Source organism: Variovorax sp. OAS795, assembly GCF_040546685.1.
Lineage (GTDB): Bacteria > Pseudomonadota > Gammaproteobacteria > Burkholderiales > Burkholderiaceae_C > Variovorax.
In genome coordinates this window covers 1,622,153-1,676,729 of the sequence record NZ_JBEPOH010000001.1, presented here as the reverse complement: position 1 = coordinate 1,676,729, position 54,577 = coordinate 1,622,153, and the positions used below count along the sequence as shown (strand labels likewise).

Here is a 54,577-nt window from a genome sequence, read left to right as displayed (position 1 = left end):
GGCGCCAGCAGGTGCTGGCAGCGCTGGTGCGCCTGCTCGACACCACGCTGCTGCGCGTGGGCAACGAGGAGTACGCGAGCAGCAATGGCTCCTTCGGACTCACCACGCTGCGCAACCGGCACGCGGCGGTGCGGGGCGCGGCGCTCCGCCTGCGGTTCCGGGGCAAGAGCGGCGTGATGCACGAAGCGCTGCTGGACGATCCCCGCGTGGCGAAGGTGGTGCGCCAGTGCCAGCAGCTGCCTGGCCAGTCGCTGTTCCAGTACTCCGACGAGGAGGGCCAGCTCCGCAGCGTGTCGTCCACCGACGTGAACGACTACATCGCCGAAGCCTCGCCCGGCGAGCGCTTCACCGCCAAGGACTTCCGCACCTGGCACGGCACGGTGCAGGCGCTGGAACTCACGCGGCTCGCGTGCGACCCGGGGCGCTCCGCCGCGGACGGCAGCCGCTACAGCCCCAAGGAGATCCTGGCGGCGGTGGCAAAGCAACTGGGCAACACGCCCGCGGTCTGCAAGAAGGCCTACGTGCACCCGGCCGTGCTGGCGCTGGGGAGCGCGCTCGCAGGCGATGGCGAAGACGCCTCGTCGGAGCTGCTGAGGAAGATGACCGCGCGCACCGCCGCAAGCAGGACGCGCGGACTGCACGCCGCGGAGCGACGGCTCCTGGCCTTCCTGCGGATGCACCGGCAGGCCCAGGCGCGCGAACTTCGCGAAGCCCGGAAGACGCGCAAGGGCGGTGCCGGGCGCAGCGCCAAGGCCGCGCCTGCGGAGAAGCGCAAGGAAACCGCGAAGCCTCAGCCCGCGGCGAGCGAGAAGCGCACGCTGTCGCGTTCGAGCGCCACGTTGTAGCCAAGGTCTTCGGCCAGGCTCTGGAGCGCGACGGCATCGATGGCCAGCGCGCGCGGCGCGCGGTGCGCGTCGAGCACGGGGCTCACGCCGCTGGACTCGCGCGGCAAGGCGCTCAGCCGCAGCGCATCGTCGCCATCGGCTTCGATGCGAATCGCGCCGGCGTCGGACCCGCCATCGTGCAGGTAGCCCAGCGCGCCCAGGAACAGATAGCGCAGTGCGGCCCCCTGCGGCCGGCGGGCTTCGTGCGCCTGCGCCTCGAGCGCGGGATCGACGTCGAGCGACACGCCGTGCATGTCGAAGGCGGCCCGCATCAGGCTCACGCATTGCGCCACCAGTGCGCTGCGCGTGATGCCGTCGTCCACGGTGGCCAGTTCCCAGTCGCGCAGCGACCGGATGCCTTCCACCAGTTCGGACACCTGGTTGTCGATGAGCGCGACCCGCTCCTCGCAGGCGGCGGCCTCGATGGCCGGCGCGCCGATCTGGCGCTTGAGCATGAGCAGCGCCATGCGGATCACCGACACCGGCGCCGCCATGTCGTGGCGCAAGGCCGGCAAGGCACGGGTGAGCAGTTCGTGGCGCACGCCGGCGGCAATCCAGCTGCGGGCTCCGGGCGAGGCCTTCATCGGGCGGCGGGAGCCGAAGGCTTCGCCTCGTGCTGCGAGCAGGCGTGCAGGCTGCCGGGGCCTGCGGAACGGAAGTCGGCAATGGGCACGTTCACTTTGCGTCCTGAAGCGAAGGAGAGGAAAGAAGTATCGACGCCCCCTCCGCGGGCGGGTGTAGGAGCGTACCTACGAACCGGATTCCGCGCGCGGATCACGGTTTTCCGAGATAGACCCGCACTTCCTTCACTTCGACCCCCGCGGCCGCAACCGCCGAGCGCAGCTGCGCCTCGGTCACACCCAGCGTCTGGGTCCAGTAGCGCACCTCGTGCGGCTCGTTGACATTGATGCGGGTCCGGTCCTGTGGGCCGCGCTTGCTCGGGTCGTCTGCCATGGCGTGCGTCCTGTGTTCACTGTTGAATGCATGAACGATGCGCGCCCTTCCCCGGCGGCACTGGCGGACGGCGGCGCGGCTCCTTGCAGGAAATGTCCGAAAGCCGCTCACGTCCTGCGAGCCGCTAGCGGCAGCGCGCCTGCAGCTCGCGCTTGAGCACCTTGCCGTTGGCCGTGGTGGGCATCGCGTCGATGGTCTCGATGCGGGCGGGCCGCTTGTAGGGCGACAGGTGCGCCGCCAGGTAGGTGCGCAGTGCCGCCTCGTCCAGCACGGCACCGGGCTTCATCTCGACGAAGGCGACGATCTGCTCGTTGCCGTCGGCCTCGGGGACGCCCACCACTGCGCAGAGATGCACGCCGGCGAAGCGGCCGATCACCGTTTCTATTTCAGCGGGGTACACGTTGAAGCCTGAGCGGATGATCATCTCCTTGAGCCGGCCGACGACGAACAGCGCGCCGTCCGCGTCGAAGCGCCCGAGGTCGCCGCTCGCGTACCAGCCGCCCGGCCGCATGACCTGCGCGGTGGCCGCAGGATCGCGAAAGTAGCCCAGCATCAGGCCGGGGCCGCGCAGCCAGATCTCGCCGGTTTCGCCGGTCGCCAGATCCGATCCGTCCGAACCCACGATGCGCGCCTCTCCGCCTTCGACCGCATAGCCCGCCGCCGTGTCGGCGCGCGGCGCCTCGACCCGCGTGAGGAACACCGAGCCCGCGTACTCCGAAAGCCCGTAGCCGTAGTGCAGCGGCTGGCCGAACAGCGCCTCGACACGTTGCTTGAGCCCCAGGTCGAGCGGCGCGGACCCGGTATACACATAGCGGAGCGCCGGAAAGCACGGCGCGATGCGCCCGGCCTCGGCGTGGGCCAGGAGGCGCGCATACATCGTCGGCGGCCCGAGCAGGTTCGACACCTCTTCGTGTTGCAGCGCGTGCAGCACGTCGGCGGGCGAGAAGCTCGCGCGCAGCACCAGCGCCGCGCCGCCGGTGAGCGCGGCAACGAGCACCGTGCCGATGCCGAAGATGTGCGTCATCGGCAGGAAGGCGTACACGCGGTCCCGTTCGCCCAGCGAGCGGGCACTGGCCGACACGCGCCCGAAATGCAGCAGGCCGCGGTGCGACACCATCACGCCCTTCGGCGTGCCCGAGGTGCCCGACGTGAAGATGATGGCGGCCGTGTCCGCGAGCGCCGGATCGGCTTCGGGCCGGGCCTCGGCGCGCACGGCAGAGCGCAGCACGCCGGGCAGTGCCGAGGGCACCGCACCGGCACTGCCCGCATGCTGGCGCGCGGCCTCCGAGGCCCCGGCCGTGAAGTAGCACAGCCGCGCGTCGGCGCGCTCGGCAATCGCCGAGATTTCTCCGGGCGACATGCGCGCGTTGACGCCGCACGACCATGCCCCCGCGCGGCTGCACGCCATGAGCAGCGCGATGTGCGCGGCGCAGTTCTCTGCCACCAGCAGCACGCGGTCGGTCGGCCGCACGCCCGCGGCCAGCAGGTCTTGCATGGCCGCCTCGGCCATCGCCTGCAACGCCGCATACGTCACGGCGCCCGTGGGTTCGGACAGAAAAACCGCCTCGGGCGTGCGCGCGGCCCGCGCCTCGAGCAATTCGTGGATTCGCGTGGGTGCCATCGGCTATTCCGCCTCGATGCCCTTGGACGCCGTGGCCCAGAGCTTGCGATCGGACTGGCCCTTGGCCGCGAGCAGGTCCGCACCGCCGCTCCAGACCTCGTAGCCCTGCTCGCGCAGCCGGCTGGCAATGTCCTCGCGCGCCAGCGCCTTGTGCGCGGCGGCGTTGATGCGGGCCACCATCGCCGGGTCCATGCGCGCGGGGCCGTAGAGTCCGAACCAGCCGCCCACGTCGTAGCCGGGCACGCCCGATTCGATCATCGTCGGCACCTCGGGCAGCATGCGGTTGCGCTGGCGCGAGGTCACGGCCAGCGCGCGCAGCTTGCCTGACTGGATGAAGGGCCGCGAGGTCGCGATGATGTCGAACATCATCGTCACGGTGCCGCCCATCACGTCGGCCAGCGCGGGCGCACTGCCCTTGTACGGCACATGCGTGAGCTGCACGCCGGTCATCTTCTCCAGCAGCGCGCCGCTCAGGTGGTTGGATGCGCCAATGCCGGCCGAGCCATAGAACACCTTGCCCGGCCGCGCCTTCGCATAGGCCAGCAGTTCGGCCACGCTCTGCACGGGCAGGTCCTTGTTGACCACGAGCACGTTGGTGTAGTCGACCAGCGGCGCAATCGGCACCAGGTCCTTCATCGGATCGAACGGCATCTTGCGCTGGATGTTCGGATTGATGGTGATCGTCGGGCTCGCGCCGAAGAAGAGCAACGCGCCGTCGGGCGCGGCCTTGGCCACCGCGTCGCCGCCCACCGAGCCGCTGGCACCGGGGCGGTTGTCCACGATGACCTGCGTGCCGAGCTCCTGGGCGATAGCGGGCGCGAGCAGGCGCGCGGCGCCGTCGACCGGACCGCCTGCGGAGTAGCCGACCACCAGCTTGATGAGCGGCGGCAGCTGCTGCGATGGCTGCTGTGCCAGGGCGCGCGAAGGCAGCGCCGCACCGAGTGCGCTGGCGGCCAGCGCGGCCATGGCATGGCGCCGTGTGAAGTCGATGGATCGCATGGGTTGTCTCCTGTTGTGTGTTTCTTGCGCCGCTCGCGTCGTTCAAGTCATTCACGTCGGCAGGTCGAGCACCTGCCGCGCGAGGATGTTGCGCTGGATTTCGTTGGTGCCGCCGTAGATCATTGCGGCCGTCGAGCCGATCAACGGGGCCAGCAGGTTGAAGCTCTGGCCGTCGAGCACCTGGTCGCCCGCCACCGCGCCCTGCTCTTCGCCCGCCTCGACCAGCAAGGCGCCGATGCGGTGGTAGGTCTCGCTGGCCCAGATCTTCAGCAGCGACACCGACGCCGGCAGCGGCTTGCCCGCGCGGACGATGTTTGCGAAGCCCGTGTAGGCCGCCGACAGGTCGAGCACATCGAGCCTCAAGGCCGCGAAGCGCTGCGCGAACACCGGGTCGGCAAAAAGGCGCCGCGCCTCGGCCAGCCGCGCCAACTGGCCCAGCGCGTACTGCGACTGCTTGGGGCTGCCGAGAAAGATGCGTTCGAAGCCCAGCAAGGCCTTGGCAATCGTCCAGCCGCCGTGCAGCCGGCCCACCAGGTTTTCGGCGGGCACGCGCACGTTGTCGAAGAACACCTCGCAGAACTCGGGCTCGCCCGCGAGCGTGTGGATCGGCCGCACGGTAACGCCCGGTGTGCGCAGGTCGCACAGCAGGAAGCTGATGCCCTCCTGCTTGCGCGCGGCCTTGTCGGTGCGCACCAGCATGAAGATGTGGTTGGCATCCTGCGCCAGCGTGGTCCAGATCTTCTGGCCGTTGACGATGAAGTGATCGCCCTCGGCATCGCGCCCCGCCACGGCTTCTGTGCGGAGGCCGGCCAGGTCGGAACCCGCGTTGGGTTCCGAATAGCCCTGGCACCACACGTGCTCGCCGCTGAGGATGCGCGGCAGGAAGCGCTGCTGCTGTTCGGGCGTGCCATGCTGGATCAGCAGCGGGCCGATCATCACGATGCCCTGGTCCGGCGCGCGCGCGACGCCATGCTGCTCGAGCTCCTCGATCCATGCAATGAGCTTGTCGGCCGGCAGCCCCATGCCGCCATGCGCCTGGGGCCAGGCCGCCGCGATCCAGCCTTGCCCCGACAGCGTGAGGTACCAATCGCGGATTTCGCTCCAGCGCGCGCGGTGCGAGAGGTAGCGCAGTTGCTGCGGATAGCGCTGCTGCAGGAACGCCCGCACCATGCGCCGGAACTCGGCCTCCGGCATCGCAGCCCAGTCGGCGCTGCGGGGGAACTCGCCTTGCCATTCGGCGGTGCTGCTGCGCACATCAACGACATCCGCGAGCGCGGCATGGCGGCGCTGGTGCGCGGCGGCATTGCCGAGCCACGCCGCAAGGCACAGCGTGCGCTTGTAGTAGAGGCTCAGGTCGCACTCCTGCGTGTAGCCGATGGCGCCGTGCAGTTGCACCGCCGCGCGCGAGGCCTGCAGCGCCGCGGCGGTGCAGCGGGCATTGACGCGGCTGGCCTCGGCCTCGAGCCGCTCGGCGGACAACGCCTGGCCTGCCAGCGCCAGCACCTCGTCGAGCGCGGCCTGCGCCACTTCGAGGTGAATGAACATGTCGACCGCGCGGTGCTGCAGTGCCTGGAAGCTGCCGATGGCTTTGCCGAACTGCGTGCGGGTGCGCAGGTAGGCCAGCGTCTGCGCGAGCATGGACTGGCCCACGCCCAGCAGTTCGGCCGCCTGCAGGACCTGGCCGGCCGCGAGCGCATGGCGCAAGGCTTCCTGCGCAGCCGGGCCTTCGCCCAGCACGGAGTCCGCCGGCAGCGCCACCTGCTCGAAGCGCAGGTTCGCGGCCTGCCCGCCGTCCACCAGCGGCACCAGGGTTTCGCTCACGCCCTCGGAGCCGCGCGGCACCCACAGCAGCACCGCATCGTCGCTGCCGCGCGCCGACACCAGCCATCCACTGGCCGCCGCGCCGGGCAGCACCATGAGCTTTTCTCCCTGCAGCAGCACGCCGCCGGCAGGCCCCGTGCGCGGCTCGCAGCCGCACGACAAGGGCACGGCACTCAGGTCGCCCGCGCTCTCCTGCCAGGCCAGCGCCGGCAGGCTGCGGCCCGCCACCAGGTCCGCCAGCAGCGCCTCCGCACGCGGCGTGCCGAGCCGTGCGAGCAGCAGCGCGCTGAGGCCGGCCACCGCCAGCAAGGGCTCGGGCGCGACATGCTCGCCCGCGGCCCGCAGGATTTGCGCGGCACCCGCGAGGTCCAGGCCCAGGCCGCCTGCGGATTCCGGCGCCAGCATGCCGGTCCAGCCCAGTTCGGCCATGGCGCTCCAGCCCTGCGCCTCGTCGGCGTCGGGCCGCTCCATGCGCTCCCGACGGCGCTGGACTGAACGGCTGCGAACGAAGTAGTCGAGCGCGGCGTCGCGCATGGCGGAAAGTGATTCGATGTCCATCGCCGCAGCGTGACAGAACCCTCTGGCGCGCGGCATTTGCATTTGCCGAAGGGAGGGTTTCGCAAACACAGAACCGCCCCGCGCGAAGCGGCATAGATTCGGCGCATGCCTACCAAGATCAAGAAATCCCTGCACACCGAACTCGGCCACAGCACGCCCGACAAGATCACGGTGCGCGGGCGCGACCTGCCCTCCGAGATCCTCGGCCACCTCAACCTCGGCGACATGGCGTTCCTGGAGCTGACCGGCCGCATCCTCACGCCGCAGGAATCGGTCACCTTCAACGCCATCGTCGTCACGCTGGTCGAGCACGGCGTGACGCCGAGCGCGCTGGCCGCGCGCCTCACCTATGCGGGCGCGCCCGAAGCCTTGCAGGCCGCCGTGGCCGCGGGCCTGTGCGGGCTGGGCAGCGTGTTCGTGGGCAGCACCGAGGGCGCGGCGAAGATGCTCTACGAGGCGATTCCCTTCGGCGAGAAGCCGGCGCGGCCGCTTGCCGAAATGGCGCAGGAGATCGTCGCCGACCACCGTGCGCGCAAGCAGATCGTGCCGGGCCTCGGGCATCCGCTGCACAAGCCCATCGATCCGCGCACGCCGCGGCTGTTCCAGATTGCCGAGGAGAACGGGCTTTCGGGCCACTACGTGGCACTGATGCAGGCGGTGCAGCAGGAGGCCGAGCGGGTCTCGGGCAAGTCGCTGCCCGTCAACGCGACGGGCGCCATCGGCGCGATTGCCGCCGAGTTCGGCTTTCCATGGAAGATCATCCGCGGCCTGGGTGTGATGGCCCGCGCCATCGGCCTGGTGGGCCACCTGCTCGAGGAGATCGACGACCCGATGGCGATCGAGATCTGGCAGCGCGTGGAAAAGGAAGCCGGCGGACCGCGCCAGGATTGAGCCCGATGAACAACAGCAACGACACCCGCTTTGCAGACATCCGCGACGCCGTGCGCGACCTGTGCGCGCAGTTCCCGAACGAATACTTCCGCAAGGTCGACGAGGCGCGCGGCTACCCGGCCGAGTTCGTCGACGCCCTCACCAAGGCCGGCTGGATGGCCGCGCTCATCCCTCAGGAATACGGCGGCTCCGGCCTCGGGCTCACCGAAGCTTCGGTGATCATGGAAGAGATCAACCGCTGCGGTGGCAACTCGGGCGCCTGCCACGGCCAGATGTACAACATGGGCACGCTGCTGCGCCACGGCAGCGAGGCGCAGAAGCGCAACTACCTGCCGCGCATCGCCACCGGCGAACTGCGCCTGCAGTCGATGGGCGTGACCGAGCCCAGCACCGGCACCGACACCACCAAGATCAAGACCACCGCCGTGAAGAAGGGCGACCGCTACGTCGTCAACGGCCAGAAGGTGTGGATCTCGCGCATCCAGCACTCCGACCTGATGATCCTGCTGGCGCGCACCACGCCGCTCGCGGACGTGAAGAAGAAGTCGGAGGGCATGTCGATCTTCATCGTCGACCTGCGCGAAGCCATCGGCCACGGCATGACAGTGCGGCCGATCCTCAACATGGTGAACCACGAGACCAACGAGCTGTTCTTCGAGAACCTCGAGATTCCGGCCGAGAACCTGATCGGCGAGGAAGGCCAGGGCTTCAAGTACATCCTCGACGGACTCAACGCCGAGCGCACGCTGATCGCAGCCGAATGCATCGGCGATGGCCATTGGTTCATCGACAGGGTGACGGCCTACACCAAGGAGCGCGTGGTGTTCGGCCGGCCCATCGGGCAGAACCAGGGCGTGCAGTTTCCGATTGCCGAAGCCTTCATCGAGATCGAGGCCGCGAACCTCATGCGCTACGAAGCCTGCCGCCTGTTCGATGCGCGCGAGCCCTGTGGCGCGCAGGCCAACATGGCGAAGTACCTCGCGGCCAAGGCCAGCTGGGAAGCCGCCAATGCCTGCCTGCAGTTCCATGGCGGCTTCGGCTTTGCGTGCGAATACGACATCGAGCGCAAGTTCCGCGAGACGCGGCTCTACCAGGTGGCACCGATCTCGACCAATCTGATCCTGAGCTACGTGGCGGAGCACATGCTCGGCCTGCCGCGCTCGTTCTGAAGGCCTCTCATGACTTCATCGAATCATCCGAGCCAGACCCTGGCCACCTTTGCAGCCGGGCTGGAGTTCACGGACATTCCCGCCCCCGTGCTGCGCCGCACCGAGGACCTGATGCTCGACTGGCTCGGCTCCGTGCTCGCGGCCCGCACGGCACGGCCGGTGCGCAGCATCGAGCGCTTCGCGCGGACGATGGGGCCCGCCGAGGGGCCGAGCGAAATACTCACCTCGCGCCGCACCAGCTCGCCGGTGTTCGCCGCGCTCGTCAACGCGGCGGCGTCGCACTACGTGGAGCAGGACGACGTGCACAACGGCTCCGTGTTCCATCCCGCCGCCGTGGTCATCGCACCCGCGCTGGCCGTGGCGCAAAGCCTGGGGGCAAGCGGTGCGCAGTTGCTGGCCGCGGTGGTGGCGGGCTACGAAGTCGGCATCCGCGTCGGCGAGTTTCTCGGCCGCTCGCACTACAGGACCTTCCACACCACCGCGACGGCTGGCACGCTGGCGGCTGCGGCCGCGGTGGGCAGCCTCTTGAAGCTCACGCCGCAGCAGATGCTGCACGCCTTCGGCTCGGCCGGCACGCAGTCGGCGGGTGTGTGGGAGTTCCTGCGCGACGCGGCAGATTCGAAGCAGCTGCACTGCGCGCACGCGGCTGCCAGCGGGCTCATGTCCGCCTACCTGGCACAGGACGGGTTCACCGGCGCGGCCAAGGTGCTCGAAGGTGCGCAAGGGCTTGGCGTGGGCATGTCGAGCGATGCCGATCCCGCGAAGCTCACCGACCGCCTCGGCACGCGCTGGGCGCTGGCCGAGACCTCGTTCAAGTACCACGCCTCCTGCCGCCACACGCATCCCGCGGCCGACGCGCTGCTGCAGGTGATGGCGCAGCACGGCCTGAAGCACGGCGACGTGGCGCGCGTGACCACGCATGTGCACCAGGGTGCGATCGACGTGCTCGGCCGCGTCACCGTTCCTGCGACGGTGCACCAGGGCAAGTTTTCCATGGGCACGGTGCTCGGTCTCATCGCGGTGCATGGCCGCGCGGGCCTGGGCGAATTCGACCGCGACTTTCTCGCGCCCGAGGTGGCCGCGTTCCGCGACAAGGTGACGATGGCGCTCGATGCCGAGGTCGACACCGCCTACCCCGCGCGCTGGATCGGCAAGGTCAGCGTGCAGACCCGGGACGGCCGCACGCTGGAAGGCCGCGTCGACGAGCCCAAGGGCGACCCGGGCAACACCCTGAGCCGCGCGGAGATCGAAGACAAGATGCAGCGCCTCGCGCACTACGGCGAAGGCGCCACGGCCGAAGAAGCCCAGGCGCTGTGCCAGCGCATCTGGCAGCTGGCCGACGCACCGCGCGTGGAACGCTGGCTGCCCTGAAGGCAGTTCGACGCAGGCGCCTGCTAGGGCGCGACCAGATGGTCGAACAACTCGCGCGCCGAAGCGGGCAGCTGTTCGCGGTCGCGCGCGATGAGCTTGAGTTCGCGCTCCGCCCACGCATCGCTGAGGGCGACCGTCGAGATCCGCATCGCCATCGACAGCCGCTGCGCCGATGAAGCCGGCAGTACGCCGACACCCACGCCCGCCTCGATCATCAGGCAGATCGCCTCGAAGCTGCTGACCTGGATGCGCGGGTTGAAGCCCCGGCCGGCGAGCTCCGCGCGGCGCTGCAGGAAGCGGTGGATCGCGCTGCCGTGGTGCAGGCCCACGTGCTGCTCGTCGAGCGTGTCGGCAAAGGCCACCGAGGGCGCGCCTGCAAGGTGATGGGCGAGAGGCACCACCAGCACCAGCTGGTTGCGGCCGAAGGGGCGTGCATCGAACTCGCCGGTGTGCACGTCGCCCGCCAGGATGCCGATGTCGGCCTCGCCGTCGGCCACCGCACGCACGATTTCCTCGCTGAGGTATTCGCGCAGGTCCACCTGCACGGCCGGATGCCGGGTGAGAAAACCCGCCAGCTTCTGCGGCAGGTATTCGGTGATGGACGTGGTGTTGGCGAACACGCGCACATGGCCCTTGATGCCTTTGCCGAAGTCCTGCATGTCGCAGCGCAGGTGCTCCATCTGCTGCATCACGCGCTTGGCGTGGTAGAGCACGGCCTGGCCCGCGGCCGTGAGGCTCACGCCTTGCGCGCTGCGGTGCAGCAGCTTGCCCCCCACGGCCTCCTCCATCTGCTTGATGCGCGTGGAGGCGGCCGCGAGCGAGATGCAGGCTTTCTCGGCACCGCGCGTGAGGCTGCGCGCCTCGGCCACGTAGACGAACAGTTTCAGGTCGAACAGGTCGAAATGCAGGTTCACCGGACAAGCGCGCCAGAAAGGAATGAAGCGTGCATTGTCCGGCGAATGGGGCCGGTTGCGCCTGGCGCGGGGTATGGGCTCAGCGGCGCGGCCTCACACCGGGTCCCAGCTGAACACGTCCGCCGAGCGGTCCAGCGGAAAGAAGCTCGCGCGCATGGCGGGCATCGCGTGCTCGGCAATGCTCTCGGGCGTCCAGCCTTCGGAGCGGTGGATGGAGCGCACCGGCCGCGGCTGGCTGATGAGGGAGATCTCGTTGTTGCGCACCGAGAAGATCTGGCCGTTGACCGCGCTGGCCGCCTCGCTCGCCAGGTACACCGCGAGCGGCGCCACCTTGGCGGGCGTCATCTGCTTGATCTTGTCGACGCGGGCGCGCTGCTCGTCGGTGTCGGTGGGAATGGCACCGATCATGCGGCTCCAGGCGAAGGGTGCGATGCAGTTCGAGCGCACGTTGAACTTGAGCATGTCGAGCGCGATCGACTTGGACAGCGCCACGATGCCGAGCTTGGCCGCCGCATAGTTGGCCTGGCCGTAGTTGCCGATGAGGCCCGAGGTCGAGGTCATGTGCACCAGGGCGCCCGAGTTCTGCTCCTTGAAGTGCGTGGCCGCCGCGCGGCTCACGTAGTAGGCGCCGTAGAGGTGCACCTTGATCACGGCGTCCCATTCGTCGACCGACATCTTGTGGAAGAAGCGGTCGCGCAGGATGCCGGCGTTGTTGATCACGGCGTCGATGCGGCCGAAGCTCTGGACCGCGCAGTCGATGATGCGCGCGGCGCTGGCGGCATCGGCCACGCTGTCGGTGTTGGGCACGGCCTGGCCGCCGGCGGCGCGGATCTCGTCGACCACCTGCTGCGCCGGGCCGGCACTGCCGCCCTCGCCGTCGAGCGCGGCGCCGATGTCGTTCACCACCACCTTGGCGCCATGGCTGGCCATGGCCAGCGCGATGTCGCGCCCGATGCCGCCGCCCGCGCCGGTGACGACGACTGTTTTTCCTTCAACCATGTGTGTCTGCTCCGGAAATCCGCCCGCGGTTCACGGGCAGATCCAGAATGCCACAGCAGCGCGGCTGCGAGTTTCTGAATTCCGAAGAGGGGCTTCGGCGGCGCGCGCTCGGCCAGCCGCTATTGCCGCGCGGTGCGGATGTTGGGCGGCAGCGCCTGCGGCCAGCTGGTGCGGAAGGGGTTGATGTCGAGCCCGCCACGCCGCGTGTAGCGCGCATACACCGCAAGCTTGTTGGGCTGGCACTGGCGCCAGATGTCGGTGAACATGCGCTCGACGCAGGGCTCGTGGAACTCGTTGTGATTGCGAAAGCTCACGATGTACGCCAGGAGGCCGGCCTGCTCGATCGCCGGGCCGCTGTAGCGGATCTGCACGCTGCCCCAGTCGGGCTGGCCGGTGACCAGGCAATTGCTCTTGAGCAGGCGGCTGGTGAGCGTCTCGTTCACCGGCGGCTGGGTGGTGTCGCTGGACAACAGTTCGGGCGCGGGCTGGTAGTGGGTGCATTCGATGTCGAGCCGATCGAGGTCGAGGCCGTCGAGTTCGTGCACCGGCTCGCGGTCGAACAGGTCGGGCGCCATCAGCTTCACGCCGATGCCGGCAGACTGGTCGCTGCCGCGCCAGAGCGCCTCGGACAGGTCGGCGCGCAGGCGGTCGCGCACGGCTTCCAGGCTCGCGAAAGCGGTGCTGTTGAAGCTGTTGAGGTACAGCTTGAACGACTTGCTCTCGATGATGTTGGGCGTTTCGCAGGGAATGGTGAAGTGCGCGATGGCCAGCTGCGGCTTGCCGCGCAGGTTGAGCCAGCTCACTTCGAAGGCGGTCCACAGGTCGGCACCGAAGAAGGGCAGCGCATTGCCGGCGATGCCCATGGCCTCGCGCTGGGTGGCGCGCGAAATCGGGAAGAGCAGCGAGGGGTCGTACTTGTCGGCGTAGGCCGAGGCACGGCCCAGTTGCGACTGCTCGGGGGTGTTGGGGTTCTGGGGGTCGTTGTCCAGGCTCATGGCTTGTGGTGTTCCTGCGCCGCGTGCAGGAACGGGGCGATGTGATTGACGAGGATGGCGCACACCTCGGGCGGCAGGTCGTGGCCCATGCCCGGAATGCCGATGAACTTCGCGCCCGGAATGCGCTTGGCGGTGTCCTGCCCGCACGCTGTCGGCACCAGCGCATCGGCTTCGCCGTGCAGCACCAGCGTCGGGCACTTGATGCGCGGCAGCACCTCGGGGCGGCGCGAATCGGCGCCGATGGCGAGCATCTGGCGGAACATGCCGGCCGGGCGGTAGGCGCGGCGCATGCTGAAGGTGAGGCGCTCGGTGAGCTCCTCGGTGCTTTGCGGATAGGCCGGGCTCTGGATGAGCCGCAGCAGCCTGACGCTGTGCGCCACCAGTTCGGCCTCGCCCGCGCCCAAGGGCCGGCGAAGCAGCATGGCGGCGACTTCGCTCCTGGGCCCGGGCAGTCCGCGTGCGCCGCTGGAGCTCATGATGCTCACGAGGCTGGTCACGCGATCGGGCGCATCGGCGGCCAGGTGCTGCGCGATCATGCCGCCCATCGAGGCGCCGACGACATGCGCGTGCTTGATGCCGAGCGCATCGAGCACGCCCAGCGAGTCGCGCGCCATGTCCTGCAGCGTGTAGGCCGAGCGCACCTGCAGGCCAAGCTTCTGGCGGATGCTCTCCCACACGATGTTGCCGGTGCCGGCATGGTCGAAGCCCTGGCTCAGGCCGATGTCGCGGTTGTCATGGCGCACCACGCGAAAGCCCGCATCGACCAGCCGCTGCACGAAGGCTTGCGGCCAGCCGACCAGCTGCATGCCCAGGCCCATGATGAGCAGGACGACGGGACGTCCCTCGCCGCCGGTGTCGTCGACTTCGATCTGCAATCCGTTGGCCGTGACTTTCATCGGTTCCTCGGGGCTATTTGAATTCGCGCTCGCGCAGCCACTTGGTGGCGACCCACTTCTCTCCCGCGAGCACGGGCGCGCCGCCGTGCAGCGTACGGGTGGCGGGGTCGGGCTCGTCGTAGCTGAAGAACACGCCGGTGCCGCGCACGGGTGCCACTTCCAGCCCGACGTCGGGGAAGGTGGTGGCGCCGCCCTGCCCGGGCTCCTGCAGGTACATCACGAGCGTGGCGACGCGCTGGCCGCCGCGCTTGAGGATGGTGGGCGTGCCGGGCTCGCCGGGGTCGAAGTAGTCGTAGTGCGGCCGGTACTGCGCACCGGGCGCATAGCGCAGGATCTGCAGGCCTTCGCCGAACTCCACCGGCCAGCGCAGCAGCACGCCGATGCGCTGCTCCAGGCGCGCGACGATCTCGTTCTCGCCGCGCTCGAAGAACATGCCTTCGCTGGTGCGGTCGACGTTGAGCACCTCTCCGCCGGTGCGCGTCTCGACGGTGAGCGAGCGCGCGAGCCGCACCCGCGCGGCGGCAATCAGGCCTTCGCATTCCTCGGGCGAGAGCAGGTTGCCGAACACCACGACGCGCGGATGCCGCAGGGTGTGCAGCACCTGCACCCGGCGGTCTCCGGCATCGATGTACAGCGGCGCGCCTTCCAGGTCGGGCCCGGGCATGTCGGTGCGCGGCGGCCTGGCAGCCACTTCCACCGGGGGAAAGCCGGCCTCGAGCTGCGCCAGCGCAAGATCGGTGGCCGCGTCCTTCCAGCCGGCGGCGCGCATCGAGGCGCGCAGCGCGGGCACCGAATGCCCCGCCGCGAGCTGCGACACCAGCCATTCCCTCAGTTCGGGACTGATCGCCTGTGACATCTCAAGTCTTCCTCCTGAACACCAGCCGCTCGGCCGTCGACGCCGTGGAATCGAAACCATAACCCTCGAGGTCGAATTTTTCCAGCGCCTTGGGCGTGGCGGCCTTGTGCAGCACCGCCCAGCGCGCGAGCAGGCCGCGGGCGCGCTTGGCGTAGAAGCTCACGATCTTGTACCTGTCGCCCTTCCACTCCTCGAACACGCATTCGACCACGCGGGCCTTGAGCGCCTTGCGATCCACCGACCTGAAGTATTCCTGCGACGCGACATTGACCACCACGGGCGTGCGGTCCGCCGCGAGCCGCTCGTTCAGGTGCGCCGCGATGCGCGAGCCCCAGAAGGCGTACAGGTCCTTGCCGTGGCGGTTGGCAAGCGGCGTGCCCATCTCCAGGCGATAGGGCTGCAGCAGGTCCAGCGGACGCAAGAGGCCATAGAGGCCGCTCAGGATGCATACATGCTCCTGCGCCCAGGCCAGCTGCGCGGGCGTGAGCGAGCGGGCATCGAGGCCGCCGTACACATCGCCGTCGAACGCGAAAGCCGCCTGGCGCGCGTTCTTCGGCGTGCTCTTGCCGGCCCAGGCGTGGTAGCGCGCCACGTTGAGAGCGGAGAGCTTGTCCGACAGGTGCATGAGCTCCGAAATCTGCTGCGGCGACTTCTCGCGCAGCAGCTTGATCAGTTCGACCGAAGGTCCGCGGGGGGATTCGAAATGGGGTTGGGTGGCGGGGATCTCGGCGGGAACGGGGGTGTCGTAGTCGAGCGACTTCGCAGGGGAAAGCAAGAAGAGCATGCCGGAATTATGTGGGGTGGGCCCGCCCCGGGCCGCCCCGGTAAAATCGCTGGCTGTCCCACCCTTGTCTCCACGGCTCCCGCGAAGGAGCCGTCCTGCCTGCATTTCCCATGAGCGAATCCACCACCCCTTCCGCCCAGCCTGGTCTGGACAGCCTGTCCAAATCGTTCGAACCCGCCGCCATCGAGGCGCACTGGGGCCCGGAATGGGAAAAGCGCGGCTATGCCAAGGCCGGCTTCCGCGGCACCCAGCAGCCCAGGGAAGGCGCCGATTCGTTCGCGATCCAGCTGCCGCCGCCCAACGTGACGGGCACGCTGCACATGGGCCACGCGTTCAACCAGACCATCATGGACAGCCTCGCGCGCTACCACCGCATGAAGGGCGACAACACGCTGTGGGTGCCGGGCACCGACCATGCGGGCATCGCCACGCAGATCGTGGTGGAGCGGCAGTTGCAGGAACAGAAGATCAGCCGCCACGACATGGGCCCCACGCCCGCCGAGGCCCGCAAGAACTTTGTCGCCAAGGTGTGGGAGTGGAAGGAAAAGAGCGGCAACACCATCACCGGCCAGATGCGCCGAATGGGCGACACGGTCGACTGGAGCCGCGAATACTTCACCATGGACGACGACCTGTCGAAGGTGGTCACGCAGACCTTCGTCTCACTCTATGAAGAAGGCCTGATCTACCGCGGCAAGCGCCTGGGCAACTGGGACCCCGTGCTCAAGACCTCGGTGAGCGACCTGGAGGTCGAGAGCGAAGAAGAAGACGGCTCGCTCTGGCACATCGCCTATCCGCTGGAAGACGGCAGCGGCACGCTGACCGTGGCGACCACGCGGCCTGAAACCATGCTCGGCGACACGGCCGTGATGGTCCACCCCGAGGATGATCGCTACAAGCACCTCATCGGCCAGCGCGTGAAGCTGCCGCTGGTGGACCGGCTGATCCCGATCATTGCCGATGACTACGTCGACAAGGCGTTCGGCACCGGCGTGGTCAAGGTGACGCCCGCGCATGACTACAACGACTACGCGGTCGGCCAGCGCCACAAGCTCGAGGTGATCGGCATCCTCACGCTGGACGCCACCATCAACGACAACGCGCCCGAGAAATACCGCGGCATGGACCGCTTCGTGGCGCGCAAGGCCATCGTGGCCGACCTCGAAGCGCTTGGCCTCCTGGTCGAGGTGAAGAAGCACAAGCTGATGGTGCCGCGCTGCGCGCGCTCGGGCGCCATCGTCGAGCCGATGCTCACCGACCAGTGGTACGTGGCCATGACCCGCCCCGGCGCCGACGGCACCTCGATCGCGCAGAAGGCCATCGACGTGGTGAAGACCGGCGAGGTGCGCTTCGTGCCCGAGAACTGGGTCAACACCTACAACCACTGGATGGAGAACATCCAGGACTGGACCATCTCGCGCCAGCTCTGGTGGGGCCACCAGATTCCGGCCTGGTACGACGACGAGGGCAATGTCTACGTTGCGCACGACGAGGCCGAGGCCAGGGCCAAGGCGCCGGGCAAGACCCTGCGCCGCGACGAAGACGTGCTCGACACCTGGTATTCGTCGGCGCTGGTGCCCTTCTCGTCGCTCGGCTGGCCCGAGAAGACGCAGGACCTCGCGCTGTACCTGCCCTCGAGCGTGCTGGTGACGGGCTACGACATCATCTTCTTCTGGGTCGCCCGGATGATCATGATGACCAAGCACTTCACCGGCAAGGTGCCGTTCAAAGACGTGTACATCCACGGCTTGGTGCGCGATGCGCAAGGCAAGAAGATGAGCAAGTCCGAAGGCAACGTGCTCGATCCGGTCGACCTGATCGACGGCATCGCGCTGCCCGAACTGCTCGACAAGCGCACGCAGGGCCTGCGCAAGCCCGAGACCGCGCCCGCGGTACGCAAGAACACGCAGAAGGAATTTCCCGAAGGCATTCCGGCCTTCGGCGCCGATGCGCTGCGCTTCACCTTCGCGTCGCTCGCGTCGCTCGGCCGCAGCATCAACTTCGACAGCAAGCGCTGCGAGGGCTACCGCAACTTCTGCAACAAGCTCTGGAACGCCACGCGCTTCGTGCTGATGAACTGCGAGGGGCAGGACTGCGGGCTGCGCGAGCACACCAAGGAAGAGTGCGCGGTCGGCGGACCGGCGCACGGCTACCTCAAGTTCAGCCGCGCCGATTTCTGGATCGCCTCGCAGCTGCAGCGCGTCGAGGCCGAAGTGGCCAAGGGCTTCGAGGAATACCGCCTGGACAACGTGGCCAACGCCATCTACCAGTTCGCCTGGGACGAGTTCTGCGACTGGTACCTCGAGATCGCGAAGGTGCAGATCCAGACCGGCGACGATGCGCAGAAGCGCGCCACGCGCCGCACGCTGATCCGCACGCTCGAAGCACTGTTGCGCCTGGCGCATCCGGTGATTCCGTTCATCACGGAAGAACTCTGGCAGAAGGTGGCGCCCGTGGCCGGACGCGCGGGCGAATCGATCATGGTGGCGGCTTATCCGCAAAGCCAGCCCGCGAAGATCGACGAAGCCGCCGAGGCACACGTGGCGCGCCTGAAGGCACTGGTGGATGCCTGCCGCACGCTGCGCGGCGAGATGAACGTGTCGCCCGCACTGCGCCTGCCGCTCTATGCGTTGGCCGACGATGCCGAAGGCGCTGCGTTCCTGCGCGATGCGGCGCCGGTGCTGCAGGCGCTCGCCAAGCTCAAGGAAGTCAAAGTGTTCGACGACGAGGCCTCATGGTCGGCAGCGGCCGAGGCGGCGCCCGTGGCCGTGGTCGGCACGGCGCGCCTGTGCCTGCACATGGAAATCGACAAGGCGGCCGAGCGCGCGCGCATAGGCAAGGAGATTGCTCGCATCGAAGGCGAGATCCTCAAAGTGAACGGCAAGCTCGGCAACGAGGCCTTCGTCGCCAAGGCACCACCGGCAGTCATCGAACAGGAGCGCAAGCGCCTGGCCGACTTCAGCATCATGTTGGAACGTCTTCGCGACCAGCTTGTGCGCCTTGGCTGACACACAGGGATCGGGGCAAGGTTTAGCATGGCAAAAACGGCCAATCCGCGCCGTTTTTGACTGTAAAACCTTCTTCTTCAACTGATCGAACAGACGCCCAAATTGTCCATGCCCACTCCCTCGACACGCATTCGCAAGGCCGTATTTCCTGTAGCAGGCTTCGGCACCCGCTTTCTGCCCGCCACCAAGGCGCAGCCCAAGGAAATGCTGCCGGTGGTCGACAAGCCACTCATCCAGTACGCGGTCGAGGAAGCCTACGCGGCGGGCATTCGCGACATGATTTTCGTAACTGGCCGAAACAAACGTGCCATCGAAGACCACTACGACACCGCCTACGAACTCGAGAGCCAGCTCGAGGCCAACGGCAAGCTCGAGCTGCTCGACATTGCACGTTCGGTGATGCCCGACGACATGACCTGCTCCTACGTGCGCCAGCCGCGCATGCTGGGCCTCGGCCATGCGGTGCTCTGCGCAGAACATCTCGTGGGCAACGAGCCCTTCGCCGTGCTGCTGGCCGACGACCTGATGGTCGGTCCCGTGGGCGGGCTGCCGGTGCTGGCGCAGATGACGGCGGCCTTCGGCAAGCTCGGCGCTTCGGTGCTTGCGGTGCAAGAGGTTCCGCTCGAGCATGTGAAGCGCTACGGCATCGTGGCGGGTGAATCCATCGGCGACGATCTCGTGAAGGTCGATCGCATGATCGAGAAGCCATCGCCCGACAAGGCGCCCTCGCGCCTCGGCGTGGCGGGCCGCTACATCCTCACGCCCGGCGTGTTCGAGGAAATCCGCAACCAGCCCAAGGGCGCGGGCGGCGAGATCCAGCTCACCGACGGCATTGCGGCGCTGATGAAGAAGGAAGCCGTCTATGCCTATGCCTACAAGGGCATCCGCTACGACTGCGGCAGCAAGGAAGGCTTCCTGCAAGCGTCCGTGGAGCTTGCGCTGGCGCACCCCGAAGTGGGCGCGCAGTTCCGCGAATACCTCAAGAGCCTGGAGCTCTGAAAAAGAAAGGGCCCCGACGGGGCCCTTTTTTCATGTGCTCAGCGCCGCTTCAGCACATGGATGAAATCGCTGCCGACGGTCTGCTGCTCGACCAGCTCGTTGCCGGTCTGGCGCGCAAAGGCCTGGAAGTCGCGCATCGATCCCGGGTCGGTCGACACCACCTTGAGCAATTGCCCGCTCGCCATGTCGTTGAGCGATTTCTTGGCCTTGAGAATGGGCAGCGGGCAGTTCAGTCCGCGGGTGTCGATTTCGCGGTCAACTTCCATGCTTCGGCTCCTCGGGCGGCAGCACGAACCCGCGGCGCCGCGCTTCGTTCTCGGCCGCGGTGAAGAACACCGGCTCGTGGCCCCGCGTGCGCAGCCAGTCGGCCAGCGCATAGCCGGTGCCGGCAGGCCAGCACTTGAGGTCGGGCAGGTCGTACAGGCGGTAGTCGACCAGCTCGGGCGAGAGCCGGACCTCGCCATCGGCCACCACGTGGTAGGCGATGATGATCTGGTTCATGCGCTGGAAGTCGTAGGCGCCGACGAGCTTGGTTGCGCTCACGTCGAGGTTGGTTTCCTCCTTCACCTCGCGCGCGATGCCCTCTTCGGGCGTCTCGCCGGCTTCCATGAAGCCGGTGATGAGCGCGTACATCTTGGCCGGCCAGGCCGCGTTGCGCGCCAGCAGCACCTGCCCGCGGTACTCGACGATGGCCGCCAGCACGGGCGTCGGGTTGTTCCAGTGCGTATGGCCGCAAGACGGGCAGCGCAGGCGCTCCTTGGGACCGCCGTCTTCCATCGAGGCGATCCATTCGAGCGGCGTGGCGCAGGCCTGGCAGAACTTGGGATGGGGCATGGGGGTCCTGTCAGGCGGGGAAAACGCCGGTCGACAAATAACGGTCGCCGCGGTCGCAGACCACGAACACGATGGTGGCGTTCTCGACTGTCTTGGCCACTTCGAGCGCCACCCACAGCGCACCCGCCGCGGAGATGCCGCCGAAGATGCCCTCTTCGCGCGCGAGGCGCCGGCACATCTCTTCGGCGTTGTCCTGGCTCACGCTGATTTCTTCATCGACGCGGCTCGCGTCGTAGATCCTGGGCATGTATTCGGCCGGCCACTTGCGGATGCCCGGAATGCGCGAGCCTTCGGCGGGCTGCGCGCCGATGATGCGCACCGCGGGGTTCTTTTCCTTCAAAAAACGCGAGACGCCGGTGATGGTGCCGGTGGTGCCCATGGCGCTCACGAAATGCGTGATCCTGCCCTTGGTGTCGGCCCAGATCTCGGGGCCCGTGGTCTCGTAGTGGATGCGCGGGTTGTCGGCATTGGCGAACTGGTCGAGCACCCGGCCCTTGCCCTGCGCCACCATCTGCTCGGCGAGGTCGCGCGCGTATTCCATGCCGCCGCTCTTGGGCGTGAGCACCAGTTCGGCGCCGAAGGCCTTCATGGTCTGCGCGCGCTCGACCGAGAGGTCCTCCGGCATGATCAGGACCATGCGGTAGCCCTTGATGGCCGCGGCCATGGCCAGCGCAATGCCGGTGTTGCCCGAAGTGGCTTCGATCAGGGTGTCGCCGGGCTTGATTTCGCCGCGCTCTTCGGCACGCTTGATCATCGAGAGCGCGGGCCGGTCCTTCACCGATCCCGCGGGATTGTTGCCTTCGAGCTTGCCGAGGATCACATTGCCGCGCTTCGCATTTTCGGCCGCATCGATGCGTTGCAGTGCCACCAGGGGGGTTTTGCCGATGGCGTCTTCGATCGTCGGATAATTCATGGCAGCCACTGTGCCATAATTTTAGGCTTCCTTCCGGATGTGCCCGGGTGGTGAAATTGGTAGACGCAGGGGACTCAAAATCCCCCACCGAAAGGTGTGCCGGTTCGATTCCGGCCCCGGGCACCACACTTCCTCCCCGGCTCAGGCTTTCTCGCGCAGCCCCGTATGCACCGTCGGGTGTGCAAGCCGCACGCGCAGCTCGCGCTTGAGCCGCGTGTTGTCGAGCCGGCGCGATTCCCCCATGAAACTCAGCAGCTGCAGCGGCAATTGACGCTGGGCTTCGTCGCGCGCCACGCGCGGCGGTCGCGGCATGCCATAGAGGTCGGCGGCCAGGTCGATGTAGTCGCCCATGCGCAGCTCCGTGTCGTCCGCGGCATGGACGATGCGCTGCGGCCGGCCGCGGAACAGCGCCGCCACGCAGGCGCGCGCCAGGTCGTCGGCATGGATGTGGCTGGTGAACACGTCGTCTTCGCGCCGCAGCACGGGCGTGCCGCGCGCAAGGCGCTGGCGCGGCGTGCCGCCTTCGCGATCGGGCGCGTAGATGCCCGGAATGCGCAGGATGCTCGCGCGCACGCCGGCGCTGCGGCCGAGCCAGCGCACCGCGCGCTCGGCATCCACGCGGCGGTGGGCGCGGGGGGTGTCGGGCCGCACGGGACGGGTTTCGCTCACGCGTGCGCCGCCGCAGTCGCCGTAGACGCCGCTGGTGGAACCATAGACGAAGGCCAGCGGCGTGGAACGCAGGCGCAGCGCGCGCGCCAGGGCGATGGTGCGCTGGTCGCGCCACCATGCCGCGCCGCCGTCGCGCGCGGGCGGCGCCAGGTGCAGCACGCGCGTGGCCACGCCCGCGAGGCGGCGCAGCGTGGCGGGCTCGTCGAGGTTGCCCACGAGCGGCCGGATGCCCGCGGCCCGCAGCGCCGGCACGCGCTGGCTCGACGAAGTGAGCGCCACCAGCTGCATGCGGCCCCGCAGATCACGCGCCACGCGCTGGCCGACGTCGCCGCAGCCCACGATGAGCAGGCGTTCGCGGCGGAAGCGCGCCGGCAGCGCGCCGGAAGGGCTATTGATTGAAGGCAAAATCTGGGGTCCTTTCCCTTTTTCTCTTTTCTGCCACAGGCTGAAACAAGCCGAAGAATACCGATGACTGTTGCAGCGCCGCATGATGCGGGCTTTTCCATCACCGTCGAGCCCAGCGGGCGTCACTTCGCGGTGCATGGCGATGAAACCATTCTCGCGGCCGGCATCCGGCAAGGCATCGGGCTGCCTTATGGGTGCAAGGACGGCGCCTGCGGCTCCTGCAAGTGCAGGAAGCTCTCGGGTGAAGTCGAACTCGGCCCGCACCAGAGCAAGGCCCTGAGCGCCGAAGAGCAGCTGGCGGGCTTCGTGCTGACCTGCTGCGCGCACGCCCGGAGCGACGTGGTGCTCGAGTCTCGCCAGGTCACCGAGGCCGGCGCGCTGCCGATCCGCAAGATGCCGGTGCGGGTGCTCGCGCTCACGCGGCTGTCGCACGACGTGATGAAGCTGCGGCTGCAGCTCCCGGCCGGCGAGCCGCTGCAGTTCCATGCGGGCCAGTACGTCGAATTCATCCTGCGCGACGGCGCGCGGCGCAGCTACTCGATGGCCAACGCGCCGCACACGCTGAGCGAGCCGGGCACGGGCATCGAGCTGCACCTGCGGCACCTGCCGGGCGGCAAGTTCACCGACCATGTGTTCGGCGTGATGAAAGAGAAAGAAATCCTTCGCATCGAGGGCCCCTACGGCAGCTTCTTCCTGCGCGAGGATTCCAACAAGCCGATGATCCTGTTGGCCTCCGGTACCGGGTTTGCGCCCATCAAGGCGTTGCTCGAGCACATGAAGTTCAAGCGCATCGAGCGGCCCGCCGCGCTCTACTGGGGCGGCCGGCGGCCTGAAGACCTCTACATGGACGGCTGGGTGAGCGAGCAGCTGAAGGAAATGCCAAACCTGCGCTACGTGCCGGTGGTTTCCAACGCCACGCCCGAAGACAACTGGAACGGCCGAACGGGCTTCGTGCACCGCGCAGTGCTCGAAGACTTTGCCGACCTTTCGGGCCACCAGGTCTACGCCTGCGGCGCGCCGATCGTGGTCGACTCGGCCAAGCACGACTACGTGGCGCTGGCGGGCCTGCCCGAAGACGAATTCTTTGCCGATGCGTTCACCACCGAGGCCGACAAGGCGCTGCCCTGATTTCCGATTCCGATTCCTGCCAGACGACACAGAACGCAAAATGAAGACGAGACACTTCCTCCTTTCACTCCTTGCAGGCGCGGCGCTGTTGGCCACCGGCCCGGTCACGGCCCAGCAGCAGCAACGCCCGATCCGCCTCGTGGTGCCCTATGCCGCAGGCGGCCCGATCGACGTCACGGCCCGCATGCTGGCCGAGCGCGTGAAGGACACACTGGGCCCGGTCATCATCGACAACAAGCCCGGCGCGGGCGGCAACATCGGCGCCGACATCGTCGCCAAGGCCGCGCCCGATGGCCTCACCATCGGCATCGCGGCCACCGCCACCCATGCGGTGAACCCATGGCTCTACAGCAAGATGCCGTTCAACGCGGCGACCGACTTCGCACCCATCACGCAGATGGTGCGCGTGCCGAACGTGCTGGTGATGAATGCCGAGACGGCCCAGCGCCTGAAGATCGACACCCTGGCCGACCTCGTTCGCTACGCCAAGGCCAACCCGGCCAAGCTCAACTACGGCAGCGGCGGCAACGGCAGCGCCGGGCACCTGGCGGGCGAACTGTTCAAGAAGCAGGCCGGCATCTTCGCGCTGCACATCCCGTACAACGGCGGCAATCCGGCGCAACTGGCGCTGCTCTCGGGGCAGGTCGACTTCAACTTCGACAACCTTGCCACCGCGGCGCCCAACATCCGCTCGGGCAAGCTCAAGGCCATTGCGGTCACGACCCTGCAGCGCAGCAGCGCCATGCCCGACGTGCCGCCCGTGGCCGACACGCTCAAGGGCTTTTCGATCGACACCTGGTGGGGGCTGGTGGCACCGGCCGGCACGCCGCGCGACGTGGTCGCGAAGCTCAACCAGGCCTTCGTGGCGGCGCTGAACGCACCCGAGACGAAGACCCGCTTCGGCACGCTGCTGGCCGAGCCGGTGGCCAGTTCGCCCGAGCAGTTCGGCGCGTTCATGAAGAGCGAGCTCTCCAAGTACGAAGCCGTCGTGAAGGCGACCGGCGCGCGGGTCGACTGAAAGGCGGACGCCGCCGGGCCGAAACCCGGGGGGCGTCGTTTACTCGCCCAGGTAGGCGGCCCGCACGCGCGGGTCGCTGAGCAGGTCCTTGGCGTCGCCCGTCATGGTGATGAGGCCCGACTCCATCACGTAGCCGCGGTCGGCCAGCTGCAGCGCGCGGTTGGCGTTCTGCTCCACCAGCAGGATTGTGACGCCCTGCGCGGCCACGGTCTGCACCACCTCGAAGATCTTGTCGCACATGATGGGCGACAGGCCCATGGTGGGCTCGTCCAGCAGCAGCACCTTGGGCCGTGCCATGAGCGCGCGGCCCATGGCCAGCATCTGCTGTTCGCCGCCCGACATGGTGCCCGCGAGCTGGTCCTTGCGCTCCCGCAGGCGCGGGAAGGTCACGAACACCCGCTCCATGTCGCTGGCGATCTCGGCCTTGTCCTTGCGGATGTAGGCGCCGATCTGCAGGTTCTCGGTGATGGTCATGCGCGTGAAGACGCCGCGTCCTTCCGGCACCATCACGAGGCCCTCGCCCACGAGGTCCCAGGCGCCGCGGCCCTTGATGTTGCGGCCCAGGAATTCAATGGTTCCGGCGCCCGCCGGCAGCGTGCCGGTGATCGCCTTCATGGTGGTGGTCTTGCCGGCGCCGTTGGAGCCGATGAGCGACACCAGTTCGCCTTCGTGGACCTCGAAGTCCACGCCCTTCACGGCCTGAATGCCGCCATAGCCGACCTTGAGGCCGCTGACCTTGAGCAGCGTCTTGCCGGTGGCGTTGGCTGCGGTCTTCGGCGGGGTTGCAGTTGCCGTTGCTGTCGTTGTTTCTTCTGCGCTCGTCATCGTCGTCGTCATTTCAGTGTCCTCCGGTGCCGAGGTAAGCCTCGATCACCTTCTCGTTCTTCTGCACGTCGTACGGTGTGCCTTCGGCAATCTGCTTGCCGTAGTCGAGCACCGTGACGCGGTCGCACAGGCCCATGATGAGCTTGACGTCGTGTTCGATGATGAGAATGGTCCGGTCGTCCTTGCGGATGCGGTCGATCAGTTCGCGCAGCAGCACCTTTTCGGTCGAGTTCATGCCGGCGGCCGGCTCGTCGAGCGCGATGAGCTGCGGATCGGTGGCCAGTGCCCGTGCGATCTCGAGCCGGCGCTGGTCGCCGTATGAGAGCGTGCGAGCCTTGTAGTCGGCGAACTTGCCGATGCCCACGTAGTCGAGCAGTTCCTGGCCGCGGTCGGCAATGGCCTTTTCCTCGGCCTTGAACGAGCGCGTGCGCAGCATGGCGCCGAACACGCCCGAATGGGTGCGGATGTGGCGTCCGACCATGACGTTCTCGAGCGCGGTCATCTCGGAGAACAGGCGGATGTTCTGGAAGGTGCGCGCAATGCCGGCCTTGGCCACTTCATGCACGGCCGTCGGCTGGTAGGGCTTGCCGGCGAGCTCGAAAGTGCCGCTGTCGGGCGTGTAGAGCCCGGTGATCACGTTGAAGAAGGTGGTCTTGCCGGCGCCGTTGGGCCCGATGAGGCCGTAGACCTGGCCGCGCTTGATGGTGATGCCGACGTCGGAAAGGGCTTGCAGGCCGCCGAAGCGCTTGGAGATTCCGCGGACGTCGAGGATGGTGTCTGTCGTCATGTTGATTTTTTCCTTCGACTCACGGATTGATCGACATGGGGCGCGACGCCGCACCCGGCAGTTCGTCGGCCGGCGTCTCGATGCCGGGCGCCTGGGTCTGGAGCGAGCCCGGCGCAACCGGTGCGCCGGGGGCGGCCCCCTTGCGCTGCAAGGTCTTGCCGTGCTCCGGGGAAGGCCACAGGCCACGCGGACGCACCAGCATGATGACGATCATGGCGAGTGCGATGAACAGCTGGCGCAGGATGGACGCATCGAGGCGGCCGTCGGTCATGGCCTGCAGCGGTCCGGCCACGTAGCGCAGCACTTCGGGCAGCGCGGCCAGCAGCACGGCGCCCAGGATCACGCCCGGCAGATGGCCGATGCCGCCCAGGACGACCATGGCGACGATCATCACCGACTCCATGAGGCTGAACGACTCCGGCGAGACGAAGCCCTGGAAGGCGGCGAACATCGCGCCCGAGACACCGCCGAAGCTGGCACCCATGCCGAAGGCCAGGAGCTTCATGTTGCGGGTGTTGATGCCCATGGCCTTGGCGGCGATTTCATCCTCGCGGATGGCCATCCAGGCGCGGCCGATACGCGACATCTGCAGGCGGTGCGAGATGATGATGGTGGCGACCACCAGCGCAAGGAACAGGTAGTAGTAGAGCGTGACCGACGAGATCGTGAAGCCGTCGAACTTCCATGCCTTGCCGAGGTCCAGGCCCCAGAACTTGATGGAGTCGATGGCGGTGATGCCCTTCGGACCGTTGGTGATGTTGATCGGCTGGTCGAGGTTGTTCAGGAACACCCGGATGATTTCACCGAAGCCGAGCGTCACGATGGCCAGGTAGTCGCCGCGCAGCTTGAGCGTGGGCGCCCCGAGCATCACGCCCAGCACCCCCGCCACCACCAGCGCCAGCGGCACCACGATGAGCAGCGAGGTGTGCAGCCCGTTCGGGAACATGGCCTTGAACCAGGGGAAGGTTTCGGACAGGTGCGAGGAGCCCATCAGCGCGAAGAGGTAGGCCCCCACGGCAAAGAAGGCGACATAGCCCAGGTCGAGCAGGCCGGCGTAGCCGACGACGATGTTCAGGCCCAGCGAGAGCATCACGTAGAGCAATGCGATGTCGGCGATGCGCACCCAGGCATTGCCCTGGCTCTGCAGGAAGATGGGCAGGGCGAGCACGGCGACGACGCCGAGCGCGTAGAGAGCGAGGTTCTTGCTGTTCTTCATGGTGCTGCTCCTCAGGCACGGTCCGCCACGCGCTCGCCGAGCAGGCCCGAGGGCCGCAGCGTGAGCATGACGATCAGCACGATGAACGCGAAGATGTCGCTGTAGTTGCTGCCCAGCACGCCGCCGGTCAGCGAACCGATGTAGCCGGAGCCGATGGCTTCGATCAGCCCGAGCAGGATGCCGCCGACCACTGCGCCGGCCAGGTTGCCGATGCCGCCGAACACCGCCGCGGTGAAGGCCTTGAGGCCGGGCAGGAAGCCCATCGCGTGCTGCGCAATGCCGTAGTTGGAGGCGTACATGACGCCCGCAATGGCCGCGAGCACGGCGCCGATGATGAAAGTGGCCGAGATGACCATGTCGGGCCGGATGCCCATGAGCGCCGCGACGCGCGGGTTCTCGGCGGTGGCGCGCATGGCGCGGCCGAGCTTGGTGTAGTTGACCAGCCACATCAGCACCACGAGCGAGAACGCCGTGACGCTCAGGATCATGACCTGCGTGGGCGAGATCACCGCACCGCCCACCTCGATGGGCGTGGTCGACAGCAGGTTGGGATAGGCCTTGTTGGTGGGCTTCCAGATGATCATGGCCAGCGTCTGCAGCAGGATCGACATGCCGATGGCCGTGATGAGCGGCGCGAGCTTGGGGCTGTTGCGAAGCGGCCGGTAGGCCACCTTCTCGATCACGAAGTTGAGCGTGGCGGCCACCACGCAGGCGATGATCAACGCGATGATGAGGATCAACCAGCCGGGCGTGCCGGGCATCGACTCCTTCATGAGACCGATGATGGACCAGCTCGTGAGCGCCCCCACCATCAGCACCTCGCCGTGCGCAAAGTTGATCAGATTGATGATGCCGTACACCATGGTGTAGCCCAAGGCTATCAAGGCATACATGCTGCCGAGAACCAGACCGTTGATGATCTGCTGCAGCAATATTTCCATAACGCGTTCCTGTTTGTTGCACCGTTGCGGGGTGCCGTTCACCCACCGTGGCACCGGTTGGGCACCTTGGCTTGATAAGCAAAAAACCAGCCAGCATGTGCCGCCGGCTGATTTGTGGGCGGGATTGTAAGCACCCACCAGCGCCTATTCAGTGCAGCTTGCCCGGGGTTTACCCGCTCACGCCATGCTGTATGCGCGTGAAGTCATGCCGGACGCATGCGCAGTGTGAAAAGACGTATCACTCCTCGCGCTGGCCATTGAGCCGGCGCAGTTCGCGCAGCTTTTCAGCGATGCGTATTTCGAGACCGCGTTCGACCGGCTGATAGAAGACCTGGCCCTCCAGGCCTTCCGGCAGGTAGCGTTCTCCGGCCGCGAAGCCGCCTTCCTCGTCGTGCGCATAGCGGTAGCCCTTGCCGTAGTCGAGCTCCTTCATGAGCTTGGTGGGCGCATTGCGCAGGTGCATCGGCACGGGACGCGTGCTGTCTTTCTTGATGAGGGCGCGCACCGCGTTGTAGGCTTTGTAGACGGCGTTCGACTTGGGGGCCATCGCGAGGTAGACCACGCATTCGGCCAGCGCGAGTTCGCCCTCCGGCGTGCCGAGCCGCTCGTAGACCTCCGCGGCATCGAGCGCCAGCCGCAGCGCGCGCGGATCGGCCAGGCCGATGTCTTCGCTGGCCATGCGCACCAGCCGGCGCGCCATGTAGCGCGGATCGGCGCCGCCGTCGAGCATGCGCACAAACCAGTAGAGCGATGCGTCGGGGTCGCTGCCACGCACGGATTTGTGCAAGGCGCTGATCGTGTCGTAGAACTGCTCGCCGCCCTTGTCGTAGCGCCGCATCCGCTCCCCGAGCACGCGCAGGAGCCATTCGTCGGTGATGTTGCCCAGCTTCTCGGCCTTGGCCGCCACGGCCAGCGTTTCGAGCGTGTTGAGCAGGCGCCGCGCGTCGCCGTCGGCATAGGCGACGAGGCGGTCGATGGCCGATTCCTCGATGGCGGGAACGGCCTGGATGCCCTGCGCCTTGGCCACGATCTGCTTCAGGTCGGCCTCGGTGAGCGGCTGCAGCACATACACCGCGGCGCGCGAAAGCAGCGCCGAATTGACCTCGAAGGACGGGTTCTCGGTGGTGGCGCCGATGAAGGTGAACAGCCCCGATTCCACATGCGGCAGGAACGCGTCCTGCTGGCTCTTGTTGAACCGGTGCACCTCGTCGACGAAGACGATGGTGCGCTGCTGCTCCAGGCCGTCGCGCGCGGACGTGGCGCGCTCGACCGCCTCGCGGATGTCCTTCACGCCGCCGAGCACGGCGCTGATGCTGAGGAACTGCGCATCGAAGGCATCGGCCATCAGCCGCGCGATCGTCGTCTTGCCGGTGCCCGGCGGTCCCCAGAGGATGCACGAATGCGGCTGCCCCGACTCGAACGCGATGCGCAGCGGCATGCCCGGCCCCAGCAGGTGCTGCTGGCCGATCACCTCGCCCAGCGTCTTGGGACGCAGGCGTTCGGCAAGGGGTTGATGCGAACTGGTGGCCAAGCCTGCCTGTCGAACTGAATGTTGCCGTTGCTATTGCTTGATGACGTCGGCGCCGGCGGGCGCCTTGAAATCGAACACGGTGGCAGCAAGCGCCGGATTGACTTCGACCTTGCTGAACTTGAGCACCGAGCGCTGGCCGAAGCTGTCGAGAATCTCGAGCGCCGCAAGCGCATCGCCCTGGAATCCGACCTGCACGTTCTGCAGCTGGCCGTCCTTGTTCTTGGGCGTTGCCTTGACCCACTGGAGGCCGTCGCGCTCGGGCGCGGCCTCCAGCGTGAAGTCGGCCTGCAGGGCGCGCAGGTCGGGTGCCGCGGCAATCAGCGCGGCGGGCGTGGAGCCCAGCGCCTGCGACTGGGCACGCTGCGTCACCTGGTTCAGATCGGCGTCGTACAGCCAGAGTGTCTTGCCGTCGGCGACGATGGTCTGGGCGAAGGGCTTCTGGTAGTCGAACTTGAATTTGCCGGGGCGCTGGAATTCGAAGGTGCCGTTCGAGACCTTCGTGCGGCCCGGCTGCCCCTCGCGCGGCGGCGCCGTGACGGTCTGGGTGAATTCGGCGCGGCCCGACTTGACCGTCTTCACGAAGGTCTCGAGGCTTTCGAGCCCCCCGGCCCAGGCGTTGGCAGATGAGAGAAGGCCGATCAACAGCCAATGGCGGATTTTCATTTTCGGGTTCCTCGGCAAGCGGTGCCGTGACATGACCATACCCTGCGGCGCGTGGCGCCATGTGCGGGCTTGATGAAGTTTTGCAACGCTAGCGCAGCTTGTGCAACCTGCTTGTCAGCGCGTAACGCCTGAATTGGCGGGTGGCCACCGCCTACTCGGCGCGCGCCGGCACGAGGATCTCGCGTTGGCCGCTGCCGCTCATGGCGCTGACGAGGCCGGCCTTTTCCATGTCTTCCACCAGCCGCGCCGCGCGGTTGTAGCCGATCTTCAGGTGGCGCTGCACGAGCGAGATGCTCGCCTTGCGGTTCTTGAGCACCACTTCGACCGCCTGGTCGTACATCGGGTCCTTCTCGGCATCGCCGCCCTCGCCCAGCATGTCGCCCTCGCCATCGACCGTGCCGCCTTCCAGCACGCCCTCGATGTAGTCGGGCTCGCCCTGGCTCTTGAGGTAGGCCACCACGCGGTGCACTTCCTCGTCGCTCACGAACGCGCCATGCACGCGGATCGGCAAGCCGGTGCCGCTCGGCATGTAGAGCATGTCGCCCATGCCGAGCAGTGCTTCGGCCCCCATCTGGTCGAGGATGGTGCGGCTGTCGATCTTGCTGGACACCTGGAACGCGATGCGTGTCGGAATGTTGGCCTTGATGAGGCCGGTGATCACGTCGACGCTGGGCCGCTGCGTGGCAAGGATCAGGTGGATGCCGGCGGCGCGCGCCTTCTGCGCGAGGCGGGCGATGAGCTCCTCGATCTTCTTGCCGACGACCATCATCAGGTCGGCCAGTTCGTCGATCACGACCACGATGTGCGGCTCGCGCTTGAGCGGCTCGGGATCGTCGGGCGTGAGGCTGAAGGGGTTGTAGATGAACTCCTCGCGCGCCTTGGCCTCGTCGATCTTGGTGTTGTAGCCGGCCAGGTTGCGCACCCCGAGCTTGCTCATGAGCTTGTAGCGGCGCTCCATCTCGGCCACGCACCAGTTCAGGCCATGCGCGGCCTGGCGCATGTCGGTGACCACGGGCGCGAGCAGGTGCGGGATGCCTTCGTAGACCGACATCTCGAGCATCTTCGGGTCGATCATCAAGAGGCGCACGTCGCGCGCCTCGGCCTTGTAGAGCAGCGAAAGAATCATCGCGTTGATGCCCACCGACTTGCCCGAACCGGTGGTACCGGCCACCAGCACGTGCGGCATCTTCGCGAGGTCGGCGACCACGGGGTTGCCGATGATGTCCTTGCCCAGGCCCATCGTGAGGAACGACTTGCCTTCGTTGTAGACCTGCGAACCGAGAATTTCGCTCAGCTTGATCGACTGGCGCTTGGCGTTCGGCAGTTCGAGCGCCATGTAGTTCTTGCCCGGAATGGTTTCGACCACGCGGATGGACACCAGCGAGAGCGAGCGCGCGAGATCCTTGGCCAGGCCGACGATCTGCGAGCCCTTGACGCCGGTGGCGGGCTCGATCTCGTAGCGCGTGATCACCGGACCCGGCGAGGCCAGCACCACGCGCACCTCGACGCCGAAATCCTTGAGCTTTTTCTCGATCATGCGCGAGGTCATTTCGAGCGTGTCGGGCGAGACGGTCTCCTGGCGCGCCTGCGCCGCGTCGAGCAGGTCGACCTGCGGCAGCTTGCTGTCGGGCAGTTCCTTGAAGAGCGGCTTCTGCCGCTCCTTGACGACGCGATCGCTCTTGGGCACCTCGGTCATCGCGGGCTCGATCTGCACCGGCGGCGACGCGGCGCGGCGCCGCGGACGCGGTTCGATGCGCAGCTCTTCGTCGCCGTCTTCGCCCGCGGGCTCGATGCCGCCGGGCACCGTGTGCGAGAAGTGCGGCTCCTCGGCCTCGGCACGCTCACGCGCGGCCTGCTTGCCCAAGGCGATGTCGGCCGCCATCTCGCGCTTTTCACGGCGCGACTCGAACAGCGAATAGGCCCGTGCGCCGATGCGCTCTGCAAGCTGGGTCCACGAGAAGCGGAACACCAGCGCCGAGCCGATCACGCCGGCGGCAATGGCCACCAGCGCCGAGCCTGTGAAGCCCATCCAACGCACGCTCGCGGGCCCGACCAGGTAGCCCAGCAGGCCGTGGGATTCGAGCCGGTACAGGCGCGACCACTCGAGCACGGCGCTTGCGCACAAGAGCAGCACGAGGCCGAACCAGAACGCGATCCGGCTGCGGTTGAATCGGCCGCGCACCGGTTGCTCGGCAGGCGCAGGCTCGCCGCCGCGCAGCCAGTTGGCCAGTGACGACAGCCATGCGCGCAACCCCGCCGCAAGGCACCACCACACCGAATAGCCCGCCAGGAAGTAGCTTCCGTCGGCCAGCCAGGCGCCGATGCGGCCGCCCCAGTTCTTGATTTCACCGCCGGTGCCGGAGGTCGACCACGCCGCGTCGGACGGCGTGTAGCTCAACATGGCCAGCAACCAGAACAACAGCCCCGCGAACCCTGCGATCAGCGTGATCTCGTGGGCAAAGCGCATGGCGCGCATGCGCACGGGTTGCCCCTCGGCGGCAGAAGAAGATTGAAGCGTATTGAGCGAATAAGTCATGAAAAACGCGGCCTCCAGCCTTCGAATCGGTGGCTGGCGGCCTGAACACTACAACAAAAGGCGGCGGCTGCAAGCAGCAAGCACCCACCCCGACGGCTCACGTCAACGACAGGAGCCGCTCCTTGACAATCATGGCGCCATCGTCCAGGGTCTGGACGAATCCGCGCTCCTCCAGGTCCTTCATGACGCGGCTCACCATTTCGCGCGAAGCACCCACCATTTTCGCAAGATCCTGGCGCGAGATCTTGTCGCGCACCTTGAGATTGCCCGCACCGTCGTCGATGGCGAACTCGAGCAGCGAGCGTGCCACGCGGCCGTAGACGTCCATCAGCGCCAGCGATTCGATCTTGCGGTCGGCATGGCGCAGCCGCTGAACGAGGCCGCGCATGATGTTGTAGGCCATCGAGGAGTTCTCGGGCAGGCAGCGTGCGAACGCATCGCGGCCCAGCATGAGCACGTCGCACTGGATCTCGGTGCGCACCGTGGCCGAGTGCGGCTCGTCGTCGATCAGGCTCATCTCGCCGATGTAGTCGCCGGTGTGCAGCGTCGCAAGGATCACCTCCCGGCCGCGGCTGTCGGCGCTCGTGACGCGCGCCCGCCCGGTCAGGATGATGTAGAGGGCATCGGACTTCTTGCCTTGCTCGACAATGACCTCCGCACGCTTGAAGCGCTTTTTGATGATCGCATCCGCAATGCTTGCAGATTGCGAAGAGGTCAGCGAAGCGAACAGCGGTACGCGCCGCAGCAGCTCAAGATTGGACAGCATCGACATTTATCAATCCCTGATTCGTCGCGCGCAAGCGCTCTCATCTTTTTGTTTCTCGATGGATTACTACAATCGCGCGCATTGAAAACACCATGCACCCGGCGTTGAACCGGGCGGTGATACTCCCCATATATCGGTTACCACCCTGAAAATGTACACGCTGACGCAGCGCAAATCCTAGGTTTTCCAATCATGTCCGCTTCCCAACACGCCAAGGTTTTGATTCTCGGCTCCGGCCCCGCCGGCTATACCGCTGCCGTCTATGCAGCGCGCGCCAATTTGCAACCATTGCTAATCACCGGCATTGCGCAAGGTGGTCAATTAATGACAACTACGGAAGTCGACAATTGGCCGGCCGATGTTCACGGCGTGCAAGGTCCTGATTTGATGCAGCGTTTTCTCGAGCATGCCGAAAGATTCAAGACGCAAATCGTTTTCGACCACATCAACAAGGTCGACCTGGGCAAGCGTCCCTTCACGCTGACCGGCGACAGCGGCACCTACACCTGCGATTCGCTGATCATCGCCACGGGCGCCTCCGCCAAATACCTGGGCCTCGATTCGGAGCAGAAGTTCATGGGCCGCGGCGTTTCCGCCTGCGCGACCTGCGACGGCTTCTTCTATCGCGAGCAAGAGGTGTGCGTGATCGGCGGCGGCAACACGGCGGTCGAAGAGGCCCTGTACCTTGCCAACATCGCCAACAAGGTGACGCTGGTGCACCGCCGCGACAAGTTCCGCGCCGAGCCCATCCTGATCGACAAGGTCAAGGAAAAGGTTGCCGAGGGCAAGATCGTATTGAAGCTGCACAGCGAACTCGACCAGGTGCTGGGCGACGACACGGGCGTGACGGGCATCCGCATCAAGAACACGCAGACCGGCGCCACCGAGCAGATCGACCTCAAGGGCTGCTTCATCGCCATCGGGCACCACCCGAACACCGACATCTTCCAGGGCCAGCTGGAGATGAAGGACAACTACATCCTGACCCGCTCGGGCCTGCAGGGTTTTGCCACGATGACCAGCATTCCGGGCGTGTTCGCCGCCGGCGACGTGCAGGACAACGTGTATCGCCAAGCCATCACCAGCGCCGGCACCGGCTGCATGGCCGCCCTCGACGCACAGCGCTTCCTGGAGCAGGACGGCACGCTCTAGGCCGGCCGGCCCGCAAAAGGGCTATAATCCGAGGCTTTGCCGAAATAGCGCCACGTTGGCGGGTTCGGCAAGCCGGGGTACCGCCACCCGTTTCTGGCGAGGTCAAGCTGCAAAACACCTGCAATCTCCACGGTTGCGCCGGTGCCAGCTGTTCAAGAAAGAGTGTCCTCATGGCACGCGTATGCGACGTAACGGGCAAAGGCCCGATGGTCGGAAACAACGTTTCCCACGCCAACAACAAAACCAAGCGCCGGTTCCTGCCGAACCTGCAATACCGCCGTTTCTGGGTCGAGACTGAAAACCGCTGGGTTCGCCTGCGTGTTTCGAGCGCTGCGCTGCGCCTCATCGACAAGAATGGCATCGACGCCGTGCTCGCAGACCTGCGCGCACGCGGCCAAGCTTAAGGAGCTGAATCATGGCAACGAGCAAAGGCGGACGCGAAAAGATCAAGCTGGAATCCACCGCGGGTACCGGCCACTTCTACACGACCAGCAAGAACAAGAAGACGATGCCTGAAAAGATGTCGATCATGAAGTTCGACCCCAAGGCACGCAAGCACGTCGAATACAAGGAAATCAAGCTGAAGTAATTCAGCACCGGTTTCGCCAAAACAAGAAACCCCGCCAGGCTTGCCCGGCGGGGTTTTTTGTTGGCTGCCGCTCTCTCCCGCCGCTCGCATGCCACCCGGGCTTCCGTCGTGATCCAAGAAAAGCCAGGCGTAAAAAAGCCGGCTCCAGGCCGGCTTTCAAAGAGCGGAGAACGCGGCGCTTGTGAGCGGCGCGAACCGCGATCAGGTCCGCGCGGAGCGCAGGCGAGTCGAGAATTCGCGCAGGCCGGCAATGCCGCTGGCTTCGGCGCGGTGGCACCAGGCTGCCAGATCGGCCGCCAGTTGCTCGCGGGACTGCGAGGTGTTGAGCCACAGCTGGCGCAGCTCTTCGCGCATCGTCACCATCTTGTCGATGACCGGGTGGGCAGCGCGCGCCTGCACGAGGTGCGTACGGGCCGATGCCGGCACCTTGTCGTCGTCGCGGTGCAGCCAGTTCTTGGCGGCCTTGAGCACCGAGATGTCGCCGCCCTTGGTCTTGAGTGCGGCCAGCTCCGCCTTGGTGACACGGCGCATTTCGCGCGCATAGCCGGCCATGACTTCGTAGCGGTTGGCAATGACGGCCTCGAGCGTCTTCTCGTTGGCCACGGGCTGGATGTCGCCCATCTGCATCTTCGGCGGCACCTTCTTGACCTTGGCCCAGCCGATCGCCTGCATCATCTGGATGTAGACCCAGCCGATGTCGAACTCGTACTTCTTGACCGAGAACTTGGCCGACGTGGGATACGTGTGGTGGTTGTTGTGCAGCTCTTCGCCGCCAATGATCAGGCCCCAGGGCGAGACATTGCGGCTGGCGTCGGGCGCCTCGAAGTTGCGGTAGCCCCAGTAGTGGCCGATGCCGTTGATGATGCCGGCCGCGGTGATCGGGATCCAGAGCATCTGCACGGCCCACACGGTCAGGCCGAGTGCGCCGAACAGCGCCAGGTTGATGACCAGCATCAGGCCGACGCCTTGCCAGCTGTAGCGCGTGTACAGGTTGCGCTCGATCCAGTCGTCGGGCGTGCCGTGACCGTAGCGCTCCATCGTTTCCTTGTTCTTCGACTCGGCGCGGTACAGCTCGGCGCCGCGCCACAGCACTTCGTCGATGCCCTTGACCTGCGGGCTGTGCGGATCTTCCTCGGATTCGCACTTGGCGTGGTGCTTGCGGTGGATGGCCACCCATTCCTTGGTGACCATGCCGGTACCCAGCCAGAGCCAGAAACGGAAGAAATGCGAGGGGATCGGGCCCAGATCCATGGCCCGGTGCGTTTGCGTCCGGTGCAGGAAGATCGTGACGGCGGCAATCGTGATGTGCGTGGTGACGAGCGTGTACAGCACGACTTGCCACCATGTCAGGTCCCACAAGCCGTTTCCGAGCCAGTCGAGGGCCGCGCTCAAAACGGCAGAGTCAGGAATCAACATTGAATTAAGTACTCCATGGCCGCACGAAGGTGCCGCCTTTCAGTTAGCCCGCGATTTTAAGCGGGCAAGGCCAAAATGCGGCCTTTTGCCCTTCCATAAAGCGCAGATTTACCCTAGTTTGGAGTGCCGTGCCTATTTGCGGTTCCACACCGCGGCAAAGAAACCGTCGGTGGCGTGGCGGTGGGGCCATAGCCGAAGGTAGCGCTGGCCGTCCGGCCCGCCGGCGCAGAGCTTCTCGAAACTCTCCACCTTGAGGCCCTGCAGCAGGCCTGCCGCGTCCTGGGGCTCGAAATCGGGGTTGGCGGCGCTGAAAGCCTCGGCGATGGCCTCGTTTTCTTCCGGCAGCACGCTGCACGTGGCGTAAATCAGACGGCCGCCGGATTTCAGCAGGCGCGCGGCACTTTGCAGGATGGCAGCCTGCTTGACCGTCAGTTCCTCCACCGACTTGGGCGACTGGCGCCATTTCAGGTCGGGGTTGCGGCGCAGCGTTCCGAGGCCCGAGCAAGGTGCATCGACGAGCACCCGGTCGATCTTGCCGGCCAGCCGCTTGATGCGGTCGTCCCGCTCGTGGGCTATGGCGGCCGGATGGACGTTGGAAAGCTTGCTGCGCGCAAGCCGCGGCTTGAGGGCATCGAGCCGGTGGGCCGAGGTGTCGAACGCATAGAGCCGGCCGGTGTTGCGCATGGTGGCGCCAATGGCGAGCGTCTTGCCGCCGGCACCGGCGCAGAAATCGACCACCATCTCGCCCCGCTTTGCGTCCAGCAGCAGCGCGAGAAGCTGCGAACCCTCGTCCTGGACCTCGACCGCGCCGCGGGCGAAGGCGTCCAGCTTGGTCAGCGCCGGCTTGCCGTCGATGCGCAAGCCCCAGGGCGAGAACGGCGTGGCCTCGGATTTGATCGCGGCCTTGGCAAGCTCGGCCTTCACTTCGGCCCGCTTGTCCGTCAGGGCATTGACCCGCAGATCGAGCGGCGCGGGCTGTTGCAGGCTTTCGACCAGGGGCCAGAAACCGTCGCCCAGTTGCGCCTTGAGCGGCGCCACGAGCCATTCGGGCAGGTTGTGGCGATGGCGCTCCAGCAGGTCTTCCGTCTTGACGGCATCGCAGTTGTCGAGCCATCGCTTTTCGGTGTCGTTGAGGGCGCTTTTCAGGAAATCGCGCGGGCCGTGGAATCCAAGGATCGCCATGCGGCGCTCCTTGGAGCCGGTGCCCGAGGGCGAGAGATGGTCGAACAGGAGCTTCTTGCGCAACACGGTGTAGACGGTCTCGGCAAGCGTGGCGCGCTCGCGCGGGCCGAACTCGCGGTGGTCGCGAAAAAACCGCGAAACGACCTGGTCGGCCGGGTGATCGAATTTCAGGACAAGGCCGACCAGATCGGCGGTGGCCTCCAACAGGGCTTTGGGGTGCATGCCCCGATTGTCTCAGCCGGGCGGCTGTCTACGCCGTGCGCGTCCAGATCGTCCCGAAAGCCTGCCGTTCTATGTCATCCAGGGTCGGCGAATGGCCCGCCCACAGGACCAGCGCCGCGCCCGGGAGGCCCAGGGTGTGCTCCAGCTGGCGGCAGAGCTGCCAGCGGTCGTCGTCGTCCATGCCCGGAAGGTCGACGAACACGATATAAGCCCGGCGCCACGGAAACTCGCGCAGGGTCTTGCGCACCACCCAGGCCCTGGAAATGGGCAGGCACCGCGACAGGTCGGCGCGCAGTTCACCCAGTTCATGGTCGTTCAGGTCGTGCCGGACGATCTGGCTGAAGAAAGGCGTCTCGGTGATCTCTTCCCAGGCCCGCGCCTCGGCTTCCTCGGCCTCCTTGAGGCGGCCACGCCACAGCCTGAGGGCCTCTTCGTCGTGCACGCCGGCCTCGGGATCCTCGAGCGCGGCCACGGCGTCCTTGGCGGCCCACCAGCGGCTGGCCGCGCTGCATCCGTGCAAGCGTTCGAGCAGGGCCAGGCGCGCGTCGCGTTCGCGCGCGGGCAGCATCTGGGCCACCCCCCGCAGGGCCCCGGGGTGGTCGGGCGAGATCCGCAGCACGCGTTCATAGCGGTCGCGCACCGGCGCGGCCGGATCGAGCCGGCGTTCGGAATCGGCCCACTCGACCATTTCGTCGGGCGTGTTGCGCTCGCCCTGCGCTGCGAGCAGCTCGATGCGTTCGCGGATGCGGGTGCGGTGCGCGTGGTGCTGCTTCCAGTCGGCCGCATGGGAACGGCGCCATTGGTTGTCGAAATGCGCGATCCATTTCGTGCTGTCGGCGAGCATGCCCAGTGCCGGTTCGGTGGACCACGGCGGCACCACGGCCTTCTGGCCGAGCGCCTCGAGCCGGTCGCGCAGGACCGGGTGGGTGTCGTCCAGGTCGCTGACGCGACGCATGGCCTCGCGCAGGGCCTGGCGCGCGAACTCGTCACCCGGCGAGGTACCGGCCAGCGCCTGGAGCGCCTTGAACGGACCGGGCGGCTGGGGCTCGCGTTCGGCGCGTGCCCAATGCGAGGCCCAGAACTCATTGGCATACCAGTTGCCCTTGATTGCGATCTCGGTCAGCGCGGCGGCGGCCACGGGGGCGCCCAGCAGACGCCCCGAAATGCGGTCCGCCTCGTACTCGTCCTGCCGCGCGAGTGCGAAGGTCCGGGCCGCAAAGCGCGGAAAGTACCAGCGGAAAAAAGCCTGGGACACCAGCGCCATCACGCCTTCCTCGCGCTGGAGGCTGGCGTCCAGCTTGAGCCAGGAAAGCCGCGTGCGGTAGATCCAGGCACTGAGCTTGCCGTGGTTGCCGCGCAGGTGCCCGTACTCGTGGGCGAGCACCGAGAGCAGCCGTCGCCGGTCCAGCATCATCAGGAGCGGCAAGCCGATCGACAGCGAATTGACGGCCCCGCCGAACAGGCCGAAACGCGGCACCTGCCGGATGCTGGCATTGAACTCGTCGTCCAGGAAGACGCGGTGGACCGGCGGGCCCTTGATCTTCCTGCGTATGCGGTCGAGCGCCTCGAACAGCGCCGGCGCATCCGCGCGCGACAGCTCCCGGCCGTCAGGCTCGTCGAACCGGACCCACAATGCGCGCAGCGTGGCCCAGAGCAGGCCCAGGGCAAACAGCAGCAGCCAGCCGCGCGAGAAACCGAAGCGCCCACGTCCGGCAGCCAGCGCCACCCAGGCGATGATGCCGACCGACAGCGCCAGGCAGGCCATCACCCAGAGATAACCGAGCGCGGCAAAGGCGGCGACATTGCGCCGGTAACGCGCGCTGTCGTCGGCGCTGGCATGCTCGCTCAGCCGGACGAGATGAACGAAATCAGCGCGATCCATCCGTCTTTTCTCCCACCGGGCACCACAGATTGAAAGAAGCAACACCGTGAACGACAACGACCTGCCACCCCTGATAGAGATGCCGCCAGGCCGCTACCGCCACTACAAGGGCGGCGAATACGAGGTGCTGGGCACCGTGCGGCACAGCGAGACACTCGAACCCATGACGCTCTACCGCACCCTCTACGGCGAGCAGGGACTGTGGGTGCGCCCGGCCGCGATGTTCGGCGGAACCGTGGAGATCGAGGGCGTTCGCCAATTGCGCTTTGCCCCGGTCTAAGTCGTCATGTCGCCGGCGGCAATGCTGCGGCGGCCTCAGCCGCAGCGAACGCTCGTGACCCGGCCGCGTGCATCCACGTCCAGGTTGAGGCGGGCGCCATTGAACTCCATCGTGACCGCCTGGCCGGGCTTAAGCGCCCGCACCGTGCCCGCGGCGGCGCGCGTGCGGGCGGCAGCCTCGAGTTGCGGCGACAGGGGCTGCCCCACGGCAAAGCGCGCGCCGTCGGCATTGCACTGGTCAACCGGCGCAACTGCGGCGGCGGGGCCGGTGGCGGGCGCGGCAGGCGCGGGTGCAGGGGCCGGTGCGGCGCAAGCCGCCAACAGCAAAGCGCTGGCAACCAGAGCCAGAAGCGATCGGATTTTCAAAGAATGCTCCCGAAAACCCGCAAATATAAACAAATTCAAGAAATGTGACTTGATGTATCCGCCAGCCACGCCGAAATGGCGCGTGGATACAACTGATGCTCTTGCGCGAGCACACGGCTGGCCAGCGTGGCCGAGATGTCGTCCGGCAGAACCGGCACCACCGCCTGGTCCAGGATGGGGCCATGGTCGAGTTCGGTGGTCACCTGGTGCACCGTGACGCCCGCCACCTTGCAGCCGGCGTCGATGGCCCGCTGATGCGTGTTCAGCCCCGGAAATGCAGGCAGCAGCGAGGGGTGGATGTTGATCAGCCGGCCGGCATAGCGCCCGACAAAGGCGGGCGTCAGGATGCGCATGAAGCCCGCCAGCACCACCAGTGCGGGCGAATGCGCATCGACGGCCTCCGCCAGGGCTACGTCGAAGGCCTCGCGGCTCGGAAAGTCCTTGTGCGGGACCACCGCCGTTTCGATGCCGTGCGATTTGGCGAGCGCAAGGCCCGCCGCATCGGCCTTGTTGCTGATGACTGCGGCAATGCGGGCGCCGAAGCGCTCGGACCAGCGGTCGCGCCCGGCGGCACGCACGATGGCCGCCATGTTGGAGCCGCCGCCGGAGATCAGGATCACGATGTTCTTCATGGGAGGCGGGGATTATCCGTGCCCGGCCCGGTGCTCCGGAAACGCCCCGGCGCCTTGTCGCCGCGCGGACACCGTTCCACAGCACGACCGTGCTAAAACTCCGGATTCCGGAGACATACGCCATCGCTGCGATGGCGGCGGACCGATCAACACAGCGAGGCACGCATGGATTTGAGCTTCACGCCCGAAGAACAGCAGTTCCGCGAAGAGATTCGCGGCTGGGTCAAGGAAAACCTCCCCAAGGAGATTTCGCACAAGGTGCACAACGCGCTCGAACTGACGCGCGACGATATGCAAGGCTGGGCGAGGATCCTCGGCAAGAAGGGGTGGCTGGGCTACGGCTGGCCAAAGGAATTCGGCGGACCCGGCTGGACCGCCATCCAGCGCCACCTGTTCGAGGAAGAAACCGCCCTGGCCGGCGCACCGCGCATCGTGCCGTTCGGCCCGGTGATGGTAGCGCCCGTGATCATGGCTTTCGGCAATGCCGAGCAGCAGAAGCGTTTTCTCCCCGGCATCGCGAGCGGCGAAGTCTGGTGGAGCCAGGGCTACAGCGAACCCGGTTCGGGTTCCGACCTCGCGTCGGTCAAGACCAAGGCCGAGCGCAAGGGCGACAAGTACATCGTCAACGGCCAGAAGACCTGGACCACGCTGGGCCAATACGGCGACTGGATGTTCAACCTCGTGCGCACCAGCAACGAAGGCAAGCCCCAGACCGGCATCAGCTTTCTCCTGCTCGACATGAAGTCGCCCGGCGTCACGGTGCGGCCGATCAAGCTGCTGGACGGCAGCCATGAGGTGAACGAGGTGTTCTTCGACAACGTCGAAGTGCCGGCCGAGAACCTCATCGGCGAGGAGAACAAGGGCTGGACCTACGCCAAGCACCTGCTCTCGCACGAGCGCACCAACATTGCCGACGTGAACCGCGCCAAGCGCGAGCTCGAGCGTCTGAAGCGCATCGCCAGGAGCGAGGGCGTGTACGACGACCTCCGCTTCCGCGACGAGATCGCCAAGCTCGAAGTCGACATCGTCGCGCTCGAGATGATGGTGCTGCGCGTGCTCTCCGCTGCCACCTCGGGCAAGAACTCGCTCGACGTCGCGGGCCTGCTGAAGATCCGCGGCAGCGAAATCCAGCAGCGCTACACCGAACTGATGATGCTGGCCGGCGGCGCCTATTCCCTGCCCCTCGTGCGCGAGGCGATGGAAGCCGGCTGGCAAGGCGACTTCCCGGGCGGCAACCCCGCGCTGGCGCCGCTCGCGTCGACCTTCTTCAACATGCGCAAGACCACCATCTACGGCGGCTCGAACGAAGTGCAGCGCAACATCGTTGCTCAAACCGTTCTCGGCTGAGGAGACAAGAACATGGACTTCAATTTTTCGGACGACCAGGAACAACTGCGCGACGCCGTTCGCAAGTGGGTCGACAAGGGCTATGACTTCGAGCGCCGCCGCGGCATCGAGGCCAAGGGCGGCTTCTCGCGCGAGGCCTGGGACGACTTGGCCGAGCTGGGCCTCGGTGGCCTCTACATCGCCGAGGACGACGGCGGCCTCGGCATGGGCCCGGTGGCCGGCATGGTCGTGATGGAAGAACTGGGCCGAGGCATCGTGCTCGAGCCGTTCGCGCAGACGCTGATTGCCGGCGCCGTGCTGAGCGGCTACGCCAGCACGGACGTCAAGGACAACTGGCTGCCGCGCATCGCCGGCGGCCAAGCCATCGTGGTGCTGGCCTACCAGGAGCGCAAGGCGCGCTACCGGCTCGACCGGTGCGAAGCCAAGGCTGTGAAGGCGGGCGACAGGTGGTCCCTGACCGGCGCCAAGAGCGTGGTGCCCGTCGGCGATGAAGCCGACGCCTACATCGTGCCCGCGCAGGCCGACGGCAAGATCGCCCTCTTCCTCGTCGAACGACGCGCGAGCGGTGTCGAGGCGCGCGGCTACGGCACGCAGGACGGCAGCCGCGCGGCCGAGGTGGTGTTCGACAAGGCGGACGCCGCGCCGATCACCGCCGACGGGTTGGCTGCGCTCGAATACGCGGTCGATGTCGGCATTGCGGCGACCTGCGCCGAGGCGGTCGGCGTGATGGACAAGACCGTGGCCCTGACGGTCGACTACATGAACCAGCGCAAGCAGTTCGGCGTCGTCATCTCCACCTTCCAGGCGCTGCGCCATCGCGTGGCCGACATGAAGATGCAGCTCGAGCTCGCGCGCTCGATGAGCTACTACGCGACGCTCAAGCTCAACGCACCGGCCGATGAGAGGCGCCAGGCGATGGCGCGCGCCAAGTACCAGCTCGGCACGTCGATGCGCTACGTCGCCGCCAACTCCGTTCAACTGCACGGCGGCATCGGCGTGACGGACGAATACATCGGCAGCCACTACTTCCGCAAGCTCACGCAGCTCGAGATGACCTTCGGAGACACCCTGCACCACCTGGGCGAGGTGTCTGCCCGCATGCAGGACACCGCAGGCGTCTTCGCCTGACGATGTTTTTCCCATAGCATCCAACGCCCGCCGGCTTCTTGCCTGCGGGCGTTTTTACTTGGACACCAGCCAGGAACGAACATGCACTCACGCCGCACCCTTCTTGCCCTCGGGCTCGCAACCACCGCCATGCTGACTGCCTGCGCCACAGCACCTTCGCCCTCGTACACCGAGCGTCCGCCGATCGTCTTCATGCACGGCAACGGCGACTCGGCCGCGCTCTGGCAGACCACGATCTGGCGCTTCGAATCGAACGGCTGGCCGCGCGACCGGCTCTTCGCGGTCGACCAGCCGAATCCGCTGGCACGCGACGACGATGCGGTGGCACAGCCGGGCCGCAGCTCGACGACCGACTCGGCCGTGTTCCTGAAGGCCGAAGTCGAGCGGGTGCTGAAAGCCACGGGCGCCGGCAAGGTGGTGCTGATCGGCAATTCGCGCGGTGGCAACACCATCCGCAACTACGTGCAGAACGGCGGCGGCGCAGCCGTGGTGAGCCACGTGGTGCTGGGCGGCAATCCGGCGCACGGCATCTGGGCCGTGAAGGGCTTCCGCGAGAACAACGAGTTCTCGGGGCTCTCGGGCTTCATGCAGCAGCTCAATGCGCCGAAGGGGCCGAACGGCGAAGAGGTCACGCCCGGCGTGAAGTGGCTCACGCTGCGCTCCGACAACAACGACAAGTACGCGCAGGCGGACGGGCTGTGGATCGGCGCGCCGGGACAGCCGACGAACATCGGCTTCGACGGACCGGCGCTCAAGGGCGCGACCAACGTCGTGCTGCCGCGCGTGGACCACCGCGAAACCTCGTTCTCGCCTGCGGCTTTTGCGGCGACCTGGCAATTCCTGACGGGTGAGCCGCCGCGCGCCACAGCCATCGCGCCCGAGGCGAACGTGGTGCTCGACGGCCGCGCGATGGGCGCCGAAAACCTCTCGCTGAACGGCGGGCAGGTCACGGTCCATGCCGTCGACCCCGCCACGGGCGCACGGCACGGCGATGCGGTTCACAGCAAGAACATCGGCTCGGACGGACGCTGGGGCCCCTTCAGTGCGCGCGGCGACGCGGCCTACGAGTTCGTGATCAGCGCGCCTGGCTATGGCACCACGCACATCTACCGCAGCCCGTTTCCACGCAGCAGCCGCGTCGTGAACCTGCGCCCCGAGCGCCTCACGCCCGCCGATGCGAATGCCCAGGCGGTCGTCGTCTTCACGCGCCCCCGCGGGTACTTCGATGCGCAGCGCGACACCATGCGCTTCGACGGCCAGAGCCCGCCGGCCGGCGTGCCGCCCAAGGGCTCCGGCGTGTCGAGCTCGCGCCTGCGCGTGGCCGCCGCGGAACCCCAGCGCGCGGTGACCGGCGAATTCAACGGCGAGCGCCTCACCGGCCTGACCTGGCCCGCTGCGCAGCAGCACGTGACGGTGCTCGAATTGACCTACTGAGGCCACGGACATGAACGATGCGGACTCCCCCTTTGTGCTGAAGGCGCGCGATGCGCGCGGCGTGGTCACGCTGACGCTGAACCGCCCGGCCTCATTCAACGCCCTCTCCGAAGGCATGCTCGGCGCGCTCGAGCAAGCCATTGGCGAGCTTGCCGCGGACCCGAGCGTGCGCGCCGTCGTCATCGCTGCGGCGGGCAAGGCCTTCTGCGCGGGCCACGACCTGAAAGAGATGCGTGCAGAGCCCTCGCTCGGTTACTACGAGCAGCTCTTCGAGCGCTGCGGCGCCATGATGCTGTCGATCCAGCGGCTCCCGGTGCCGGTGGTCGCGCGCGTGCATGGCATTGCGACGGCCGCGGGCTGCCAGCTGGTCGCCGTCTGCGACCTGGCCGTGGCCTCGAGCGACGCGCGCTTTGCCGTCAGCGGCGTGAACGTGGGACTGTTCTGCGCCACGCCGAGCGTGACCCTGTCGCGCAATCTCGGCCGCAAGCAAGCCTTCGAGATGCTCGTCACGGGCGAGTTCATCAGTGCGCAGGAAGCCCGCGAGAAGGGCCTCGTCAACCGCGTGGCGCCGCCCAGCGAGCTCGACGGCGCGGTCGAAGCGCTGGTCGCCAGCATCGTGGCCAAGCCCCGCCAAGCGCTGGCGCTCGGCAAGGCCCTCTTCTATCGGCAGCTCGAGACCGGTATCGAGGCCGCACTGGCCGACGCGAGCCGGACCATGGCCTGCAACATGATGGACGAGAGCGCGCTCGAAGGCGTGCAGGCCTTCATCGAGAAGCGCCCGCCCGGCTGGAAGCGCTGAGCGGCAGCCAGTGACTTGTCCGACAGGATTGACAGCTTCGTCAGCCGTCACCACAAATACTGCAAGCCGTTCGCCTGGACCGCCACTGTCGATTCAATACCTGAAGAACTCGCCCGACTCTGCGGGCGAATTGCCGGGACAGGGCACTGGCCGCAAGACCTCAGCACCGCGCGCGGAATTGCTGGTCCCTGGCTTCCTTGCGCCGCTCTGCGATCCAGGACTGGGAGGCCCCACTCTGCGGCTGCCGCGCCAGTCGGTCGTAGTACTCGACCTGCTGGTTCCAGTGGGCGCAGCGTGAAGAATCTCCGGCGGTCACGCCAGGCGTGCTGGCGCCACGTTGCGCCATCGCCTGGCGCTGCACCTCGTAGCCCTGCCGGGTTTGCTGATCGGCGATCTGGACCTGCTGCGTCCACGAAAGGCCGCCGGGAACAAACTCTATCCGCTCCACCGACGCGCCGCGCTCTCGGCAGTGGTCAGGTGACCAGAAACGTCCACCGCTGTTGCCCACGCAGAGGAACACCTGGGCCGAACCGGCCGAATCGAGATTTCGCACCGGGGGCGACACGTCCACCACGATGCCCTTCCCGCATGGATCGCTGCTGTACTGGTTGCCGCAGCGGTAGACCTGCTGGGCGTGAGCGATCGTGCCGAAAGTTGCGGCCAGCAAGGCGAGATGGGCGAAGCGCATGGCGAGGTGGTATGGCGATTTTTGAAGGAGAGGGAGGGAAGCTCCAAGACCAGTGACGCCAGCAGTCGCCCTACTTGCGCGGCGCCAAGTGGTCTATGGCGGCTACCAGTTCAGAGGGCTTTACACCCAGGGCGGCTGCAATCTGAGCGATGTTGTGAAGGGAAACATTGCGCTCCCCTCGTTCTACCGAACTCACGTAGTTCGTATGGAGGTCTGCGTGTTCCGCGACCTGCTCCTGTGTAAGTTCAACCTCCTTGCGCCGAAGTCGCATCGCGGCGCCAAAGGCTTTGAGCAGCGCCTGCTGAGATGGTGAACGATTCGGAACTTGCACCCCGGCAGTGTTCCGGCGCCCACACTATAAGTACACACACTATGAGTGTGATTTTGTGGCAGACTCTCCTTGGTGGAACTTCGCCAGCGAGGAAGAAATGAAGGTGCTCCAACGTTTCAGATTGGCCCGTGCTCTTCGGCATCTGCGCGCGATTTTCGAGACGCTGTGCACGTTGCCGAGATTTTCGGACCTGCCATCCCTCTCCATTCAGGGACAACTGCAGGCCAGCAGATGGAAGAGCGAACTGGCGAGTCACGGCCAACACCAAGTCACAAGCGCTCTGCTTCGCGGTGTCAAACGGGCCAAGCAGCGAGGAGATGCACGAGCCCACAGCGCTCAAGTGGCGTTGTGGCACGCGCTTACTGCGGGAGGAGTCGCCGTCTCGGCAACCGAGTGGATGCGCCAGGAGTACGGACTTGAACCGGATGCGACCTCGGCTGCATTGACTTACGCCTTTGGTGAGGCGCACTGAATCATCATGAACGCCAAGCCCGATGTACGGGTTGCCGCACGGAGGGATTGCACCGCGGGATGCAACGAATCCGAGGCTTTATTGCAAAGGAAGCCCCAACGAAAAAAGGCCAGTAGTCGAGTGACTACTGGCCCTTGCATTCGCTGGAGGAGAGGGAGGGATTCGAACCCTCGGTACTATCGCTAGTACGCCTGATTTCGAGTCAGGTACATTCGACCACTCTGCCACCTCTCCGGTGCTGTCGAGCCTCGGATTCTAGCAGACAAAAACACCGCTTTTCGAAGCCCCCGGCACGCCGGCCGATCAGCCGCGCAGCACTTCCAGGCCGCCCAGATAGGGACGCAGCGCGGCAGGCACGTTGATCGAGCCGTCTTCGTTCTGGTGGTTCTCGAGCACCGCCACCAGCGTGCGGCCGACCGCGAGGCCCGAACCGTTGAGCGTGTGGACGAGTTCGTTCTTGCCTTGCGCATTCTTGAACCGCGCCTGCAGGCGGCGCGCCTGGAAGGCTTCGCAGTTCGACACCGAGCTGATCTCGCGGTAGGTGTTCTGCGCCGGCAGCCAGACCTCGAGGTCATAGGTCTTGGTGGAACCGAAGCCCATGTCGCCGGTGCACAGCAGCACCACGCGGTAGGGCAGCTCCAGCGCCTGCAGCACGGCTTCGGCATGGCCGGTCATCTGCTCCAGCGCGTCGTAGCTTTTCTCGGGGTGGACGATCTGCACCATCTCGACCTTGTCGAACTGGTGCTGGCGGATCATGCCGCGCGTGTCGCGGCCCGCGCTGCCGGCTTCGGAGCGGAAGCACGGCGTGTGGGCGGTGAGCTTGATCGGCAGCTGCGCCTCGGCCAACGACCTCGTCGCGCACGAAGTTGGTCAGCGGCACTTCGCTGGTCGGAATGAGATAGAGCGCCGAATGGTCGGGCGCGGGCTCGCCGTCCTGGCCGCCCTTCTTGGCGGCGAACAGGTCGCCTTCGAACTTGGGCAGCTGGCCGGTGCCGCTCAGGGTGGCGGCGTTGACGATGTAGGGCACATAGCACTCGGTGTAGCCGTGCTTCTCGGTCTGGATGTCGAGCATGAACTGCGCGAGCGCACGGTGCAGCCGGGCAATCGGCCCCTTCATCACGGTGAAGCGCGAACCCGAGAGCTTGGCGCCCATTTCGAAGTCGAGCCCCAGCGGTGCGCCCAGGTCCACGTGGTCCTTCGCCGCAAAAGCGAGCGGGGTGGCGTTCGCGCCGGTGCCGCCTTGCGGGCTCCAGCGGCGCATCTCGACATTGCCGCTTTCGTCTTCGCCAATCGGCACGCTGGCATGCGGCAGGTTGGGCACGGCCAGCAGCAGGGCCTGCAGCTCGGGCTGGATCTGCTCCAGGCGGCTGGATTGCGACTCCTGCTCTGCCTTGAGCGCATTGACCTCAGCCATGAGCGCATCGGTCGATTCACCCTTGGCCTTGAGCGGGCCGATCTGCTTGTTCAGCGTGTTGCGGCGGGCCTGGATTTCCTCGGTGCGGGTTTGCAGGGTCTTGCGCTCGGCCTCGAGCGCGGTGAACGCCGAAACGTCGAGGTAGGGCTGGTTCTTCTTGCGTTTTTCGAGGCCGGCGACAGCGGAAGCCAGGTCTTTGCGGAGCAGAGTGATGTCAAGCATGGGGGGATTTTAGGTGGGCGTAGCATCTCGTTCCCCACAGCCCGATCGAAGGGAAAAAGCGATGCAAGCCTATCTGACATTCAACGGCAATGCGGCCGAGGCCCTGGCCTTCTACGCCAAGGCACTGGACGGCAAGGTCACCTTCAGCATGACCTTCGGCGAAAGCCCCATGGGCGCCGAAACGCCGGCCGAACACAAGGACAAGATCATGCACGCCGCGCTGGAAGCCCGGGGCCACACGCTGATGGCCTCCGACATGCCGCCCGGCATGCCTTTCGAGGGCCACAAGGGCTTTTCGCTCTCGGTGCAGGCCACCAGCGTGGACGATGGCAAGAAGCTGTTCGACGCCCTGGCCCAGGGCGGCCAGGTCACGATGCCCTACGGCCCGCAGTTCTGGGCCGTGGGCTTCGGCATGCTGAACGACAGGTTCGGGGTGCCGTGGATGGTCAACTGCGAGAAGTAGCGCTGCCTCAGGCGACGGTGGCCGGATCGACGTTCGCCCCGCAGACGATCAGGCACACCTTCTCGCCTTCGCGCGGTTGATACGCCCCGGTCTGCAAGGCCGCCAGCGGCAGCGCGGCAGCCGGCTCGACGGCGAGCTTGAGTTCCTTCCACAGCCACTGCTGCGCGGCGCGGATGGCCTCGTCCGGCAGCAGCAGCGCGTGCTGCACGTACTGCTGGGTCACCTCCCACGAGATGGCACCGATGCGGCGCGCGCCCAGCGAGTCGGCCGCGATGCCGCCCACATCGACATCGACCGGCTCGCCGGCCTCGCGGGCGCGGAACAGCGTGGGCGCCTTCTCGGGCTCGAGCGCCACCACGCGGGCGCGTTGCTCGAACCATCCGGCGAGCCCGCCGATTAGGCCGCCGCCACCGACGCTCACGAGCACCGAATCGGGCAGGCCGCCCTCGGCCTCGATCTCCACGCCGAGCGTGCCGGCGCCGGCCACCACTTCAGGCTGATCGTAGGCATGGGTCAGAAGCGCGCCGGTTTCCTTCTGGCGCGTGAGGCAGGCGGCCAGCGCATCGGGGTACAGCTCGCCGACCACGATCACTTCGGCGCCCAGTGCGCGCAGCCTGGCCCTCTTCGCCTCGGGCGAGACGCCCGGCAGGAACACCTGGCAGCGCACGCCCAGCGCCTTGGCCGCCGCGGCGGTCGCAATGCCGGCATTGCCGCCCGACGCCACGACGACGCCGCTCGCGGGAATGTCGTTGGCCAGCAGGCGGTTCATCATGCCGCGCGCCTTGAAGCTGCCGCTGACCTGCAGGTGCTCGAGCTTGAGCCACAACTCCACGCCCGGCACTTCGATGCCGAAGGCGGATGCCGGCAATTTCCACAGCGGCGTCTGGCGCAGGAAGCCGCCGGCGCGCTCGCGCAGCCTGCGCGAGGCGCCGTCTATTTCAGCGCGCCAATCGGTGCTTTTGTCGGTCAAGAGATGTGTCCCGGAGGAGGAATGTCGTCGAGCTTGAGGCCCTTGGGGAGCGGAAACTTGATGGTTTCCTCGATGCCGTCCATCTTGCGGACCGACACCGCGCCGAGCGCCCGCACCCGCTCGATCACTTCGCGCACCAGCACTTCCGGCGCCGAGGCGCCGGCCGTGAGGCCGATGCGGCCCTTGCCCTCGAACCACTCGGGCTTGAGCTCGTCGGCCGAATCGACCATGTAGCTTTCGGTGCCCAGCCGCTGCGCCAGTTCGCGCAGCCGGTTGCTGTTGGAGCTGGTGGGGCTGCCGACCACGATCACGAGGTCGACCTGCGGGCTCATGATCTTCACCGCGTCCTGGCGGTTCTGCGTGGCATAGCAGATGTCCTGCTGCTTGGGCTCGCGCACCTTCGGAAAGCGCGCGCGCACGGCTGCCGCGATCTCGGCCGCGTCGTCCACGCTGAGCGTGGTCTGGGTCACGACCGCGAGCTTGTCGGTCTGCGCAGGCGCCACGCTGGCCACGTCTTCCACATCCTCCACCAGGTGAATGCCGCTCGAGAGCTGGCCCATGGTGCCCTCGACCTCGGGATGGCCCTTGTGGCCGATCATGATGAACTCGTAGCCTTCTTTCGCGAGCTTGGCGACCTCGACGTGCACCTTGGTCACCAGCGGGCAGGTGGCGTCGAAGACGTCGAAGCCGCGGTCGCGCGCCTCCTGCTGCACCGCCTTGCTCACGCCATGCGCGCTGAACACCAGCGTGGCGCCGGGCGGCACATCGGCCAGGTCTTCGATGAAGATCGCGCCCTTGGCCTTGAGCTCGTTCACCACATAGGTGTTGTGCACGATCTCGTGCCGCACATAAATAGGCGCGCCGAACTTGGCAATGGCCCGCTCGACGATCTCGATGGCGCGGTCGACCCCGGCGCAGAAGCCGCGCGGCTCGGCGAGGATGACTTCTTCGAGGCTCCGCGTCATAGCACGCCGATGAGGCGGACCTCGAAGGTCACCGGCTGTCCGGCCAGCGGATGGTTGAAGTCGAAGCGCACCGCGGTCTCGTTCGATTCGACCACCGCGCCCGCGTAGCTGCCCGCGCCGTCGGGTGTGGGGAACTGCACCACGTCGCCGACCGAATATTGCTCGTCGGGGTCGCCCATCTGCGCCAGCAGCTTCCTGGCGACCCACTGCTGCATGTCGGGGTTGCGCTCGCCGAAGGCCTCTCCGGCGGGCAGCTCGAAGGTGGCGTGGGTGCCCTCTTCCAGGCCCATGAGGCGCTGCTCCATGGCGGGCGACAGCTCGCCGGTGCCCAGCGACAGCGTCGCGGGCTTGTCGGCGAAAGTATTGATGATGTCGCCCGCCGGACCGGCGAGCCGGTAGTGCAGGGTCAGGAACGAGCCGGAAGTCACGACGTGGGACATGGGTGCAGCGGAGGTAGGCGAAGGCAAGGTGGGTGTCCCGATAAACTGGACTGCATTTTAAGGAGCCGGCGCTTCCACCCGCTCTTTCAAGGTTTCACCAGGTTTTCGATGGCATTCAAGGATCTCCCCGCCCACGCCCGCCCGCGCGAAAAACTCATCGCACGCGGCGCCGGCGCGCTGGCCGACGCCGAACTGCTGGCGTTGCTGCTGCGCACGGGCGTGGCCGGGAAAAACGTGCTGCAGCTCGCCCAGGAACTGCTCGAGCACTTCGGCGGCCTCTCGGGCCTGCTGCAGACCAGCCCCGAAGACCTGAAAGTCATCAAGGGCATGGGCGGCGACGCCAAGCGCGCCGAGCTCATTGCGGTGCTCGAACTGGCGCGCCGCGCCATGGCCGAGCGCCTGAAGGAGCGCACGGTGTTCGATTCGCCAGGGGCCGTCAAGGAATACCTGCAGATGCACATCGGCTCGCGCCCTTACGAGGTGTTTGCGGTGCTGTTCCTCGATGCGCAGCACCGGCTGATCGTGCTCGAAGAACTGTTCCGCGGAACGCTCACCCAGACCAGCGTCTATCCGCGCGAAGTGGTCACGCGCGCGTTGCACCACCACGCGGCGGCCGTGGTGCTTTCGCACAATCATCCGAGCGGCAGCATCGAGCCGTCGCGCGCCGACGAATCCCTGACCCAGACGCTCAGGGCCGCGCTGGCCCTCGTCGACGTGCGCGTGCTCGACCACGTGATCGTCAGCACAGGCCAGGCGTTATCCATGGCCGAGAAAGGACTGCTCTGATGGCTTCCCGTACGCCGCCCATCAAGAACTTGGCGGACCTGAAGCAGGTGCAGCGCGCGCTGGCCGAGACCCGCGAGCGCGAAGCCGCGGCCGCCGCTGCCAAGGCCGCGGCGGAACGCAGGCGCGCGGCCGAAAAAGACCTGTTCACGCGCGCCATCGGCGCCACCGAGCCGCTGCGCCGCAAGGCTGCCGTGCCGCTCGCGCCCGAGCCGCCGGCGCCCATTCCCGTGCAGCACCAGCTCGACGAACAGCGCGTGCTGCGCGAATCGCTGTCCGACGAGTTCGACGTGACCACCCTGCTCGACGTCGACGACGCCATGAGCTTTCGCCGCCCCGGTATCGGCACCGACGTGACCGCGCGGCTGCGCAAGGGCGACTGGAGCATCCAGGCACAGGTCGACCTGCACGGCTTGCGCAGCGACGAGGCGCGCGAGGCGCTCGGCGGCTTCATCCGCAACGCCTACAAGCAGGGGCTGCGCTGTGTGCGCGTGGTGCACGGCAAGGGCCTCGGATCGCCGGGCAAGCAGCCGGTGCTCAAGACCAAGGCGCAGCGCTGGCTGATCCAGAAAATCGAGGTGCTGGCCTTCGTGCAGGCCAAGCCGGCCGAAGGCGGCGCAGGCGCCCTCGTGGTGCTCTTGGCGCCAGCGCGGCGCTGACGCTACGCCAGGTGGTTCTTGAGCGGAATGGCCGCATCCGCCACCGCCGCCGCATCGGGGTTGCGGCCGGCCTCGAGCAGCTTGCGGCACATCATGTGATCGACCGGCGCGTTGACCGATTCGACGCAGACCAGCTGCCCGTCGACATAGTGGAACAGGGAGAACGCCTCGGGCTTGGGACCGGGGCGGCGCACGCTGGCCAGGCCCGGCGTGCCCTCGGCCGGCACCAGGCCGACCATCTGCAGGCGCAGGCCGCCCTGCTCGGACCAGAACCAAGGCACCGCGTCGTGCGGCCGCGCGGCGCCGGTCAGCGTGGCCACGGCCGTGCGCGCCTGGTCGTTCGCGTTCTGCACCGATTCGAGCCGCAACGCACGGCCCGCGCGCCGGTCGGGAAAGCGCGTGCAGTCGCCCACCGCCAGCACGTCGGCCGCGCTGGTCTGCATGTGGGCATCGACCACGATGCCGTCGGCGCACTCGATGCCCGCGGCCTGCGCGAGCGCGGTTTCAGGCACGGCGCCGATGCCGAGCAGCAGCAGGTCCACCGGCTGCTTCACGCCGTTGACCTGGATCGACAGCAGCCGCTCCCCCTCGACCTCGAATGCGCCGGTGCGCGCGCCGAGCACCACGTCGATGCCCGCCGCGCGGTGCGTTGCGAGCGCGTGGGCCGAGAGCTCCGGCGACACGGCACGGCCCAGCAGGCGCGGCGCGCTTTCGAGCACCTGCACGTTCTTGCCGAGCGCCTTGGCGGTGGCCGCCACTTCGAGCCCGATGAAACCGCCGCCCAGCACCGT

54 protein-coding genes, 2 tRNA genes and 1 pseudogene (2 of these 57 cut by a window edge) are annotated in these 54,577 nt (G+C 67.1%); 21 read left to right on the top strand and 36 right to left on the bottom strand.

All coding sequences use genetic code 11. The features are described 5' to 3' along the window. Positions 1-845, top strand: partial view of a DNA topoisomerase IB gene (locus ABID97_RS07975; RefSeq protein WP_354397986.1) — the 3' portion only. Its footprint begins 442 nt before the window's first position; only the last 845 of its 1,287 coding nucleotides appear in the window; its start codon lies off the left edge, out of view; it ends in the stop codon at positions 843-845. Here the strand turns inward: ABID97_RS07975 and ABID97_RS07970 are convergent. The 5 genes from ABID97_RS07970 to ABID97_RS07950 form a co-directional block, all read right to left on the bottom strand. Beyond that, complete coding sequence (locus ABID97_RS07970; protein ID WP_354397985.1) at positions 791-1,468, bottom strand: hypothetical protein; 678 nt, start codon at positions 1,466-1,468, stop codon at positions 791-793. The genes ABID97_RS07975 and ABID97_RS07970 overlap by 55 nt on opposite strands. Positions 1,469-1,658: 190 nt before the next feature. After that, positions 1,659-1,838, bottom strand: coding sequence for a DUF3606 domain-containing protein (locus ABID97_RS07965; protein WP_354397984.1), 180 nt, complete (start codon positions 1,836-1,838; stop codon positions 1,659-1,661). Between the two features lie 124 nt (positions 1,839-1,962). Continuing rightward, on the bottom strand, positions 1,963-3,459 hold the full coding sequence (locus ABID97_RS07960) for a class I adenylate-forming enzyme family protein (protein ID WP_354397983.1): 1,497 nt from the start codon (positions 3,457-3,459) through the stop codon (positions 1,963-1,965). Positions 3,460-3,462: 3 nt separating this feature from the next. Continuing rightward, the gene (locus ABID97_RS07955; protein ID WP_354397982.1) at positions 3,463-4,458 is read right to left on the bottom strand and encodes a Bug family tripartite tricarboxylate transporter substrate binding protein; all 996 of its coding nucleotides are present in this window, start codon (positions 4,456-4,458) and stop codon (positions 3,463-3,465) included. 51 nt (positions 4,459-4,509) lie between these two features. Continuing rightward, complete coding sequence (locus tag ABID97_RS07950; protein WP_354397981.1) at positions 4,510-6,837, bottom strand: acyl-CoA dehydrogenase family protein; 2,328 nt, start codon at positions 6,835-6,837, stop codon at positions 4,510-4,512. Between the two features lie 105 nt (positions 6,838-6,942). Here ABID97_RS07950 and ABID97_RS07945 point away from each other — a divergent pair, with 105 nt between their 5' ends. From ABID97_RS07945 to ABID97_RS07935, 3 genes are read left to right on the top strand one after another with little or no spacing between them, the layout of a single operon-like run. Continuing rightward, positions 6,943-7,728 carry a citryl-CoA lyase gene (locus ABID97_RS07945; RefSeq protein ID WP_354397979.1) on the top strand — a complete coding sequence of 262 codons (786 nt, stop codon included), beginning with the start codon at positions 6,943-6,945 and terminating at the stop codon, positions 7,726-7,728. Positions 7,729-7,733: 5 nt separating this feature from the next. Further along, positions 7,734-8,897, top strand: a complete 1,164-nt coding sequence (locus tag ABID97_RS07940; RefSeq protein WP_354397978.1) for an acyl-CoA dehydrogenase family protein — start codon at positions 7,734-7,736, stop codon at positions 8,895-8,897. A 9-nt stretch (positions 8,898-8,906) separates the two neighbouring features. Next, a complete protein-coding gene (locus ABID97_RS07935) occupies positions 8,907-10,268 on the top strand; it encodes an MmgE/PrpD family protein (RefSeq protein ID WP_354397977.1) in 1,362 nt (453 codons plus the stop codon). 23 nt (positions 10,269-10,291) lie between these two features. Here ABID97_RS07935 and ABID97_RS07930 read toward each other — a convergent pair whose 3' ends face one another. The 6 genes from ABID97_RS07930 to yaaA all read right to left on the bottom strand — a co-directional run bounded on the left by ABID97_RS07930 (position 10,292) and on the right by yaaA (position 15,712). Next, on the bottom strand, positions 10,292-11,182 hold the full coding sequence (locus ABID97_RS07930; protein WP_354397976.1) for a LysR family transcriptional regulator: 891 nt from the start codon (positions 11,180-11,182) through the stop codon (positions 10,292-10,294). Between the two features lie 93 nt (positions 11,183-11,275). Further along, positions 11,276-12,181 carry an SDR family NAD(P)-dependent oxidoreductase gene (locus tag ABID97_RS07925; protein ID WP_354397975.1) on the bottom strand — a complete coding sequence of 302 codons (906 nt, stop codon included), beginning with the start codon at positions 12,179-12,181 and terminating at the stop codon, positions 11,276-11,278. Positions 12,182-12,300: 119 nt separating this feature from the next. After that, a complete protein-coding gene (queF, locus tag ABID97_RS07920) occupies positions 12,301-13,176 on the bottom strand; it encodes an NADPH-dependent 7-cyano-7-deazaguanine reductase QueF (RefSeq protein WP_354397974.1) in 876 nt (291 codons plus the stop codon). Beyond that, positions 13,173-14,072: an alpha/beta fold hydrolase gene (locus ABID97_RS07915; protein WP_354397973.1), complete on the bottom strand. Its 900-nt coding sequence runs from the start codon at positions 14,070-14,072 to the stop codon at positions 13,173-13,175. The genes queF and ABID97_RS07915 overlap by 4 nt, the downstream gene beginning before the upstream one ends. Positions 14,073-14,085: 13 nt before the next feature. After that, the gene (locus ABID97_RS07910) at positions 14,086-14,928 is read right to left on the bottom strand and encodes a 2OG-Fe(II) oxygenase (protein WP_354397972.1); all 843 of its coding nucleotides are present in this window, start codon (positions 14,926-14,928) and stop codon (positions 14,086-14,088) included. A gap of 1 nt (position 14,929) precedes the next feature. Further along, positions 14,930-15,712 carry a peroxide stress protein YaaA gene (gene yaaA / locus ABID97_RS07905; protein ID WP_354397971.1) on the bottom strand — a complete coding sequence of 261 codons (783 nt, stop codon included), beginning with the start codon at positions 15,710-15,712 and terminating at the stop codon, positions 14,930-14,932. Positions 15,713-15,822: 110 nt separating this feature from the next. On the opposite strand from yaaA, the gene ABID97_RS07900 reads away from it, so the two are divergent. Both ABID97_RS07900 and galU read left to right on the top strand, forming a co-directional pair. Next, the gene (locus ABID97_RS07900; RefSeq protein ID WP_354397970.1) at positions 15,823-18,720 is read left to right on the top strand and encodes a valine--tRNA ligase; all 2,898 of its coding nucleotides are present in this window, start codon (positions 15,823-15,825) and stop codon (positions 18,718-18,720) included. A 108-nt stretch (positions 18,721-18,828) separates the two neighbouring features. Then, a complete protein-coding gene (galU, locus tag ABID97_RS07895; RefSeq protein ID WP_354397969.1) occupies positions 18,829-19,719 on the top strand; it encodes a UTP--glucose-1-phosphate uridylyltransferase GalU in 891 nt (296 codons plus the stop codon). Positions 19,720-19,757: 38 nt separating this feature from the next. Here galU and ABID97_RS07890 read toward each other — a convergent pair whose 3' ends face one another. Genes ABID97_RS07890 through cysM form a run of 3 tightly spaced genes read right to left on the bottom strand, consistent with a single transcriptional unit; the run spans position 19,758 to position 21,466 of the window. Further along, positions 19,758-19,985, bottom strand: coding sequence for a sulfurtransferase TusA family protein (locus tag ABID97_RS07890; protein WP_354397968.1), 228 nt, complete (start codon positions 19,983-19,985; stop codon positions 19,758-19,760). Beyond that, on the bottom strand, positions 19,975-20,553 hold the full coding sequence (locus ABID97_RS07885; protein ID WP_354397967.1) for an NUDIX domain-containing protein: 579 nt from the start codon (positions 20,551-20,553) through the stop codon (positions 19,975-19,977). The genes ABID97_RS07890 and ABID97_RS07885 overlap by 11 nt, the downstream gene beginning before the upstream one ends. A gap of 10 nt (positions 20,554-20,563) precedes the next feature. Continuing rightward, on the bottom strand, positions 20,564-21,466 hold the full coding sequence (cysM, locus tag ABID97_RS07880) for a cysteine synthase CysM (RefSeq protein ID WP_354397966.1): 903 nt from the start codon (positions 21,464-21,466) through the stop codon (positions 20,564-20,566). A 41-nt stretch (positions 21,467-21,507) separates the two neighbouring features. Between cysM and ABID97_RS07875 the strand changes: the two genes are divergently transcribed. Further along, positions 21,508-21,592: transfer RNA gene (locus tag ABID97_RS07875), tRNA-Leu, on the top strand. A 15-nt stretch (positions 21,593-21,607) separates the two neighbouring features. Here ABID97_RS07875 and ABID97_RS07870 read toward each other — a convergent pair. Continuing rightward, positions 21,608-22,540: an SDR family oxidoreductase gene (locus tag ABID97_RS07870; RefSeq protein ID WP_354397965.1), complete on the bottom strand. Its 933-nt coding sequence runs from the start codon at positions 22,538-22,540 to the stop codon at positions 21,608-21,610. Between the two features lie 63 nt (positions 22,541-22,603). Between ABID97_RS07870 and ABID97_RS07865 the strand changes: the two genes are divergently transcribed. Both ABID97_RS07865 and ABID97_RS07860 read left to right on the top strand, forming a co-directional pair. Continuing rightward, positions 22,604-23,668: a CDP-6-deoxy-delta-3,4-glucoseen reductase gene (locus ABID97_RS07865; RefSeq protein WP_354397964.1), complete on the top strand. Its 1,065-nt coding sequence runs from the start codon at positions 22,604-22,606 to the stop codon at positions 23,666-23,668. 40 nt (positions 23,669-23,708) lie between these two features. Continuing rightward, the gene (locus ABID97_RS07860) at positions 23,709-24,686 is read left to right on the top strand and encodes a Bug family tripartite tricarboxylate transporter substrate binding protein (RefSeq protein WP_354397963.1); all 978 of its coding nucleotides are present in this window, start codon (positions 23,709-23,711) and stop codon (positions 24,684-24,686) included. Positions 24,687-24,725: 39 nt separating this feature from the next. Here ABID97_RS07860 and ABID97_RS07855 read toward each other — a convergent pair whose 3' ends face one another. The 8 genes from ABID97_RS07855 to ABID97_RS07820 all read right to left on the bottom strand — a co-directional run bounded on the left by ABID97_RS07855 (position 24,726) and on the right by ABID97_RS07820 (position 33,957). Beyond that, a complete protein-coding gene (locus ABID97_RS07855; protein WP_354401698.1) occupies positions 24,726-25,511 on the bottom strand; it encodes an ABC transporter ATP-binding protein in 786 nt (261 codons plus the stop codon). 13 nt (positions 25,512-25,524) lie between these two features. Next, the gene (locus ABID97_RS07850) at positions 25,525-26,298 is read right to left on the bottom strand and encodes an ABC transporter ATP-binding protein (protein WP_354397962.1); all 774 of its coding nucleotides are present in this window, start codon (positions 26,296-26,298) and stop codon (positions 25,525-25,527) included. 19 nt (positions 26,299-26,317) lie between these two features. Next, a complete protein-coding gene (locus tag ABID97_RS07845; RefSeq protein WP_354397961.1) occupies positions 26,318-27,514 on the bottom strand; it encodes an ABC transporter permease subunit in 1,197 nt (398 codons plus the stop codon). Positions 27,515-27,525: 11 nt separating this feature from the next. Continuing rightward, a complete protein-coding gene (locus ABID97_RS07840) occupies positions 27,526-28,455 on the bottom strand; it encodes a branched-chain amino acid ABC transporter permease (RefSeq protein ID WP_354397960.1) in 930 nt (309 codons plus the stop codon). A gap of 238 nt (positions 28,456-28,693) precedes the next feature. Continuing rightward, the gene (locus ABID97_RS07835; RefSeq protein ID WP_354397959.1) at positions 28,694-29,986 is read right to left on the bottom strand and encodes a replication-associated recombination protein A; all 1,293 of its coding nucleotides are present in this window, start codon (positions 29,984-29,986) and stop codon (positions 28,694-28,696) included. Positions 29,987-30,016: 30 nt separating this feature from the next. After that, positions 30,017-30,649 carry an outer membrane lipoprotein periplasmic chaperone LolA gene (lolA, locus tag ABID97_RS07830; protein ID WP_354397957.1) on the bottom strand — a complete coding sequence of 211 codons (633 nt, stop codon included), beginning with the start codon at positions 30,647-30,649 and terminating at the stop codon, positions 30,017-30,019. Positions 30,650-30,800: 151 nt separating this feature from the next. Then, entirely contained in the window at positions 30,801-33,185 is a 2,385-nt protein-coding gene (locus ABID97_RS07825) for a DNA translocase FtsK (RefSeq protein WP_354397956.1), read from the bottom strand. 97 nt (positions 33,186-33,282) lie between these two features. Further along, on the bottom strand, positions 33,283-33,957 hold the full coding sequence (locus ABID97_RS07820; RefSeq protein ID WP_354397955.1) for a Crp/Fnr family transcriptional regulator: 675 nt from the start codon (positions 33,955-33,957) through the stop codon (positions 33,283-33,285). A gap of 186 nt (positions 33,958-34,143) precedes the next feature. Between ABID97_RS07820 and trxB the strand changes: the two genes are divergently transcribed. The 3 genes from trxB (at position 34,144) to rpmG (ending at position 35,692) form a co-directional block, all read left to right on the top strand. Further along, on the top strand, positions 34,144-35,103 hold the full coding sequence (gene trxB, locus ABID97_RS07815; RefSeq protein WP_354397953.1) for a thioredoxin-disulfide reductase: 960 nt from the start codon (positions 34,144-34,146) through the stop codon (positions 35,101-35,103). A 170-nt stretch (positions 35,104-35,273) separates the two neighbouring features. Then, entirely contained in the window at positions 35,274-35,507 is a 234-nt protein-coding gene (rpmB, locus tag ABID97_RS07810) for a 50S ribosomal protein L28 (protein WP_007830293.1), read from the top strand. An 11-nt stretch (positions 35,508-35,518) separates the two neighbouring features. Beyond that, positions 35,519-35,692, top strand: coding sequence for a 50S ribosomal protein L33 (rpmG, locus tag ABID97_RS07805; RefSeq protein ID WP_007830291.1), 174 nt, complete (start codon positions 35,519-35,521; stop codon positions 35,690-35,692). Positions 35,693-35,893: 201 nt separating this feature from the next. Here the strand turns inward: rpmG and ABID97_RS07800 are convergent, their stop codons facing one another. The 3 genes from ABID97_RS07800 to ABID97_RS07790 all read right to left on the bottom strand — a co-directional run bounded on the left by ABID97_RS07800 (position 35,894) and on the right by ABID97_RS07790 (position 40,394). After that, positions 35,894-37,108, bottom strand: coding sequence for a DesA family fatty acid desaturase (locus ABID97_RS07800; protein WP_354397951.1), 1,215 nt, complete (start codon positions 37,106-37,108; stop codon positions 35,894-35,896). A gap of 132 nt (positions 37,109-37,240) precedes the next feature. Next, complete coding sequence (locus ABID97_RS07795) at positions 37,241-38,512, bottom strand: RsmB/NOP family class I SAM-dependent RNA methyltransferase (RefSeq protein ID WP_354397950.1); 1,272 nt, start codon at positions 38,510-38,512, stop codon at positions 37,241-37,243. Between the two features lie 28 nt (positions 38,513-38,540). Further along, positions 38,541-40,394 carry a M48 family metalloprotease gene (locus ABID97_RS07790; RefSeq protein WP_354397949.1) on the bottom strand — a complete coding sequence of 618 codons (1,854 nt, stop codon included), beginning with the start codon at positions 40,392-40,394 and terminating at the stop codon, positions 38,541-38,543. 46 nt (positions 40,395-40,440) lie between these two features. Between ABID97_RS07790 and ABID97_RS07785 the strand changes: the two genes are divergently transcribed. Beyond that, positions 40,441-40,674 carry a DUF1653 domain-containing protein gene (locus tag ABID97_RS07785; protein WP_354397948.1) on the top strand — a complete coding sequence of 78 codons (234 nt, stop codon included), beginning with the start codon at positions 40,441-40,443 and terminating at the stop codon, positions 40,672-40,674. Between the two features lie 35 nt (positions 40,675-40,709). On the opposite strand, the gene ABID97_RS07780 is transcribed toward ABID97_RS07785, so the two are convergent. Both ABID97_RS07780 and purN read right to left on the bottom strand, forming a co-directional pair. Beyond that, positions 40,710-41,039: an I78 family peptidase inhibitor gene (locus tag ABID97_RS07780; protein ID WP_354397947.1), complete on the bottom strand. Its 330-nt coding sequence runs from the start codon at positions 41,037-41,039 to the stop codon at positions 40,710-40,712. Positions 41,040-41,074: 35 nt separating this feature from the next. Continuing rightward, complete coding sequence (purN, locus tag ABID97_RS07775; RefSeq protein WP_354397946.1) at positions 41,075-41,671, bottom strand: phosphoribosylglycinamide formyltransferase; 597 nt, start codon at positions 41,669-41,671, stop codon at positions 41,075-41,077. A 165-nt stretch (positions 41,672-41,836) separates the two neighbouring features. Between purN and ABID97_RS07770 the strand changes: the two genes are divergently transcribed. From ABID97_RS07770 to ABID97_RS07755, 4 genes are all read left to right on the top strand, one after another. Further along, on the top strand, positions 41,837-43,018 hold the full coding sequence (locus ABID97_RS07770) for an acyl-CoA dehydrogenase family protein (RefSeq protein ID WP_354397945.1): 1,182 nt from the start codon (positions 41,837-41,839) through the stop codon (positions 43,016-43,018). Between the two features lie 12 nt (positions 43,019-43,030). Continuing rightward, entirely contained in the window at positions 43,031-44,146 is a 1,116-nt protein-coding gene (locus ABID97_RS07765) for an acyl-CoA dehydrogenase family protein (protein WP_354397944.1), read from the top strand. Positions 44,147-44,227: 81 nt separating this feature from the next. Then, a complete protein-coding gene (locus tag ABID97_RS07760) occupies positions 44,228-45,580 on the top strand; it encodes an alpha/beta fold hydrolase (protein WP_354397943.1) in 1,353 nt (450 codons plus the stop codon). Positions 45,581-45,590: 10 nt separating this feature from the next. Then, positions 45,591-46,379, top strand: coding sequence for an enoyl-CoA hydratase (locus ABID97_RS07755; protein WP_354397942.1), 789 nt, complete (start codon positions 45,591-45,593; stop codon positions 46,377-46,379). 160 nt (positions 46,380-46,539) lie between these two features. Here the strand turns inward: ABID97_RS07755 and ABID97_RS07745 are convergent, their stop codons facing one another. Both ABID97_RS07745 and ABID97_RS07740 read right to left on the bottom strand, forming a co-directional pair. Continuing rightward, the gene (locus ABID97_RS07745) at positions 46,540-47,067 is read right to left on the bottom strand and encodes a hypothetical protein (RefSeq protein WP_354397941.1); all 528 of its coding nucleotides are present in this window, start codon (positions 47,065-47,067) and stop codon (positions 46,540-46,542) included. A 70-nt stretch (positions 47,068-47,137) separates the two neighbouring features. Beyond that, positions 47,138-47,338: a helix-turn-helix domain-containing protein gene (locus ABID97_RS07740; protein ID WP_354401697.1), complete on the bottom strand. Its 201-nt coding sequence runs from the start codon at positions 47,336-47,338 to the stop codon at positions 47,138-47,140. Between the two features lie 157 nt (positions 47,339-47,495). Between ABID97_RS07740 and ABID97_RS07735 the strand changes: the two genes are divergently transcribed. Next, positions 47,496-47,870, top strand: a complete 375-nt coding sequence (locus tag ABID97_RS07735) for a hypothetical protein (protein ID WP_354397940.1) — start codon at positions 47,496-47,498, stop codon at positions 47,868-47,870. Positions 47,871-48,014: 144 nt separating this feature from the next. Here ABID97_RS07735 and ABID97_RS07730 read toward each other — a convergent pair. Both ABID97_RS07730 and serS read right to left on the bottom strand, forming a co-directional pair. Continuing rightward, positions 48,015-48,104, bottom strand: a tRNA-Ser gene (locus ABID97_RS07730). Between the two features lie 69 nt (positions 48,105-48,173). Continuing rightward, positions 48,174-49,506: pseudogene (gene serS / locus ABID97_RS07725) on the bottom strand (serine--tRNA ligase). Between the two features lie 61 nt (positions 49,507-49,567). Between serS and ABID97_RS07720 the strand changes: the two are divergent. Further along, complete coding sequence (locus tag ABID97_RS07720; protein WP_354397939.1) at positions 49,568-49,969, top strand: VOC family protein; 402 nt, start codon at positions 49,568-49,570, stop codon at positions 49,967-49,969. Between the two features lie 7 nt (positions 49,970-49,976). Here ABID97_RS07720 and ABID97_RS07715 read toward each other — a convergent pair whose 3' ends face one another. Genes ABID97_RS07715 through ABID97_RS07705 form a run of 3 tightly spaced genes read right to left on the bottom strand, consistent with a single transcriptional unit; the run spans position 49,977 to position 52,344 of the window. Continuing rightward, a complete protein-coding gene (locus tag ABID97_RS07715) occupies positions 49,977-50,939 on the bottom strand; it encodes a threonine/serine dehydratase (RefSeq protein WP_354397938.1) in 963 nt (320 codons plus the stop codon). Then, positions 50,936-51,904 (bottom strand): 4-hydroxy-3-methylbut-2-enyl diphosphate reductase, encoded by a 969-nt coding sequence (ispH, locus tag ABID97_RS07710; RefSeq protein ID WP_354397937.1) that lies wholly within the window; start codon positions 51,902-51,904, stop codon positions 50,936-50,938. Before ispH ends, ABID97_RS07715 begins: the two co-directional genes overlap by 4 nt. Further along, positions 51,901-52,344 (bottom strand): FKBP-type peptidyl-prolyl cis-trans isomerase, encoded by a 444-nt coding sequence (locus ABID97_RS07705; RefSeq protein ID WP_354397936.1) that lies wholly within the window; start codon positions 52,342-52,344, stop codon positions 51,901-51,903. Before ABID97_RS07705 ends, ispH begins: the two co-directional genes overlap by 4 nt. A gap of 108 nt (positions 52,345-52,452) precedes the next feature. Here ABID97_RS07705 and radC point away from each other — a divergent pair, with 108 nt between their 5' ends. Both radC and ABID97_RS07695 read left to right on the top strand, forming a co-directional pair. Beyond that, positions 52,453-53,130 (top strand): RadC family protein, encoded by a 678-nt coding sequence (radC, locus tag ABID97_RS07700; protein ID WP_354397935.1) that lies wholly within the window; start codon positions 52,453-52,455, stop codon positions 53,128-53,130. Next, positions 53,130-53,786 carry a Smr/MutS family protein gene (locus ABID97_RS07695; protein ID WP_354397934.1) on the top strand — a complete coding sequence of 219 codons (657 nt, stop codon included), beginning with the start codon at positions 53,130-53,132 and terminating at the stop codon, positions 53,784-53,786. The genes radC and ABID97_RS07695 overlap by 1 nt, the downstream gene beginning before the upstream one ends. A 2-nt stretch (positions 53,787-53,788) precedes the next feature. Here ABID97_RS07695 and ABID97_RS07690 read toward each other — a convergent pair whose 3' ends face one another. After that, positions 53,789-54,577, bottom strand: partial view of an NAD(P)/FAD-dependent oxidoreductase gene (locus ABID97_RS07690; protein WP_354397933.1) — the 3' portion only. The gene runs 435 nt beyond the window's last position; 789 of the gene's 1,224 nt are visible here — the last part of the coding sequence; its start codon lies off the right edge, out of view; the stop codon is at positions 53,789-53,791.

Excerpts from the sequence above, each read along its gene's own strand:
- ABID97_RS07970 (WP_354397985.1), bottom strand. The coding sequence starts at position 1,468 with ATGAAGGCCTCGCCCGGAGCCCGCAGCTGGATTGCCGCCGGCGTGCGC.
- ABID97_RS07965 (WP_354397984.1), bottom strand. The coding sequence starts at position 1,838 with ATGGCAGACGACCCGAGCAAGCGCGGCCCACAGGACCGGACCCGCATC.
- ABID97_RS07960 (WP_354397983.1), bottom strand. The coding sequence starts at position 3,459 with ATGGCACCCACGCGAATCCACGAATTGCTCGAGGCGCGGGCCGCGCGC.
- ABID97_RS07955 (WP_354397982.1), bottom strand. The coding sequence starts at position 4,458 with ATGCGATCCATCGACTTCACACGGCGCCATGCCATGGCCGCGCTGGCC.
- ABID97_RS07950 (WP_354397981.1), bottom strand. The coding sequence starts at position 6,837 with ATGGACATCGAATCACTTTCCGCCATGCGCGACGCCGCGCTCGACTAC.
- ABID97_RS07945 (WP_354397979.1), top strand. The coding sequence starts at position 6,943 with ATGCCTACCAAGATCAAGAAATCCCTGCACACCGAACTCGGCCACAGC.
- ABID97_RS07940 (WP_354397978.1), top strand. The coding sequence starts at position 7,734 with ATGAACAACAGCAACGACACCCGCTTTGCAGACATCCGCGACGCCGTG.
- ABID97_RS07935 (WP_354397977.1), top strand. The coding sequence starts at position 8,907 with ATGACTTCATCGAATCATCCGAGCCAGACCCTGGCCACCTTTGCAGCC.
- ABID97_RS07925 (WP_354397975.1), bottom strand. The coding sequence starts at position 12,181 with ATGGTTGAAGGAAAAACAGTCGTCGTCACCGGCGCGGGCGGCGGCATC.
- queF (WP_354397974.1), bottom strand. The coding sequence starts at position 13,176 with ATGAGCCTGGACAACGACCCCCAGAACCCCAACACCCCCGAGCAGTCG.
- ABID97_RS07915 (WP_354397973.1), bottom strand. The coding sequence starts at position 14,072 with ATGAAAGTCACGGCCAACGGATTGCAGATCGAAGTCGACGACACCGGC.
- ABID97_RS07910 (WP_354397972.1), bottom strand. The coding sequence starts at position 14,928 with ATGTCACAGGCGATCAGTCCCGAACTGAGGGAATGGCTGGTGTCGCAG.
- yaaA (WP_354397971.1), bottom strand. The coding sequence starts at position 15,712 with ATGCTCTTCTTGCTTTCCCCTGCGAAGTCGCTCGACTACGACACCCCC.
- ABID97_RS07900 (WP_354397970.1), top strand. The coding sequence starts at position 15,823 with ATGAGCGAATCCACCACCCCTTCCGCCCAGCCTGGTCTGGACAGCCTG.
- galU (WP_354397969.1), top strand. The coding sequence starts at position 18,829 with ATGCCCACTCCCTCGACACGCATTCGCAAGGCCGTATTTCCTGTAGCA.
- ABID97_RS07890 (WP_354397968.1), bottom strand. The coding sequence starts at position 19,985 with ATGGAAGTTGACCGCGAAATCGACACCCGCGGACTGAACTGCCCGCTG.
- ABID97_RS07885 (WP_354397967.1), bottom strand. The coding sequence starts at position 20,553 with ATGCCCCATCCCAAGTTCTGCCAGGCCTGCGCCACGCCGCTCGAATGG.
- cysM (WP_354397966.1), bottom strand. The coding sequence starts at position 21,466 with ATGAATTATCCGACGATCGAAGACGCCATCGGCAAAACCCCCCTGGTG.
- ABID97_RS07865 (WP_354397964.1), top strand. The coding sequence starts at position 22,604 with ATGACTGTTGCAGCGCCGCATGATGCGGGCTTTTCCATCACCGTCGAG.
- ABID97_RS07860 (WP_354397963.1), top strand. The coding sequence starts at position 23,709 with ATGAAGACGAGACACTTCCTCCTTTCACTCCTTGCAGGCGCGGCGCTG.
- ABID97_RS07855 (WP_354401698.1), bottom strand. The coding sequence starts at position 25,511 with ATGACGAGCGCAGAAGAAACAACGACAGCAACGGCAACTGCAACCCCG.
- ABID97_RS07850 (WP_354397962.1), bottom strand. The coding sequence starts at position 26,298 with ATGACGACAGACACCATCCTCGACGTCCGCGGAATCTCCAAGCGCTTC.
- ABID97_RS07845 (WP_354397961.1), bottom strand. The coding sequence starts at position 27,514 with ATGAAGAACAGCAAGAACCTCGCTCTCTACGCGCTCGGCGTCGTCGCC.
- ABID97_RS07840 (WP_354397960.1), bottom strand. The coding sequence starts at position 28,455 with ATGGAAATATTGCTGCAGCAGATCATCAACGGTCTGGTTCTCGGCAGC.
- lolA (WP_354397957.1), bottom strand. The coding sequence starts at position 30,649 with ATGAAAATCCGCCATTGGCTGTTGATCGGCCTTCTCTCATCTGCCAAC.
- ABID97_RS07825 (WP_354397956.1), bottom strand. The coding sequence starts at position 33,185 with ATGACTTATTCGCTCAATACGCTTCAATCTTCTTCTGCCGCCGAGGGG.
- ABID97_RS07820 (WP_354397955.1), bottom strand. The coding sequence starts at position 33,957 with ATGTCGATGCTGTCCAATCTTGAGCTGCTGCGGCGCGTACCGCTGTTC.
- trxB (WP_354397953.1), top strand. The coding sequence starts at position 34,144 with ATGTCCGCTTCCCAACACGCCAAGGTTTTGATTCTCGGCTCCGGCCCC.
- rpmB (WP_007830293.1), top strand. The coding sequence starts at position 35,274 with ATGGCACGCGTATGCGACGTAACGGGCAAAGGCCCGATGGTCGGAAAC.
- rpmG (WP_007830291.1), top strand. The coding sequence starts at position 35,519 with ATGGCAACGAGCAAAGGCGGACGCGAAAAGATCAAGCTGGAATCCACC.
- ABID97_RS07800 (WP_354397951.1), bottom strand. The coding sequence starts at position 37,108 with ATGTTGATTCCTGACTCTGCCGTTTTGAGCGCGGCCCTCGACTGGCTC.
- ABID97_RS07795 (WP_354397950.1), bottom strand. The coding sequence starts at position 38,512 with ATGCACCCCAAAGCCCTGTTGGAGGCCACCGCCGATCTGGTCGGCCTT.
- ABID97_RS07790 (WP_354397949.1), bottom strand. The coding sequence starts at position 40,394 with ATGGATCGCGCTGATTTCGTTCATCTCGTCCGGCTGAGCGAGCATGCC.
- purN (WP_354397946.1), bottom strand. The coding sequence starts at position 41,671 with ATGAAGAACATCGTGATCCTGATCTCCGGCGGCGGCTCCAACATGGCG.
- ABID97_RS07770 (WP_354397945.1), top strand. The coding sequence starts at position 41,837 with ATGGATTTGAGCTTCACGCCCGAAGAACAGCAGTTCCGCGAAGAGATT.
- ABID97_RS07765 (WP_354397944.1), top strand. The coding sequence starts at position 43,031 with ATGGACTTCAATTTTTCGGACGACCAGGAACAACTGCGCGACGCCGTT.
- ABID97_RS07760 (WP_354397943.1), top strand. The coding sequence starts at position 44,228 with ATGCACTCACGCCGCACCCTTCTTGCCCTCGGGCTCGCAACCACCGCC.
- ABID97_RS07755 (WP_354397942.1), top strand. The coding sequence starts at position 45,591 with ATGAACGATGCGGACTCCCCCTTTGTGCTGAAGGCGCGCGATGCGCGC.
- ABID97_RS07745 (WP_354397941.1), bottom strand. The coding sequence starts at position 47,067 with ATGCGCTTCGCCCATCTCGCCTTGCTGGCCGCAACTTTCGGCACGATC.
- ABID97_RS07740 (WP_354401697.1), bottom strand. The coding sequence starts at position 47,338 with ATGCGACTTCGGCGCAAGGAGGTTGAACTTACACAGGAGCAGGTCGCG.
- ABID97_RS07735 (WP_354397940.1), top strand. The coding sequence starts at position 47,496 with ATGAAGGTGCTCCAACGTTTCAGATTGGCCCGTGCTCTTCGGCATCTG.
- ABID97_RS07720 (WP_354397939.1), top strand. The coding sequence starts at position 49,568 with ATGCAAGCCTATCTGACATTCAACGGCAATGCGGCCGAGGCCCTGGCC.
- ispH (WP_354397937.1), bottom strand. The coding sequence starts at position 51,904 with ATGACGCGGAGCCTCGAAGAAGTCATCCTCGCCGAGCCGCGCGGCTTC.
- ABID97_RS07705 (WP_354397936.1), bottom strand. The coding sequence starts at position 52,344 with ATGTCCCACGTCGTGACTTCCGGCTCGTTCCTGACCCTGCACTACCGG.
- radC (WP_354397935.1), top strand. The coding sequence starts at position 52,453 with ATGGCATTCAAGGATCTCCCCGCCCACGCCCGCCCGCGCGAAAAACTC.
- ABID97_RS07695 (WP_354397934.1), top strand. The coding sequence starts at position 53,130 with ATGGCTTCCCGTACGCCGCCCATCAAGAACTTGGCGGACCTGAAGCAG.